The organism is Terriglobus roseus (assembly GCF_900102185.1).
Lineage (GTDB): Bacteria > Acidobacteriota > Terriglobia > Terriglobales > Acidobacteriaceae > Terriglobus > Terriglobus roseus_A.
Map to the genome: position 1 here is coordinate 1,956,910 of NZ_LT629690.1, position 57,671 is coordinate 2,014,580.

Consider the following 57,671-nt stretch of genomic DNA (forward strand, 5'->3'; position numbering starts at 1 on the left):
CATGACATGGTGATTGACCCGGTTTCACCAAACCATCCGGAAAATCGGATTCGTGTGCATTCCGAGCATGTGGACTTTCTTCAGCGTCTGGCCGATGCGCTAAACAATACGCTGGATCTGCAGACGCTAATGCTTCGCGTGGCAGAACTGGTGCGGGCCGTGGTGGACTACCGCATCTTTGCCATCCTACTGATTAACGACCGCACGCAGGAATTATGGATGCGCTTTCAAGTCGGTCACACGCCTGAAGTGGAGCGCATGCGTCTGAAGATGGGCCAAGGCATTGTGGGCCAGGCTGCAGCGACACGAGCATCTGTCCTGGTGGATGACGTTACCCATTCACCGCACTATATCTCTGCCAATCCTGCCGTAAAGAGCGAACTTGCCATTCCCCTGATCATTAAGAATCGAGTCATTGGCGTGATTGATCTTGAAAGCGAACAACCAGGGGCATTCACGCAGGATCAGCGACGTTTATTGGAGCTTGTCGCTTCTCGTATGGCTGTGGCTGTTGAGAATGCCCGTCTGTATACGCGCCTTTCCCGGCAAGCGCAGACATTGACCGTGTTGGCTGAAATCAGTCGTGAGCTCACAGCGATCCTTGATCTTGATACGCTGCTGGAACGCATTGGCACTCTGCTGAAGCGGGTGGTGGACTTTCAGATGTTCACTATTTTGTTGTGGAGTGAAAGCCGACAGCAGTTTATGCATCGCTTCTCAACGCGTTTTGGTGAACGCGTCCAACGTGACCGCAACGCAGAGATGGGTAAAGGCATCTTTGGCATCGCAGCAGCCCAGCGCCATCCAATACTGGTTCCGGATGTACGTAAAGATCCGCGCTATCTGGGCGACAGCACTCCCAGCGGCGAACGAGGTTCCGGTGAAGTGCGTTCCATGATTGCGGTACCGCTGATTTACAAAGAGAAGGTCACGGGCGTTATCGCGCTGGAGCACACCCGTGTCAACTACTACAACGAAGATCATCAACGCACGCTGACCACTCTGGCTGGTCAGATCGCCATTGCCATTACGAATGCGCGGTTGTACGAACGCATCTTCGAAGAAGAACAACGCATGGAACGCGACCTGCAAATGGCGCGTGAGGTGCAGATGCGCCTACTGCCTCCGCCTCCTCAGCCACTGCCACATGCGCAGTTTGCGGCAACGTTTCTCCCGGCACGTTCCATCGGTGGCGATGTTTATGACTTCATCGACTATGGCAATGGCCGCGTAGCAATTGCTGTGGGCGACGTTAGCGGAAAGGCCGCACCTGCTGCGCTCTATGCGGCGTTGGTGAGCGGTATTCTTCGTTCTGTCGCCACGCAACATCTTTCTCCTGCAGCCATGCTAGCGGAACTAAACAATCAGTTGCAGGAGCGCAAGCTTGACTCGCAGTACGTCACCATGCTCTTTGCCGTGTGGAACGACGACGAACGAACACTCAGTCTTGCGAATGCGGGATCTGTGCAACCCATGTTGGTCTCGTCCGATGGCGAACAGATGAGTACGCGCTTGATTGAAGCGGAAGGTTTCCCGCTGGGTCTCTTTCCCAACGCTGAATATGAAGAGTTCACCATCAGCACCAGACCCGGTGACCTGCTTGTCTTCTTCTCCGATGGCATTGTCGACGCGGAAAATCGTAGCGGTGAGATGTTTGGCAATGATCGCCTGATTGACGTCCTGAACAATCTGCGAGAATCAGATGCAGATACCGCAGTCAAGGCGGTATTGGAAAGCGTCTCCAAATTTCAGGACGGACACGAACATTTTGACGACGAAACCCTGCTGGTACTGCAGGTTCGCTGATCCTTCACTCACAACCATTAGAATGGTATCCATGTCACACAACGGAACCACGGAAGTTGTGCGTCCAGCACGCACCGTCCGCGGCAGTGTTCGACTGCCCGGCGACAAGAGCATCTCGCACCGCTATGCCATGTTGGCGGGATTGGCCAATGGCACGTCGCGCTTCGCAAACTTTTCCACCGGCGCCGATCCGCACAGCTCGCTGAGCTGCATGGAAGCGTTGGGGGCGACCGTTGTAAAACGTCCGGACGGCGTCATTGAAGTTACCGGCGTGGGTGGCACATTCCAGAAGCCCACATGCGACCTGGATTGCGGCAACTCTGGTTCCACCATGCGCATGCTTGCTGGCCTAGTCGCCGGCCACAAAGGTACGTATCGGTTCGTTGGTGATGCTTCCCTAACCAAGCGCCCTATGCAGCGCATCAAGGGACCGCTGGAGCAAATGGGTGCGCAGGTGGAATTGACTGAGGGCCATGCCCCAATGACGGTTCACGGTGGGACACTAACTGCGATCGAATTCAGCGCACCGATTGCCAGCGCGCAAGTAAAGACTGCCGTTTTGTTTGCAGGTCTTGGAGCAGAAGGCACCACAACGCTGCAGGAGGCTGTTCGTACACGAGATCATTCCGAACATGCACTTCGTGCCTTCGGTGTAGAACTGGAGCGCGGTAAGGATTCCATCTCCATTCGTGGTGGACAGCAGCTTCAAGCAATTGAAGCAACCGTTCCGGGCGATCTCTCTTCTGCAGCTTTCTTCCTGTGTGCGACCATCCTCTTCCCTGATGCGCAGCTTGTGCTCGACGATGTGGGTATGAATCCCTCACGCTCCACGCTGCTGGACGTACTCGCATCCATGGGCCTGCAAGTGAAGGTCTTGAACCTGGAAGAAAAGCATGGCGAGATGATCGGCACAATTCAGGTGAACGGTGCTGCGGAACTCAAAGGCGCCGAGATCGTGGGCGATCTCCCGGCCCTCATCATCGATGAACTTCCTGTTCTTGCTGCAATCGGGCCATATACAAGCACCGGTGTGACCATCCGCAACGCAAAAGAACTTCGCGTGAAGGAATCCGACCGCATCGCTCTTGTCGTACAGAATCTGCGTGCCATGGGCGCGGAAGTGGAAGAGTTCGAAGACGGTCTGTACGTTCCTGGTAATCAGAAACTTCGCGGTGGCATTGTCGATTCTGCCGACGATCATCGTATTGCGATGGCGTTTGCTATCTGCGCACTGCGCGCAGAGGGGGAGACCACCATTCATGGCGCAGAGGCCGCTGCCATCTCGTTCCCGGAGTTCTTCCCTCTGCTTAACCAAATCTCGGAGCGATAGAGCGCATGACCAACATGCCGCCTATTGAGATTTTCATCGCAGAGGTGGAGGCTTTCGGCGGCGCGGAGCGCGCCGACCTTGCACTCTCACGCTGGCTTTATGACCATGGCATCGCGAATCGGATCCTTACATATCGAGATTCCGTTGGTCTCGCAAAATACGCATCGCACCCCGTCGATGTGATTACTCTAAATCCAGCCGGTGGGTTTCGCAGCAAACTAGCAGTGCTGAAGCAGCACTTTGCAGGCGTTTCAGCACAACCGCGACTCATCGTCTCCGGGTATCAGCCTGCGCTTCATGCCACCCTGGTTGGAGCGCGTGGCTTTCATTGCCTCATGCATGATACTCCAGCTCTTTTCAGTGATGCAGCCCATCGCTCACTGAAAGCGAAACTGCGCATCAAGCTGCAAAACTTCCTGACGGCTCGCGGTCTACGTTCAGGAGGCACCACCATTGTCACGAGTGAATTTCTCCGGTCTGAATGCCGCAAAGATTTTGGCATCGAAGCACAAATCGCACGCATGGGTGGCCTACCCTCTGCGGATGGCTTTCATGAACGCGCTTACTCCGGAACGCTAAATCTTCTTTCCGTTTCACGCATTGAAAACAACAAACGCGTCGACTGGATGCTGCAATCGCTCGCAGCCCTGGAGCATGAGACAACTCCTCTATCATCGCGCTTCGACTGGCAACTGCGGCTAGCAGGAAAAGGCTCGCAGATTGACGCACTGCGAAGCATGGCAGAGTCCCTCGGCATCGCACAACGTGTCCATTTTCTCGGTTTTGTTTCCGACGGCGAACTCAAGCAGCTGATACAAGAGTCGCATCTGTTTCTCATGCCAGCCTTACAGGGCTTTGGCATTCCTGCAGTGGAGGCGCTGCAATCCGGTATGCCTGTACTGCTTCATCGTGAAAGCGGCGTAAGCGATATTCTGCTGGATACTCCGTGGGCGACTGTCTTTGAGGGTGGCGCGAAGGCCATGGCTCCAGCACTACTGCAGGCGATGACGCAAGCAGCGGAAGGGCACCATCTTGGTCATCCTCTTCCTCCGATCAATACTGAAGAGGAATGGGCTGAACGCGTAGCAAAACTTTGCCACTGGGTCTGATCAGTTTGTTTCGTAAACACGTTCGTTGCCAAACGAACTACATCTTGTACTGCCCCATGTCATCATCGCCCAGGCCCTCAAGCCAGCGGCGGAGCTCATCGGAGTTTACGTCGCGACTTCCCTTCTGCCCTGCCTTTGCCGCTTCCATCACGGAGCGGTTGACGTAGATTGGGCAGTCCGCACGCATTGCTAACGCCAACGCATCCGAAGGCCGAGCATCCATCGTTGAGATCTCGCCGTTGCGCTCCATCCAGAGGATGGCGAAGAACGTGTCATCCTTCAACTCTGAGATCACAACACGCGTTAAGCGCACATCGAGCGATCGCAATAGATTGCGCATAAGATCGTGGGTCATCGGCCGCGGCGGAGCATTCTTCTCAATCTCCAGCGCAATCGCATTTGCTTCAAAGATACCTACCCAAATGGGCAATACATCATCGCCATTTACATCCTTCAGCACCACCATGGGCATATTGGTGACAGGGTCCATCATCAGTCCGCGAATACGGACTTCGATCTCCTCCCGCGTATTCTCGGAGGCGATGGAATCACGAAGCTGCTGTGCGGAATCGCTCATGCGGCACTCACTGCCTCGCCAACAAGGCTGTTCGGAAACGTCTTCGTCACACGTACATTCAGATAGCTACCAATTGCGGGAAGAATCGGAAGCGATGTCGTAAAGTTCAACGTCTTATTCTGCGAAGTGCGACCAGTAACCTGGCCTCGTTGATGGTTATATCCCTCGACCATCACTTCTACGATCTGATTAAGGTGACGCTCGTAGCTGATACGCTGCCTCTCGCGCTGCGCTTCGAGAAGACGTTGCAGACGCGACGCTTTCACCTCATCGGACACTGTCTCAGCCATGCCGACAGCAGGGGTATTGGGGCGCGGTGAATACTGGAACGCAAAGACGCCATCGTATCCCACCACGTCCAGTAGGCTCATCGTCTCTTCGAAATCTTCCTCGGTCTCGCCAGGAAAGCCAACGATAATATCCGTCGTCATGCTGATATCGCGCTTAGCTGCCTTGATCCACGCAATGCGCTCCAGGTACCACTCACGAGTGTATTCACGCTGCATCGCCTTCAACACCGCCGACGAACCACTTTGCACTGGCAGATGAACGTGATCGCAAATGGAAGGCATAGCGTCTATCACCTGCACAATGTCAGGCGTAAAGTCACGAGGGTGCGATGTGGTGAAACGCACACGGCGGACACCGGATAGCTCACCGACCATCGCCAGCACATCCGCAAAACTCTTCTTGCCCAGCGGATCATGGTAGCTGTTCACGTTCTGGCCAAGAAGCTGAATATCCGTATATCCAGCTTCTGCCATGCGCTTCGCTTCAGTAAGGATGCTTTCTGATGAACGCGACCGTTCCTTGCCACGCGTATACGGAACGACACAGTACGAGCAGAACTTATCGCAGCCCTCAATGATGGTGATGTATCCACGATGAGGATTCGAACGAGCGGTGAATTCGGTGTCGAAGGTCTCTTCCGTCTGACGATCATCCAACCCGGTAATGCGCTTCTCGCCTGCTTCGAGACGTACCAACATCTCTGGCAGGTTGCGATACGACGCGGAGCCGGAAACCAACGACACAAACGGCGCCTTATCAAAAATCTTATTGCCTTCCTGCTGCGCCACGCAGCCCAGCACGGCAAATTTCTTTCCCTCGCCCTGCATGCGCTTGTATTCGTTCAAGCGATGGAAGACCTTCTGCTCCGCCTTATCGCGGATGGAGCAGGTGTTGTACAGGATGAGATCGGCCGCCTCTTCATCCTCCACACGCGAATAGCCCTCATGCTCCAAAGTGCCAATGACTTTTTCGGAGTCATGGGCGTTCATCTGACAGCCAAAGGTTTCGATATAGAAGGTCTTCGCGGGGGTACTCATCACCCCCTAAGTATACGTCCCCCAGAAATTGAAGGCGAATTTGAGGCGAAAACGGCTCATATTCACGCGAGCCATATAACTGGCGGCAATGTCCGCTTAATCCAAATGCGTAATTACAGCTGAGTGAGCGTCGTCCGTCGGCCGAATACATATGCAACTTATGCTTTAGAAGCACCTACGCCCTGCAAGAGCTATACCGCAACTGGGATTGCTTTTGCCAGATGCTTATACGCCCTGTAGGAGATGTCGATCTATGGCTACCAGCTGGAATCTCAACCGGCGACAGTTTCTCGCTGGTTCAGCGATTTGCCTTGCCGACAGCTTCGTCAGTCCTCTCGGGCATAGGCCACGCCAGGAGCTCAATCTGCATCTGGCCTCCTCCTCTCTGGAAATCGCGAACAATCGATTCATCCGCACGACCAGCTACGCGAACTACCCTGCTGGCTCGGTGGTTCGGTTACAGCCAGACAGTTTTACCGACATACGCATCACGAACAGCACCGATCAAGAAGAGTTCGTACACTGGCATGGCCTTCGCGTGTCAGCCTCACTGGATGGGACGCCGGAAGAGGAAAGCCTAAGCGTCTCCGCTGTCGGCGTGCTGAGCTATGCACTGCCGCCGAGCGAGCCAGGATTTTATTTTGCGCATTCACATGCCATGTGCGAACACGATCTCTCGCGTGGTCCATACAGTGGGCAGTTCGTGCCGATGGTTATCGGTTCATTGCAATGTACTGAGCATTTTGATCGCGAAGTCTTTCTTACCAGCCATGAGTGGGAGCCCAGTGTCTTCGATACCGCAGGCAACGAACGATCGCTGGAAGCGATGCATCATCTACGCGTCGACTCAGAATCCGAAGAGGGTGAAGAGGTTCCTGATGATGGATGGGATATCGTGTATCGCGCCGCAACTATTAACGGCAAGATTCTTGGAGAAGGCGAACCCATACGCGTCAGAAATAACGAGCGCATCCTCTTTCGCATTTTGAATGCCAGCGCAACGGAACGATTGCAACTATCGCTTCCTGGTCACCGCTTTCTTGTTGTTGCGCTTGATGGATACCCTGTTCCTAAACCAGCTTTTGTTGAAGTTGTCGAATTAGGTGTAGGTGAGCGACTAGATGCAATTGTCGTTATGGACACCCCTGGGATATGGGTTATGGGCTCACCCGAGGATAGACATCGCGCACTTGGAATGGGAGTTGTCGTCGAATATGCGGATCGCTCCGGAAAGCCAATCTGGAGTCCGCCCGCAGGGACTTCTGCCTGGGACTATCTTCGTTTCTCAGGCTCTGCTGTAAATGCCGCTCCCTGTCTTAGCAACCTTTCTTATCGCATAGAAAGACGACCTTCAAGGCCTGACGGATTCGAACGTTGGGCTATGGTTCCGTTGTCCTCTGCACAAGAGACGCTGCGTGTGGGCGAGCGATGCCGTATCACTCTTCTCAACAACTCTGATGAAGCGCATCCCATGCACCTTCACCGCTTCCCTTTTGAGTTGACGAGTGTTTCAGGACAACCATGTGCCGGCATCCGTAAAGACACAGTGGTTGTGCCTCCATTTCAACAAGTTCAATTCGATGTTCAGCCCGACAGTAGTGGGCCCACGCTATTGCATTGCCATAACCAGATGCATATGGACTGCGGCCTCAAGACTCTCCTCTCTATTTCTTAGAAAGTAAGCCCTGATGAATTCATTACGCGCGACACTGCTTCTGACTTTAGCTGCCTCTTCCATATCCGCCGCTGCACAACCAGGCAAAGCTCTACTTCCAGAACTGATTCGCACTGTTCCCTCTCCATATCGCGAAGAACTGGAAACGCTCCACACTGCTATCCCTACTGAGGAACAACAGGCCGCGCTACAAAAGATTGCCGCTCAGCCAGAAGCAGGCCTCATCCTTGCGCTGAAGTACATCGGACAACAGCCGCAGGCCTTTGATTTTCTGACAAAGCAGCTCTCGAAAGATACGGATGCGAATCACCGCCTTCTGATCCTGACGCAGAGCCTGCGTGGACAGGTTCGCTCTCTGCAGGCTTCGTCCCGATCCCTCCATTCTCCTTCTGCCGTACGCGCTGAGCTTGCAGAACAGCCTGAGAAGAGAATGCAGCTTCAAACCATCCTGGAACATCTCGTCGCTACAGATTCAAATGCGGACGTCGCGCTTGAAGCGGCACGTGATCTGCGCAAGTTGAACTGGGGTGTAAATGGACAGTTTCTTCTAAAGGCCGCGGATAACGCACATCAACGACAAGATACAGCCGGAGAAACGGCGCTACGCAAGGAAGCCTATGACTGGCTTCCCTACGATGAACAGGTCAACTTGCCCACGTTTCTTCGTACCCCTCCACCGGTTTTCTCAGCGGTCCCGGAAAGTAAAGCGATTCGCGTGCTCGCCTTCGGTGATTTTGGAAACGGCTCTCCTGCACAAAAGCAACTCGCAGCAACGATGCTTACTTACAGTAAGCAACATCCGTTCGACTTCGGTATCACGGTCGGAGACAACTTCTATCCGCGCGGGGTATCCAGCCCCGATGATCCTCATTGGGTAAATGATTGGGAAAAGGTGTACGGGCCGCTCGGAATATCGTTCTATCCCGCTCTCGGCAACCATGATTACCTCCAAGCCGATGGTCCCGCAGCTGAGGTGATCTACACACACAAGAGTAAGACCTGGCACATGCCCGCCACTTTCTACACCTATACCGCGGGGCCTGTGCAGTTCTTTGTGATAGACACGATGGAGATGTCAGACACAGCTCTGTATCAGCAGCAACTGGCATGGCTCGACGCAGAGATTGCCAAGAGCAAAGCGCGCTGGAAGGTTGTTTACGGCCATTACCAGGTTTATTCAGCTTCGCGTGGTGACGAGCAGAATCTGATTGATCGTCTTATGCCAGTTCTTCGCAACGGCGTCAACCTTTTCTTGTGCGGTCATGACCACAACCTGCAGGAACTGCAATCAGATGGCGGTGTGAGTTTCTTTGTAAGCGGAGCCGCCGGCGCTTCTCTGTATGACTTTACGCAGAAGAACTACACCCGCACGACATTTCAGGCGAAGCAGAACGGGTTCAATGTCATCGATGCCGATCAGAACAGCCTGAAGGTATCAGTGATAGGCATGGATGGAACCATTTTAAAGAGCGTGGATATTCATTAACGATGGAAGGGCTTGTGAAGCGGCCCCATTGTTTCTCAGGCTTTTCAAATCAATTGTTCTTTATGTTTGTTCTTTAACAGTGAGCTTTGGGGATCGCATGACCGCTTCTCATTCAGGCCTTACACGTCGGAATTTCGTGATTCTAGGTAGCGCCTTCGCCAGCAGCCGTTTCTGTAACGCCCTTGAACCTACAATTGGGCAAGTAGTCGCTCAACCCTATTTCGCGGCGGCGAATCGGTCGATCCAATCTCTGGCGCGTCTCGGTTCTCCCATACGTTCCGCTGATGCAGAACAAATCGCCGTTCTGACGCAACAAAATGATCCTCAGGCAGTAAGCAAAGCAGAAGAGATACTCAGCCGCTACACATTGGCGAAACTCTCTCTCGGGCCCAATGGCGCTCCTCAAATTGCTATCGGTGAGGCTCCAAGACAACTTGTCGAACAAGGATGGCGTGTGTTCCTTGTGCGCGTTGAAAATCCATCTGGCCAAAAGGGATCGCTCGTCTTTACAAGTGGAACTCGGACGATTGGCAATCTGGAAATTGTCAGCAAAGGAGCTGCGCAACGTACTGCGCTAGCGGATGCCCTGTACAAGGGACCGATGATCGAGGAGATGTGGCTCGCAACGGAGTTGTACGAACCTACCCCCATCCTCAGTGGAGGTGTAGCAGTTGCGACAATACCTCTTCCTGAGATTCCGATTGAGTATCACATTGTGCAGCTATTCAGCCGCGATCATGGACCACGTACTACCAGCTTCTTTCTAAACGTTCTGATGGGATCAAATGATCACGCCTTCCATCCCGCGCACCGACAGTTTGATTTCGAGTGCCTTCCATCTCACGAAATACCTTTACGAATTCTCGATACCAACGGGAACGGCTGTGTTGCTTCGCTAACCATCAAAGACAAACTCAATCGTGTCTATCCGCCAAAGGCGATGCGCCTTGCTCCTGATCTATTCTTTCAAGAGCAGGTATACCGAGCCGACGGTGAAACAGTGCGCTTGACCGAGGGAGAATACCTGGTTAAGAGTGAGCGCGGCCCAGAATATCTTTGCGGCACTAAAGCGGTGCAGATACGTGGAGCTGCCTCTGTCATTGATGTGAAGCTAGAGAGATGGATTGACCCTTCGAAGTGGGGGTTCTACTCCGGGGATACACATATTCATGCCGCAGGATGCTCTCACTACGAAAGGCCCACAGAAGGTGTCGGGCCTGAAACATTGATTCGACACATCCGCGGTGAAGCTCTGACAATTGGAGATGCTCTCAACTGGGGCCCAAGTTGGTACTACCAGAAGCAATTCTTTTCAGGCAATGCCGAGAGCCCCGTTGCAGCACTCGAACATCCTGAGTTGCAGAAAGCCTATGGCGTTACTCTTCAACCACAGACCACACGCGAAGATGTAGAAAGCATCATTCGTTATGACGTCGAGGTCTCCCAGTTCCCGTCCAGTCATGCAGGTCACTTAGTTCTATTGCAGCTGAAAGAACAGGACTATCCTGGAGCGCAACTTATCGAAGATTGGCCATCGTGGAATCTGCCAATTCTTAAGTGGGTAAAAGCACAAGGTGCCTACGGGGGCTACGCGCATTGTGGCCTTGGAATGGTGGTTGATTCCACTGACCTTCCGAACTATGAAATCCCTCCCATGGACGGCATCGGCACACAGGAAGCAATCATCGATGTCACGCACGGATGCGTTGACTTTCTCTCCGGATGTGACAGCCTTCCAGTTGCAGAATTAAATGCTTGGTATCACATGCTCAATTGCGGATTTCGTATGGCCATGGTTGGCGAAACGGACTTCCCCTGCATGAGCGATGGACGCGTGGGAGCAGGCCGCAGCTATGTGAAGCTTGGAACTCGTCCCAACGGCAATTCTGGATATACGGCTTGGATAGAAGGCCTCTTTAAGCCGCATCAATATTGCGGCGATGGCCGTAGTCATGTTCTTGAGTGCAAGGTAAACGGCCAGCCTCTTTCGGATTCCGACTTAGTCCTTGAATCCGGCGAGACTATCAATGTCGAAGTACTAATAGCCGCACGTCTGGAACCCGAACTTACGCCGGAGACCAAGGCACGCCGAGCAAACGAATCGGGCTACGACATCGAACGCGCACGGATTGGTAATACACGGCAAGTGCCTCTCGAACTGATCGTGAACGGATTGCCCGCAGCGATTATCAACATCGTGGCGGATGGAGTACCACGCGCTGTGGCTCTGAAGGCTAAGATTTCACGCAGTTCCTGGTGGGCTCTTCGCGTTTTGCCGTCCCTGCACACCCATCCATCCTTCGTGCGTGTTAATAACAAGCCCGTCCGAGCTTCGAAGAAAAGCGCAGAATGGTGCCGCGCATGCGTCGATAAAGTATGGGAAGTGAAATCGCCATTCATGCGGGAGAGCGAGCATCCGGCCGCTGCTACAGCATTTGAGCATGCACGCAAGACCTACGAACAGATCGCATCGGAGTGCGAGGTCGTATGATGCGTTCCGCGTGGCTCGTGACGCCATTCTTCCTGTTCGCATCGCTTTGGAGCAATGCTCAGGAGCATCTGCACCAGGGCGGAAAGCCCGGCAGCGCAGCACCGATCACGATTACCATCAATCCGGAATCGAGAGTCAGCGTGGTCCTTTCTGGATCACTCCCCGTACAAGAACGGTGTGGGGTCCTGACAGCTCTACCAATCAAAGTCATTAATCAGAGTTTCGCGACGGTTCGGCTAGAAGCAAGCCTTATCAACAATTCGTCCTCTTCCGGAGTCACAATTGAGTTTCATCCTGAACCCTTAAGAGGGATACCAGAAGAATTCCGTAGCCTTGGTATCAGGCTGGCTCAATCGGGCCCAGTAGACATCACAATCTCTTTTGGCGCGCAGCATGTGGCCCACGATCTTGGCGGGCGAGATCAAATTCACTTTGTGATGCACTGTTTCCCCTCTCAGCCCGGGTGGTAGCTAGATGTGCGGAACTTGATTAGAGAGACAGCAGATCCGCATCCATTAGTGCGCCGCTGCCGTCGGAACAGTTGTTGATGAAGACGCCGCAGCATGTGCAGCCGCGGTACGATTCCTCTCTGCTATGAAGTCATCTAGGCTAAGTCTGCGGTTATCCTTCGTCTGCACAAACACGTGACCAGCCATCACGCCGCCTCCAGTCGAGCGAAGAACATGGAAGATGCTATAGCCCTCTCTGCTTCGATATCCGAAGACCATGAGATTATCACTGCGATCTTCTTCAAAGACAAAATGAATGGTTGGATCGCCAACCTTATCTCGCAGCAGTTGTGATTCCGCCTCAACACCTGCGGCGTGGGCCCGTTGGAACTCTGGATCATCCGCAGGAGTGAAGGTGCCGATTCGGTGATCATAACGAGACGTGGCGAATCTCTCCCGTAGAAGATGAACAAGATTCATCTGGAAGCTGTTGTCATCGGAGGCGCGCATATCATCTAGATCCAAATAGCCAAGGTCAAAACTATCAACATTGAGAGCCTTAAACGTGGGACTACCTTGCTGCGTAAGTGCCGCTGATGTAACCAAACGCAGAGGTACAGTATCTGCCCGATCGATAAAGCCGCGCATTTGCTGGTCAAATGCCGTTAGGTGCGATGCATCCAATACTGTGTATGTAATCTGCGGTCCGGTCAATGCATATTGCATTCCCGTAGAAAGGCGGTTCATGCGATCAAGCAATTCCTGCCTGCGACCGAATGCCGATGCTTCGCCGCGTCCCACCTGACGGATCTCCACCTTCGCCTGCACATGTTTTTGCGTGGCAGAAAGCATGGGCCGATCTTCTCGGGACTTTCTACCGCCTTCGCCACCCTGTTGCTGGATCGCATGAGAGATCTCATGCGCCAGCAACTCCTGCCCATCAACCGCTGCGGGGTTATAACGTCCTGGTGCAAAGACGATGTCGCTACCCAATGTATAAGCCCTCATGGATTGTTTCTCGGCTTTGTGGGCGCTCTTCCCGTCTCGATGAATTCGAATGTGCGAAAGCCCACGCTCAAACCGCCGCTCCATTACGGACTGGGTAACCGTGTCGAGCGGCTCACCACCTCCACTCGATTGATCTCTTAGTTGTTCATACTTTGTGGCGGATTCCTTCGCGCCTATCTCTCGTTTTTGCCCCTGTACCTTTGGTGATGACAAGCGCACGCCGGTTTCTCGTCTAGCCACATGACTAGCCATTCGATCTGCCTGTGCCTCCAACTGCTCGTTGCGCGGGGTATCCATTCGTGGAGAAGGACGGGCAGTCACTATAGGCGCATCTTTTCCGCTAGTCCCGTTTACTGAACGAACAGAACGGACTGACGATAATGACACCGCTCCATGAGAAGCAAACTGTTTAATAGGTTTTGGAAGCGATGCAGCATGGAGGGTGTCATTGCCTTGACGACGCATCGCAAAGCTTTTGCTCTGTTTACCAGCCGCATTGGCATGTTTCATGGTCATCTCATGCAGCTCTTAAGCGGTGGCATACCCGCTACTGTGAAGACGCGTGCAATGACGATAGAAATCAGGTGACTCCCATCGCATCCGCTCTTCCAATCGCTTCATGATCGCCGGATGCGATTTTGCATCGCCCAGCAGATGAGTAAAACCAACTCGCGCTGCACGGTCTTCTTCATAAGCCTGCTCAAACGATGGGAAAAGGTATTCCATCTTTACGCGTGAAAAAGGCGATTGCGGATGAGCACGATGGTAGCGAACACATGCATTCAGAAGAAATTGCTCCACAATCATGTTGAAGCCTTCCTTTTCAGGAAAGCGATCCCACGCAGGCATGCTTGTGGGATTCGTGACCAGATCCATGGCAAGCCTTGAGAAGTACTGGAGAAATTGGATATCTGTTCCTCCCATAATTCCGCAATTGTCCTCGCTGAATCGGTCTGAGTGTAGGGAGCGCGCCCACGTCCACTCAACAGGCAATTCCAATGCTTGATCCTGAAATGCCTGCTCAACATAGGCGGGGCCAGACCACTCCCAAGCAGTATGAAAGTATTCCGGACACTGCGTGAATACTGGAGCTGAAAGCAATGCAGCCGGCAGCGGCTTCCAAAGAAACACATCGTTGTCGATGTGGCAGAAGGGTTGTGTCTGCATGCTGTAGGCAACCAGTTTCCCGAATGCCCACCAACCTGGGTCTACATTTTGGAACTGCTGCAAATCTTCGCTGACCTCATCAAAAGCAAGCCCGAGACGGTCCACTAACAATGCTTTGCCTGGCTTGTCTGTAATCAACAGAACTTTGTCAAAATGCTGCTTCGCCAGTCGCACCGACAATCCCCACGACAGCAGATGGTGGAATGGGGTTGCCCATATTCGGCCCTTGTATGCAGTGAACGGTTTACTCCAAAACGAAAATACTGCTTGCATAGGACTCCCACCTCCCTGCATCAACGGATAATGATCGGCACCTGCGCGCCAGTGATCGTGAACGTCGCAGTTTGCGTATCGTTTGGCAAGGAGCTCAGCGCTGCCGTCACGGTAAAAGAAATGGTTGTCGGGCCAGGATTGCTCTTTACCGTGATGGCAACCTGCCCAGTGCTGGAACCAGCCGGGATAACGACGGAGTTTGCAGCCAACACAGCCACTTGCGCATTTCCCGCGAGGCTCAGGTTTACCGTTGCACCTCCCGCCGGTGCAGGGATGCTTAGAGTGACAAAGATTAGCGGGGACACAGTCTGTGGAGGGATCCCCGCAGTCGCTATTGTTTGAACAGCGGTAACAACATTGAGGGCATTGACGACGAGGGTGTACGCCGCATAATTTGGCGCGACTGACTTCAGAACTAATGCAGCGGAAAGATAAAACCAGCTTTCGAAATCAGCCGCGGCATCATTGTTTCCGGAGGGAAGCTGCAAGTCCAAACGCTGTGATCCGTCCGCTTGTGTCACCGCAACAGCAAACGTTTCTCCGTCCAGATACACGGTATTGCTGCCCGAAACACCGAAGATGCGGTTACCGAGCAAGCGGACACGCACCCGTGCGTATGCATTGAATCTTGCCTCTGTCGTCAGCAAGGTATTAAGGTAATTCAGCATCTGGGGATTCTTAGCCACCTGCCACGAGAGAGTGTTCCCTGCAGACGTAATAGCACCGTCAACAATCAGCGGTTGGCGAATCGCAATTGGATTTTGCGTCGGTTTCTGGTCGTAATTCGGAACGATTTCCATGGTTACAACGAAGACCGCAGCAGATACTGGAGACGTCAGGGCAACATCCAGATCCACTTCAAGGCCGTTAGCAGCGAGCTGGTCAATACTCATAAGGCTATCGTTTTGCCAGCTTGTTTTCGTCACATGCATCGCTGGCTTTGCAACGGTAAGCCCAGTGAGTGGTGGAAAGATTCGGCGGCAATCGGACACTTGAAAGCCACCCTGTTGCAGATGGGTATAAGTAATGTTAGCTGTTCCAAGCGTGATGCAAGCCAACGGTGCCCGCGTAATCTTTGCCCTATGAGCGAATTGATATAACTCTCCGTTCGAACCACACGGCGGCCATTCGATGGCTCCAGTTGCAGCTCGCGCAGGGACAGTCCACGCATCGCCTGCACGAAACGTTCCCTTCTGAAAACTCACTTCAATTCCGTTCTCCAACGCAACCCAAGCGCCACCACCAAGCAACACTCCGTTCGAGGCAGCACTGGTTCCGGACTGATCCCACCGCCGCACGCGTGCGTTCTTCGTGGTATCCACCGGAAGAACCGTTGTGAACATAGTTAGTGTGCGGTTTGCAATATCAATGCTCTTTATCTGGTAAAGCGCCCCGCTAACATTGGGATCAGGCCCAAACAGATTGCTATCGTCCGAAATCTCCACCCACTGATTGGGCGCAAAACCGAGATTGCTGTCAGGTCCTAACGAATCAACGCTAATGTCAGCGCCTTGAACCGAGATAACGCTCGCGACTACGGAGCCGTTTTCGCGCGACCATTTAAACGTGGCGGTTGAGACGTCACCAGCCTGATGAATTTCTACACGATAAAGCTGGTTCTCCAAGCCAACGTATCCGCTAGAGGCGACCGGATCACATCCACAGGTATCCGATGAGGGGTTCGTCTGTGCCGCCATCTTCGGAGGAAGAAGCTGCAAGCGCTGACGGTACATCCCATCGCAGCAACTGCCATTCAATTGGTTGGATATACCCAACTCAGCAACAACACGCCACACTGTTTGCCGTCGCGCTGTGGTCTCAGCCGCCTGCCCAAGTGCGGGCTCCAACAGGCAAGAGTCTTCACGTGCGGTTACAAATCGTTCCCACACTTCAAGCCACACAAGAAGCGATGAACTGCCTTGCGTATCAAGGAGCATTCGCAGCAATTCGGCGGCGGTGTATTCCGGTTGAATCAGGAACGGTTGGCTGTCGAAATCGCCATCGCTCGTCGCTTCGCAGAGCAGGCCATCAACGTAATAACGTCCGGCGCTGAACTGAAGCTTGCCATCGTTGATAGAGATGGCAAAGCCATCATCACCTTCCGGGCCGCCGTACTCTCCAATAATGTCAACGGTCTCTGTGGTTCGGAGATACGAGTCAATGTCACGCTGCTCATTCGCATCCGCGTCGAGTGCAACACGGCCTTGTTGTTCAAGGACAGCTGTATAGTTTTTTGCCGGGTTAAATCGGATCCGGCTAAAGTCGCCTCTCATGTCCTCACTCCTTACGAATCAGATCGTTTAAAGCAACCCGATTCCAATGCCGCTAACGCCCTCTACGGACGTTCCATCCTCACAGCAATCCTCAGAAGTCCGTACGCCATACCGCGTTGGCCGGCGGGGTGCTTCGCAACACATCTTGGGCGTAACCAAGAAGATGCCCGCCTCCATCCCCACAGGTAGGTATTCCGGAATACGAAGCTGTGTGTTCTGCAACGCTTCCGTCTCCTGTATCCCGTGCATCACCCCGATCTGTCCACCATCGTCTGCTCCGTTCCACACGGCGAGTGACGTCCAGGTTGATAGCAAACCGTAAGCCGGATGTCCGTATCGAAGTGCAGCAAACATGGGCGCGAAAGCCCCTTCAGTAATCGCCGAAGTAGGGAGACACTTATAACGGCGCGGTGTGATCGATGCGAATGGCAGTGAACAGAACCTCACGCAGCCCGTTTGTGAACGGCTGCACCACACTGCCGCTTGCCATGAATCATTCCGTGCAAGGCGTGATCGAAAGATCGTGTTTGACGCCAAAGGCAAAGTGCGCACACGCACCTTGCCGATCACTGTGCTGTTTTCAATTTGAAGATCACCACCTTGCAGTGAGGGCTCCTCTCCCGCGTAAGCGATGCAGCAAGGCGATCCCGCATCCAGCAACACTTCGCAAAGCATGGCTGTAGCGCTGTCAATTACAGCCAGAGGCCCAGTCAGAGTGTTTTGAATTGAAAGCGATGTGCCTTCCGAGCGAACCGTAATACTTGGTTCGCGCGGACCATCCGTACCGGCGCCGTTCAATTGCACCGCCGCCGGAAGCAGCGTGCAATGCTCCACTGACATGGCAATGGCTTCACCATCGACATTAATAGAGCCAAGAAGCCTAAGCCCGTTCAGCGCCAGCCGTCCCGCTGTTCCGCCCGAGGAAGAGGGATCCCCTGTTACTGCAATATCTGCACTAATGGTGGCTCGTGACTGTGTCGCCGTATATCCGCTGTTCACGCCATCTGCTACATGCACGGTAGCGGAAAGGATTGTGAGCGCATTCCCCGCAGCGATGTGGATGTTCAACGTATCGGCACAATCAATACGCGCATAATCCAGAATCACAATCGATCCCGTTGTTCCAGCGGGCTGCACATTCCATGCGGCAATCGCATCTTCCAAAGTGGGAGTTAACGATGAGCCAACAACGGCGAGAAATGTTCCCGCCGCAGAATCACTTGTTATGTTGAGGGAGCGGTCATAAGTGCCGCCGCCGATCTCTGCAGCAAAGCCGTATGCATAACGCACCAGAACTTCCGTGGGTTGCCCCCACTCCTCTGCAAGAGCAATGCGTCCACACTGTACGTCAATCGTCACTTTATGTGGAACACCGCAGCGCCATACGCCTTCTTTGCCGGAAAGGCGCTTCCATGCGATGTTCTCCGGTTCCACTGCAACACCATCAATCCATACAAAAATGCTCTTCGATTCGCCATAAAAGTCTTGTGTGGCAGTGCGAATTTCGTGCAAGGAGATGGCATCGGGAACATCCATGCGCCCCGTAATGTGGTCGAACGGAGTTCGTAATGCAGGTACCGTGAAGAGCGGTGTATCCAGGCCTGCGAGGTCGAATCTGTATCTTCTTTCGCCCGCCTGCAGTGCTGGAGCTTTATCGACCAGGAAACTGCGGCACCGCCAGATGTGTAACGCAACATCCGGAAGGTTGTACTGACCTGCTCCATGTAGCCCAATGTCAACTGCAGCTATGTCAGGATCTGCAACTGCGCGAACTCGCGGCGAGATTCTGCGAACATCGGCACGATGGCTGACACTGTCAAACGGCCCAGACACCTCTTCCATGATTTGCTGCTGCCGCACCAACGCAAACGCAGGTTGTGTTGGTGTTATACATCGCATGCTCTGGAACGTGAGTGTGGTCTTGAATCGTTCTGAAAGATGTACAGCTCGCGCGGACACATCTGAGCAGACCTGCTCCAGCGCAATGGCTGTTCCCTTGCGCCTGCGATAGCCGATGGTGTTCGCTACTTCGGCACGTGGGCTATACGAAGCACCATCAACAGCACGGATGGGCAGATAGCCGATTAGATCTCCTATATATGGAACAGCCCATGAGGAACTAGTCTCAATAAACTGGTCCTCGTAAAGCTGGAGAATGTTGTCCTGAACAATCCCAGCCTGTTCTCCCAACACCTCCATCAGGGCTTCCAGAGGACCACCCGCGGCGGCGTCACGGACACCGTAGATCGCTGGCAAGAGCCGCATTAAATCCTGACCGGTAAGATTCATTGCCATCCCCCCAGTCCTGCGCGGGAAGCGGGATCCAGCAAGAGCAACTCTGCTCCTACTAACGCGCTGTTCTGTGTGGTGGTTGGTCCGCTCGCGCGCAACATTCCACTGATGGGAATACCTAAGTCATTACCGCTGCGATATAGCCCTTGCAATTGAACCGCCTGCACGCCCGTGCAGTTTTGTATGCGTTCAATCACATCGCTGGCGGCTACTCCCTGCTGGAATTCGCGGTTCGCAAAACTGAAAACCTGTTGCAACGAGGCCCATACCTGAGCTGTCACATCATCTACCGCGTATTGTGTGGTGTCGATCTTTAAGCCTGCTGCAATCGAAAAGAGCACAGGGCGATACGGAACCACGCGGACCGGGATGCGCCCCGTCCCGTAGTTACGAAGATCATCAAGCAGATGAAGAGCAACAGGATCATCTGAAGTCAGTGATGTTCCATTTGCTCCAGAAATGGTCACGAGGATACCGCGCTCGCGGCCCAACCAGCTCCATACTGCCAAGGCTTTTCCAATGCCCGGGAACGCGCTAGAGTATGCCTGGAAGTCCTCCAGCGTGACCACCCGTCCAAGTGTCAGAGTCGGCAGCGGTGCTGAGGTCCTAGCATCGGCTGGCGTCGCAGGATCAGCTCCACCTGTGGCTCCGCTTGGATTCGCAACTCCCTTCAGCCCTTGCGGCCGATCCAGCAACTGTGAAATTTGACCTGCACTTACCATTCCTGCAGAGCCAATTCCCTTGCGATATACCGCACGGATGTTTGATTGACCTGTGGGTGTGCGCGCGCCGCGGAGCCCATCGCCAAATTGCACGAATGTATTTCCACTTTGGTCGGCACCGGTCACATACACGCGGTCTGCAGGCCCAGAGGTCATGAAGTTCGCAACCTCGGTCCACTTTTGACTGTTCACCCAGATCTGTAGCGTGGATGTGATCCCGCCGCCAGAATCGGAACTTACATATGTGAGGGGTGTCTGCTTCAGCGTGAATAACAACGTGGGATTGGTCCCATCACCATTGCCCAGAATCTCATGGACGGTCTCGCCGTGCGTCGCGTCCATTGTGTTGGCGTTAACAGTTACGGTTTTGACGTCATAGATACCCTGCAAATCAGACACGAGTTGTAGCGTTGCTACATCACCCTGAATTGTGACAGAGGCAACGCGGGCCGCTTCACCCACTACAGCATCGTCGCTCGAAGATGCTTCCAAACGGAATCCGCTTCCGTCCACAAGATGCAGAGTGCCTGCAATGCCGCTAACTGTACTTACCTGCCACGCGGTTCCACCGCCTTCCGTAGCGGGTTGATAAGCATTCACCAGATATACCTGGTTATCTGTCACTGCTTGGTTTGTGGCAGTATCCTTCGGAACAAAGCTTGAAGAGCCCGCAAATAAGACGCGCAAGCGTACAGCTTTACCTTGGACTACAATAGGCACGCCCTCCGCAATGCCTTGGCCACCAGTAATCGTAAGCGTGCTACCAGAGACAGGGACAAGCATATCTGCGTCCAACGCGTACGGCGGTAGCGATGCAGATTCTACATAGGGAGCTCTTAACGGAAGATTTGCAACGGTAAGTTGTCCGCTAGCCGCATACACAGTTGCTGTCCTTGAGAACGAAACAACTGTGCCGAGCAGACTATCCAGGGAAGTAGCAGCAGCGCCCTCTATCACTGCATAGGAAGAAAACTTCAACGCAGTGGATTTAGAAGTCAGTGTGTATAGATTCGGATTAAGATCGCGAACTCCGTTGACTTGCAGCAACGCTGTACTTCCACCTCCCGACAACACCGCCCACTGCGGGTTCTCGCCGGAAGGAACAAGCCCTGCATATTGACTGTCCAAATACACTTCACTACTTCCACTCGTGTACTGAAACTGCCAATCCGTCTGAGGGCTTGAAGGATATCCAGGCGAACTTGTGATGCCTCCAGGAGTAAACAGAAGAGGATTGGGTGCCTGTGATCCAAATAACGAAGCCTTCTTACGCAATGCATACACCACAACCTGATCCGCACCCGATCCTGCGTTAAAGGACGACAGCGCCCGATCCCAACTCACCTCAGTAATACCGTCGCTGCTCTTTACCTCGACTGCAGTAACGATGCGTAAATCAGCAGGCCCTGTTGCACTTGGGAGACCGTTGGTTGCCGCAACAAATAGCAAGGCATCGCCCGTTTGTAAGCCTGTGCTCACACCCGCCAAACAGGTTCGCGTATCGCCTCCCGCCAAGCTCCAAGGCAGAGATGCCAACGCTGGCAACTCATTCCACCCAATGTGCGCTTGCAGGTCAGCTCCTGTCTCAAACACCTGCGGCAAACCTCCCGGTGCAGGAATGCTCTGCGCACGTGTACCTGCAGGGATCACCACGGACTCCGGTGCTCCCGGCGCGCTGTTTAGCGTGAATGCGAGTACAGCTGACGCCGCAACTCCAGGCGATGGAACATACCCAACCAACCGAGTAAGCTCAAAGATCGAACGCCCCTGCACTGCTGTTCGGAGATAAGCTTCGTTGGCTAGTCGTTCCTGATAAAACGTCAGCACATCCAATGACACTGCCCAGCCATCCAGCAGCGCCATCGTGAAGTCGGCACTGTCACGTGTTGTTAGCCCTTGCAATGCCGGAAGGCTTGTATCGGAAAGCGCTGCACTCATGCTTTCCAGAAAGGTTCCATATCGTCCGACGCGATAACTTATTTCAGACAATCCAGGTGCATTGGTAATTGTTTCAGGCGTGGATCGAGTCTCGCCCGTGCAGCATCCACATAGTGTCAATTCAAGAGAATGGCAGCCACTCATCGCCCACCCTCCATCTGCAACGAAAAGATTCCGTGATCACGCCGATTCGGATCATTGTCGCAGCGTGCGATCTCAAGTCTTCCCATGGTGAGATAGCCTTGCTGCCGCGGCGTACTTGAAGGTTCATCCATCCGTTCGAAACGCACCAACCGCACTGACACTACGCCATCCACCGCCTGAGCTGCAGCAATCAGCGGGCTCGCATAAACGGTCTGACCAAAAGTAAAGTTCTCTGCCTTCAGCACCGCAACATTTCCGTCGCAACTCGATCCAGAAAGAAAGCGCCGCATGATGGCCGTATACACATCACTCTGAAATCGATTCGAAGCCACACAAACCGCCAAGGTGATGCGAAGTCCGACGATAATCGCGTCTTCGACCGCTAATCCCGTGCCCATCATTCGCAACGGATCAAGACGGCTTAGCGTCAGCGTGGCGAGGTCTGATGGCGCTGAGGACGCAGGCTCAACCGATACGAATCCTGCATACCAAGAACCTGTCCATCGCATCGTTCCCCGAGCTTGGGTTATGTCGCTGTCCTGCAAAGCAGCAACAGCGTAATCATCTTCCGTCACACACCTTAGTTGCGATTCGAATGCAAAGGGAGCATGTTGACGGATATGCTCAGGTGACTCTGCGTCGACCGCAGCCGCAGCCGGCAGTGGATTGCGCACAGAGATCAGTGGCAACGTCGTCACCGTGTGCAATAACGCATCGGAACCTACAAGACCATCGCGGCCATTGCCAATGCGATACGTTGCGACGAACTGCTGTCCCGGATCAACTGCTGCACCATATTGCCCATCCCCAAAGCGAAGAGAAGCTGCACCTCCATCTTCAATCTCCAGTACAAAGACAAGATCTTCTTCATCGCTCGCTAGCAGATCCGATTGTGGTGTCCATAGCCGATCATTGTCATCCATCACCGTGATCTGCGGCTTAGCAGCTGAAGCATCCGTTAATGGATTCAGGAATGTGCTCGCCGCAGCCAACGGATCGAATGGAAGCTGAAATGTAACCGGTCCCGAAGCAAGCGTTGGACGATATCGAACCAGAGTCACTCCTGCGTCTGTACTTCCACTGCATGTACATCCACTTGAGACGGGCGCTTCCGGAGCATCCGGTACAGTGCCAAGCGACTCTGCTGCAACCCACACACCTTGGTCAACGGGGACTACGTTGCCCCAAGCGCGGCTTACACCCGAGATTGTGTTGCCACCATGCTCTGCGTCCAACGTAGACGAGATGCAGAGAGGAAACGGCAATGCATCTGCGATTCCCCACGTGACTTCTGTGACAGGAGCACTATTGAACGGGTCTACCAGAGGTTTTCCCTCATCGTCAGAAGTGCGCACTTCTGTAAGTCGCACTGCCCAACGATGAACACGGTTCGAGTCATCGGGTTTACCGGTTTTTGCGCCCAACACCTCTTCCAGAATCAGCACGCTTCCCGCCTGCAGCGTGGTCAGATTGCCAGATAACGTGGCCCCCACTGCCCCTTGTGGAAGACAGCAATTCGTATCGCTCCACGTGTAGAAATCGATCGCATTCTGTTCCTGATAAAGGAGGGCGTCGGCCATGCTGGCGTACACCGGTTGCCCATTCGATAAAAGCGCTTTCAGGAGTGCCGTCTGTGAAGGATTATCCGGAGACAAAACAGGAGGCACACCCGCGGTACGCACATAGAAGTTGGTTCCCGCCGGCAGCAATAGCGCATCTTTCGCCGTAGCCACACACACCCACGAGCGCGCATTGCATCCTTCGCCTACTCGATAATCCACTAACCGCGCGTGGCGACGGAGAGAGATCCTGCTGCGTGCTGTATCAAGATACGCTTCGGTATTTACGGCATCCTGCATATAACTCAGACGGTCCGCGACGTATGCCATCGCTTCCACCAAAGTGATTCCCACGTCTGCAGCATGAGACTCGTTCCACGCTGGCATCAAAACAGACATACGATCCAGCATTCCTTGCCGGAAGCCGTCATAATCCTTAGCTAAATAGTTGATGGCAGGCACTGGCGGAGCGTTCTCGTTGCAGCAACTCTCGACATAACAGTCTGCGACAGAAGAACATCCAGCTTTAAATGAAAACGTTACTTCAGATAACCGCGGATCAAATGTATCCGGAGGATCCTGCGCGTTTTCACCTGCACGCAGGCTTAGGGTGTACGTGGAAAAATCCCCCGTGCTATCAAGACGAATGCGCAGTGTACGTGATGGCACATCTCCGATCATCTGCGCGCTCAAAACGTTTACTGGAGCACCGCCTGATATGTATATCTGGTCCACACTCGGAGCCACGAGCGGAGGACGCAGTAACGTTAAGTCCAGATCGCTCCCGCACCCAGGAGCACCTATCACTTCCACGTAGTCGATGCCATTCAAAGAAGAGTGTGCCAAGACCTGGGCGCGACGCCGCTGCGTCGAACATAAGTACGTCATACGGCCCCCTCTCCCACTTGAAATTGTTCCGTCTGGGTTTGGTCTGTCTCAAGCACCGTGTATTGCACCGTGATCGATACTGTTGAATCATCGCCCTGGACAGAAACGGATTCCACGCGCACCACATCCAGTAGCCATTGCTGCAACGCACCTTGGATCAATTGATTCTGTGTTGCGAGCATCATCGCGCTATTTGGTTCAAACACCAGTCGCGACGCTCCGCTACCGAATGTCGGCCGATTCACCCGTTCCCCAGGTGCGGTAAGCAGGATCTGTTCAATCATCTGGCGTATATGCGCAAGACGAGATGTCCGGGCTGTATTGCCGGTGCTATCGAAGCCGTAGGGATAGCGCAAATCCATATCAACCTCTTCCGATTGCTCTACAACCGGTCGCTTACGTTGCCATTACGCGTACTTGTGTCACTAACGGCATAAGTGGCGTTCCTGTTGGCACACATACTGCTTGCCCTGACTGCACTACTAATGGCTGTCCTTGTGAAAGCACGCGTGTAGTGCCTGTCACCCACTGAGCAGTAACACACGGCGGCATGGGTATAGACGCTAAGGGACATCCCGACACCACCCAAGGCACGGAGATCAGGCAAGATGGTGCGCCGCTCAACATGACTCGTGGATTCGGCGCAGTAGGCATAGCCTGCCCACCATGACTACATAAAACCGTCGCTCCTACCTGCACTAAAGCTCCAGGCATTGCTGCCTCCCTTTCTACTGCTACACCACCTGCAGCGCCCCTTCGTTAATCGTTACGGAGGGGCCCGTCATCATGATCGTGGCGCCCTGTCCATTGGTGATGGTGATACCGGTCTCATTGATCGCGATCATGGCGCCTGCTGTAGTCTTCAACAAAATTCCGCCTGTAGGTCCCGGAGTATCACTGATCATCAAAGTATTCTGCGAAGTAGTTTGAATTACTAACTGCTGCAATCCTGGAGTACCTGCAAGTGCAAGGGCCGGTAGTTCAGCGCTGCTACCCCAGAAACCTCCTACCCAGATCGGATAATCCGGGTCGCCTGCCTCAAACTCAATCCACACACCAGACTGGATTTCAGGGACCACGTACATTCCACTCTGAATTCCAGTAAAAGGAAGACATGGCATCGCCCACGTAGAAGGCAGTGCGCCAGCCACACCCGCCACCTGTACCAGTAAACGTCCCATCTGCATCGGGTCAACGTTTGCCAGAACAGTGCCGCGATATTTGCCAAAGAACTTCGCCAACCGTCTTCCTCCTTCAATAAGGCATTGCCGGGACAAGCGGGATATTCGAAATCAATCCATTTCGCTTCAGCGTAAAACTCTGTTTGTATTGCCCCGCCTCAATGGTGTGTGTGGTGCTGTCCACGTAGTGAAGCCCATCAAACCCAACACCGGCACCGCGCACACCCACCAATGCTCGAGCTTTCAAGATAGCTCCATAGCGTTGAACATCCAGCGTTCCATCACCTGTAACTACATCACCTGTTTCCACTGCCTTTGCCCACAACTTCATCAACGCAGTCGCGACGGGTTTGTTGGATACGTCCTCAAGCATCTCGATCCTCTGCTGCGGCGGAATCACCAACCCCAGAGGCGGACTGAATGGAGTTACCGACGTTGAAGGAACAGGGACCACCGCCTTCGTCGTAGGGTCTTGAATGTTCGCAACTGGCATAACGGACGACTGAGTTTCAAAACGGAAGTTCAATGACTCGACATTTGTCCAACTATCCATGTTTGCGTTTAATGCAGGCTGCGGCACTCCATACCGCATACTCGGTCCCCAATACGCTGTGCTGGTTCCTGGCGCTGGGCCTGGATCAACGTAGAAGACATAGCCCACGTCATCCGCCAGCTTTCGGATATAGTGCAGATCTGTTCCCTCCTGCATCGGAATCTTTTCAACGGGAACTTCTACGTCAGGTGCAGGAACCGGTATCACCACCGGGACAATACCAAAGGCCGCATACTTCGCAAGGATGGTCAACACACGAAGATCCGGTGTCATCGCCGGATACGGCAGACCCGTCATGTCGATGAGATCCATCATCCCTGACAAATCCTGTCCGGTGATCACCAGCTTGGAAGATCCTCGCATCGCATCTGGAGCGATCTCGTGATGCTGGATCACGCCATCCATCACGACCTGTGGAATGCCTCCGAAGGTGACCATCAGAATGACTCGCAACATCGGAATGGGACTTCCTGCAGCGAGAAGAAACAGCGTCTGCATGATCGAGTTGTTGGCGAGCGTAAAAGTGAGTTGGAATCCGCTGCGGTCAGAGGAATTCGTAATCTCAACAGCCGTCAGCGCATCTGTAACGGGCTTGGGCACAGGAACCGCCACCACTGGTCCTGCAAGGAGCGTTAGGTAGAGGCCATTAGCCATTGCGCGCTCCCGTGGGGAGGTTGGACGCCAACGGTATGCGAATAACATTGCCAGGCTCGTCCGTCAGTGCTTCAGCATCTGTCGCTGCATTCGCATCGGCAATCATCCAGAACAGCATTGGGTCGCCAAGGAATCTCGCAGCCAGATTGTCTAAACGATCACCCTGCACCACGGTATAGCTGCGCGTGGATACATAGACCGCCGCCTGCGGAAGAATCCTCCGTGCAAGATAGCGCACGGCAACTCCATCAGGTCCCACATATTCCTGAGTCGCTGCGCCATAGTAGCGACTAGACGCACTCGTCGGCGCACCGGTTCCTGCGGCGGACTGAATCAGCGATGCGAGTGCGGTATTCATTTCCCAATCCTCCTCAGGCCTTGCGTGCCATTGCTTCTTTGCCCATCTGATACGCCATGTACACCGCCCCAGCGGGCGACAGGAATCCTGTATCGCTCACACTCAATACACGCAGGTCCAACGCAATCTTTGCGCGGATCGGATTTAGCTGCGCATCAAATGCCTCTTCGGTAATTTCAAATCCCGTAATGCGAACCGGAGTTACCCGATTTGTTCCCCACGCCAACAACGTCAAAGGCGACGACATCGGCAGAATCTCGATGGTTCCAATCAGCGAAAGAATTTCATTTGCGATCAGTTCCGTACTCGTCGGATAGACAAGCGTCTCCAGCAACGCCATCTGTGGCTGCAGCCCAACACTGGTCGCTGTAGCGTCTCCCGTTTCCAGACTGTCTGTCGCATCCAACTCCACCGTCAGCCGGATCGTCTCTATTGGCGGACCTTTTAAGCGCAACACTTCACTGCGGTCTGGCTCTTCCCCTGGAGTCTGCGGTTTCAAGGAACGCGTGATGCTTTCCGGGTTGTATTGAAGTTCAATCCGTCCCATCGGAATACCGGTATTGGGCTCCAGCAGAACAATCGCACCCTTCTGTAAACGAGGAGAGATATTAGCCATGTGCTCTCTCCTCTCTTCCCTGCGCTTTGCTCTTTCCTGCACGCGCCGCTAATTCGCGCAGCAGTCCGAAGGCCACTTGTCGAGCTGCATCTTCCACCGTCGCACCTGCGGCAAGAGGCGGTATCGATATACGATCCAGCTGCAGATTGTGCCCGAACGAAAGGTCGCGCCGCTGCTGGATTCCCTGCATCATGGCTTCCCTCAACGCGTTGTGAAAGCGAGGTCCAGCGTCCCGCCCAAAGCCACGCAATGACACGCTATCCACCCGCAGGTTGATACTTTGCGGCAGCGATCGAGCCACGCTTGCACTTTGTGGAACTGGATTTGATCCAGATGGCAGCTTGGGTGCATTTGTTTTCATGCCCACCCCCCGGTCTCCGCAGGAGTCAGGACTTTGTCCATCTTGGTGTACTCGGTGCGTACACCGGCTGCAATATGACTCATCCTTACGGGCAGATCATCTTCTGCGGCCAGATAGGCAGCGTGCATCGCAATGTTTCGTATTACCGCGCCCGATATATGCAGTTGCGCCAGCTTCTCCGGCTGAAGGCCTTCCGTGGGTGTTGCGGCCGGGAAGACACGCGACCACATCTGGCGACGCGATGACTCATCCGGAAATGGAAACTGAACAATGAAACGAATCCTTCGCAGAAAGGCTGGATCAATGGCTCTCTGCATATTCGTTGTCAGGATGGCAACACCGCCGTATGCCTCCATACGTTGGAGGAGGTAACTCACCTCCAGATTGGCGTAACGGTCGTGGCTATCCTTTACCTCACTACGCTTACCAAACAATGCATCCGCTTCATCGAAAAGCAGAACTGCACTACTTTGCTCTGCGGCGTCAAAAATGCGCTTCAGATTCTTTTCGGTCTCACCAATGTACTTACTCACGATGGCAGCCAGATCGATCTGGTAAAGATCCAATCCCAACTCGCCAGCCAGTATCTCCGCTGCCATGGTCTTGCCGGTGCCACTAGGCCCAGCAAACAGCGATGTAAGTCCCATACCTCGTCCGTACCGTGAAGAAAATCCCCAGTCTTGATGTACACGACGGCGATGACGCACGTGGATCATCAACTCACGCAATATTTCTTTCTGTGTGTCTGGAAGGACCAAGTCATCCCAATGCGCTCGTGGATCAATGCGTTGCGCAAGCCCTTCCAGCGGACGTCGTGCATGATCGCGACAGCTTTGCAATAGGGTCTCCGCAAGCGTTCCGGAATCTTCTAACGACCGCCGAGACACAACATCCAGAGCAGCCAACCGAATCGTTCCTTCATCGAAGCGGAAGGCATCCACCAGACCGTCAAGCTGCCCATTCAAAGACGCGGCTGGTGGTCCCAGACTTTCCAGCCAAAGCTGCTTACGATCTTCGCGCCCCGGTTGCGACATGCGGATAGGTAAGCTTTCGATCCGCTCTACTGCGCTGCCCGGCTCTGCATAAATCGCCAGCGGCACCTCAACGGAACGTGCCCACGCTAGACTTGCCGCAACAGCATCGGCATTGTCGGCGGATGATGTTTCCAACAACAGCGCAGCGCCTGTCAGGACAGCTTCGCGCGTCCAGTGGCGTGCGGCAATTTCCCGCTCCGCTGTCGTGGTGGGGAGATCCGTTGCACGCAGTACGAATGGAACTAGGTCTACGCGGCTGCATGCTTCTTGAAAGATCCGTTTGGCGGCAGCGAAATCGTTGCCTTGAATTACGACTGGCTGTGCAGCGCGCATTGTTTCTCTTTGCCAGTGCATCGCGATTCGCTGTGCATCCTGATCCGCTGTTTCAACCTCAGACCTTACGAGTGGGCGAACCAGCCATTCCAGCACGCTATCCAGCGAAGGCACGCTCAACAGATACTGCAGGATGCGCTCATCAATCTTTAATGGCGCCTGCAACAGACTAGGTGACGGTCCCTCCTCCACCAAACGCCAATAGCGAAGTGGATGCAAACGACTCAGCGTGCTCCAGTGCGCGCCGTCTAACACCGTCATTGCCATGGCAAACGTAGGCCACTGAGCGCGATCATCGCCATTGGCACGCGCACATGCGTGTAGAAAGCGCGTCTCCAGAGCGGCTCCCGCACACAGCAACAACACATCACGTTCAAACGTACTCAAGCGAAACTGCGTTATAAGCCGCTCTAGTGGTCGGCAACTTACAACCGAAACGTAATCCCCAGATGCAGCAACAGCCTCTTCGCCACTGACCAACGCGTATACGCGGTCAAGCTCGTCAGCCAACATGGGTTCGGTTTGTGTTTGTCCACTCATACCGTCACCTTTAACTGCGGAAAGAACTGTCCTTGGGTGGGACTTCCATCTTTCTGATCCACGATCAGCAAGCTCTGTGCTCCATCAATCTCCACGCGCAACGGAGACTGAAACGGTCCCCAGGCTATTGGAATGGGGAACATCAACTGCGTGGATGTATCCGGTGCACTCGGCGGACGAGCGGGAATCTCGATAGACAGATTTCCTGCGAATAATCTCGCTCTTTGATTGCGCGCCACCGCAGGCTGGATCGTCAAAGTCAGGTTTGCTCCATGTGCGACAGTGATCACCGATGCAGGTGTTACGGGCGTGACATCCTTCAGCGTAGGCACGAGTTGAAAGACAGAACTTCCGGACTCAAATGCTCGATGTGGATCGGCGGCTGTACCAAACTCAACCGAACGCACAATGCGAAGAGGCACAGCTCCGGCCAGCACGGTGTCTGGAATCGTCACTCGAACTGTTGTTGCCTGCACTGTTGCTGCGCTGATCGGTGCGGCCTCAGCAAATGACACCTCTGTATCCTGAGGGGCGTCGCCCAACAGATTGCGGCCTGTAATCGTAAGTGTGTCGCCAGTTGTGGCAACGGCTGGCGTGATCTGATCGATCACAGGAATGTCCCACGGCAGCACGGCAATATTCCGCGCCTGAACAGGAAGATTTGAGCGTACAGGTTGTGTGTCATGGATGAGAACTACCGACACCTGGTAGGAGGTTGTCGGCCGATAGTGAGTGGAAAAGGCCATCCACAATCGCGAAATCTCTTCGTTAGACAGTGCTTCCGGTGTAATTTTCAGAAGTTCGAACTGGCTCGCAAGCGCACTCTGACTGACCAGCTTTGCCTCTTCTGTGGCGGAACCCAATGCCGCTAAAGCATCAGAAATCGCTTCCCGCGCAATGATCGGGTTGTTATGAAATACCTCCATCGCCCATCCCAGCAGGATTTCCGGATCAAATTGATTACCGCCATAGGCTGAAACAAGATAATGAAGGTTCAATGCCAATGGAGGGTTGGTTAATAGTCCTCCAGCGGAATCGCGACTGGGAAGTTGTACATTGCGATATCCGGTGTTAAAGCTGGCGTAATACATGAACAGATTGAGCCGTGGCTGTTCATCCGCTCCTGTTGGTACCAGATCTGGCGATGTTGCACTGATGGCAGTCGGAGAAGATAACAACGTCGCAGGGCCGCCATCGGTAAGTGCCCCAAGGAGCAACGACCGCAACACTGCGCTAACGCCACCAACCGCCAGGTATCCGTTCATCGCCGACCACTCCTGGCAAGAAAATCATGGAGTGAAACACGTGGACGGAAAGCTGGAGTACGAGGACGTTCCGGCGCTCTTATAGCAGCCTGCACATCAATATGCCCAATTGATATTTCCAACGCAGGTAACATCGCGGATTCGGGCGGATGCGTGATCTCTTCCTTATCCATCTCGCGAGGCGCCTCAACGGCCGATATCAGTGCTCGCGTAGTGAGCGGTTTGAAGGATTCTCTTTCAGAATGCCCGCTGAGAAACTCTGCTTGACTACTGTCTGCGACGAAGGCAGATGGCTCACTGGCCATAGCTTTGACCGTATCTGCTGACTGACGGACTGTGGTCGCGTGTCGCAAATCGTCATCTAATGCTTCATCCTTCAGAGCCTGTTCGGTTCGCAGTTGAGGCGCGGCGTCTAATGCAGCGTTTGCTCCTACCTCGCCACGTATCGAAGGCCCGCGAACGGGCACTCCCGATCCGTTAGGAATCGGTGTCACAGTCGTAGTCGACACATCCGCAGACGCAACTTTCTCATGAACTTCTTCTGCAGGAAATGTCATAGAAGCTACCGCACCTGCGCGCAGTGCGACACGTGAGGCGCGCAAAGGCTCCAGTCCTCCGCCGGGATGGGTAGCGCGTTGCAGAACACGTGAGAGTAGGTCGTTCATGCGACTGCCCTCTCACCCGCAATTCTGGCCAGATATGCTTCGCGGCGTATCGAGGACATTGCAAGAATCGAACCTTCTGCCCAGCCGTACGCACGGGCAATATCGTGTATATCCGCCATCAATGCGGAGGCGCGATGACGCAGGGCTAACCACACGAAATGCGCAGGATCAAAGTCCGCTCGATTGGTTTCATCGCACTCCACGCATTGAAGGATGCAAGACATCTCTGCATCTGCATTTCTTTCAGATACTTCGGATCGAAGCATTTCCAGTGACGATTCTTCCAATGTGCTCGTGTCGTCGGGATCACTGCCGCTACACAACGACAGGAGAGCGCGTTCACGACTTAGAGCATCATCTTTGGATAGAGCGTGAAGCAGCATGCGACTGGTAATCCTTAGCATCGGGCTCCCAGTACTTTCGTCGGATTCAGGAAGGCTACTCAGTAATCCTGCAACGTCGCTATCAAACTCCATTGCAGAACCGCAGTGCTGACACAATGCGAATCCGTGCAACTGCGTTCCGAACGAGGCAGCGTACAGTTCCAGCAGGAATCGATTGCGTTGGAGTAGCGACACATCTTCCAAATCACAAGCATTCGTCTCCAGCATGCCATGCATCAATATGCGCAAGGGCCGCCGCACAGGATCAGACGCCGCAGCGTCTTCCCATGCCTGAAGTAGACGTTCTCCTTCCAATGGACGCATCTGTGCTCTCCGCCTCACGCAAAGCGCGTGGTAAATCAGGCATGTGTCTCGTGGAGCAAGTCATACAACAGGGCCATAACAACCCTGTGGGGAATGTTTATTCGATCGTTTAGATCAAGCGCGTGTTGAAGTAAATGTCGGTTCCGTCGGCTCTGTAACGGAAGTGTCGCGTTCCCATCCTTCGTTCTCGAGCTTCAAGTGCTGGATTGCGACGGCATTCGCATTTGCGTCCAGATCCGGCAGAGCTTGATACTCAGAAACCCACGCACGATAGATTTTGTAGCTGATCGCAAGCTGACCCGCTTCGTTGTAAAGATCCAGAATCACGTCCTTGCGAAAATCTTTTAGAGATACCTCGGCTCCCAGACCTGCTTGCAACTGCCACACTTTGGCCGCCCATGCCTCGAAGTCAGGATCATGTGTCACACCCCGTTCCAAGGTGATCGCGTCATACTCGGTGCGTCCAGGTGACTTACGACTGGTACTAGCGTCGCCCCCTTCGCGATGCTTCACGACCTCGGTCGTTCGCTTTAGAGCAGACACTTTGCTGATACCAGCTACATAGCGGCCGTCCCACTTCAACCGAAACTTAAAGTTCTTATACGGATCGAATCTCTGCGCATTCACTACGAATTCCGCCATAATCTTTTCCTTTCCTTAGGACGCCGACTGGCTGTTCATTTGCTGAATCTGAATCACCACGAACTCTGCTGGCTTTAAAGGAGCAAAACCAACCAGGATATTCACCACACCGGAATCAATATCCGTCTGTGTGGTTGTGGTGCTGTCGCACTTCACGAAGTAAGCCTCTTGCGGAGTCAAGCCTTGAAAAGCACCGCGTCGAAAGAGTGTATTCATGAAACCTTCGACATTCAGCCGGATGGATGCCCACAAAGGCTCGTCGTTCGGTTCAAATACAACCCACTGCGTTCCGCGGAACAGGCTCTCTTCCAAGAACAGCGCTAGTCGCCGCACGGGTACATACTTCCATTCATCTGCCCGGGCATCTGCCCCAACAGTCGTACGCGCTCCCCACAACACTGATCCATACACCGGAAAATTTCGGAAGCAGTTCAAACCCAACGGATTGAGCGTTCCGTTCTCCGCATCGGTCAGCTTGTACACCATGCTCTGAACGCCCATCAGTTGCGCGTCAATTCCTGCAGGCGCCTTCCATACGCCACGCGAAGCATCAGTACGCGCATACACGCCTGACGTCACACCTGACGGCGCAAAGGTGCGTAGTTGATAGTCATTCAAAGGATCCGGTAACCGTAGGCGTGGAAAAAACGCAGCAGCATTCCGATCCTGCACATTGAGTTGCGTTGATATCCAATCCACCGCAGCCGCCGGCGTATTCACGTTAGGCGGAGGATCAACCAGCAGGAATGCACGGCGCGCATCACAAAACGAAATCGCCGCGCTATAGATGGCATTGGGGTCGATATTCGAATCGAGTGAAGATGGATCGCCCGGATTTGCCCGGGTGGCGTCAGGAATACTTAGCAGGTTGAATAGATCGACTTTCTCCAGTGCATAGATTCCTGTGAAAGCCAATTCATCTCCGATCAGATCTCCCGTCTGCGGCAGGCCCGTACCGTCGCCACCTTCAACAGAAGCCGTTTGTGATCCGAAGACATGTCCCGTTCCAAGAGAATACTGAGCCACGTTTGCAGTAGTCCCCAGTCCCAATAATGTCGAAGCGTTGTTGCCGCCGCCTGTTGGAGCACCAATCGTGATGACTGCATCCGGGTTTTCCGGGAGCATAACCACTACGCGCAGTCTGCTGTCCGTCGTAGTGGTCGCCACACTGACGGTTGCGGCACTCCCCGGAAGCTTTGACTGAAGCGCTGTATTCAAAGCCCGTGCCAGAGCCTGCGCAATACCCATGAGACTCTGCGGGATCGTGCTGCCGTCGGCAAACACCGTGACGTCTATGGGGAGCGGGGACAGCGTTGCCGGGCTACTCACCCCCAGGCTCAGTGAATAACTTCCGTTTGCAGTCGACTGCAAGATATTGCCTGTCGCGGCCGGGTTGTCATCGCCCGTAAAGGGAGCGCCAAGAGTGACTGCGCCACTTGTGGCATCCAGCTTTGTCACGGTATACACGCCGTTCGTCGTATCGCCATTGAACGTGAGGAACTGTCCAACACGAAGCGCCTGCAAATTAAGTGGATTCGAAGCAGTCGCAGTGGCCGAATTCTTTACGACGGCGAACGTTCCGGTAACAGCCAGCTTCTTCGATGCACTCCCAAGAGTGCTCGCCACGGTGATGGCATTTCCAACCAAACCGGTACGCGCGGGGGGCGAAGTGGGCGCGGGACTTTGGACCTTCACGCTTACTAATTGCGATCCTGAATCCGGATCATTCACCACAGTGGGAGCAAAATCCTTGCGCGCAGGATTCAGTGAAAGACCTGGGAACTGCTCAACGGTCCCATCGACAAGATTTGTAATCGTTAGATTGAACGCGGTGGGGACAGTTGTCTGATCAAGGTTGTCGTAGCTTATGTCCGCGACAAGGTTTCCATTCGCCCACGTACCACTACTCAACACGGTGAGAGTAATTCCGCCGAAGGTCGAAGACGCATAGCTTGCACCGTGTTTCGGAACACGCACAACATACGCTTCACTGCCTCCGTTCTGAAAGAACTGCTGAACGGCGTAGCTCAGCTCGCTGTCTGATGCAAGACCGCCAAACACCCGCTCGTAATCCGCAAAGCTATACAAATGTTCCGCACGGTTATCAATTCCGCTTTGGGTATAACCCACAAATGCCGTGATTGAAGTGGCAACCGATGCAATGGTGTGTACCGGTGATTCAATCTCCTGGATGTAAACACCGGGATACGTATACGTTCCCATGGGATTCGCCTTTCCGTGAAAGCTCAGCGGTTGTGCGGCACTATGTGTCCACGAGTGGAAATGAACTCGCGATGGGGTTGGGGGCTAACTACGAGTCGATTCCTTGTATGCCGCAGCAATTTCCGAGTCAAGATAATTTCCCATTCTTCGATGAGAGAAGAAAGCCGGAAATTTCCCCATAACTCTCGGCTCTACCGGTATATCGAGGGATGAAATAACACCGAATGCCGAAGACAAGAATCTATGACGCATAGGTCTTAAGCCCCTAGCTTTATCTGTGCATTCATCAATGCGCGAAAATTGAACATTCGCTATCGCTCAAAGACTGCCAATCCCAGATGGACTATGTGGCATTTTCGAAGATGCAGGACCGCTAACCTCATCGAACATGGGACGACGCAAACGACAATTTTCTTGACTTGACCTGCGCACTTGTTAAGATTCGGCCACTGCACTTCCCCGTCTTTTGCAGTGGCTCAACGAGAACGCATCTGCAGTGCTTCCCCTGGTCGTACGTACTCCACCAACGCATGGGGTATGGCCCGTGCTGGCATTACAACATCTGCGATAACGCTGTATCTCGGGGCTTGGTTAAGCTCCATTGCGCATAAGTCCTTACGCGTTTTTTGTCTGAAGAGTTCTTATTGGAGAGAGCACTGTGGGCAAGTTAACCGGTTCACTTACCGTGGCACTCACACTCGTGGCCGGCATTTTGCTCCAAACCGGGCACAAGAGTACTTCTGGCCCGACACATTCGAACACTTCAAGTACACCCCACGCCGGACAGGCGGCCAAGGGGGAAGGGCCATGGGTGGCATCTTGCCGATACTGGGCTGCTGTCGGAAACGCTGATACTCACTCACAACAAACGAACGAGACGGGCACCGCACCTTCCGAAACTGCAGGGGGGTGCGAATCCGAGGATGATACGACGGGATGGAATATACCTTCACCCACCAAGACTTCCGACGACTCGGCGAATGAGCTTCCCGCAGACATAACCTCTATGATCGCGGTCGTCCCTGATCCTATCCACAGCGGTCTGGCTCTCGATTTCGATAGGACATTGGAATCCATTCTTCTTGCGGCAGCCGATAGTCACTATCTCAGTAGCTACTACTGGCTTCCCTGGCAGCAGCGTGCCAGCTCCACCGAATCCGATCAGAGCACAGATCCCCCGCATAGCAATCCGCAACGCGAACGTCAGCCGGGGTTGGTGGTTCTTCGCTATGTTCCGGAACCGCGCGAATGGCCGTCGCAAACTGTAAAAAGTGATGTCGCGAAATCGGCGCGCAACAAGTATTCATGGGGCAGCTATCGGAAGGTCGTCTATCTCTTCTTAGTTGCCGAGACACCCTCCCTGGGCATCAATGGCGAACAGCTTCAGAATGCCCTTCACTACGACCAATATCTTCAGAAGTCGTATGGCGCCCACCTATCCGTCCAACGCACCGAGAATGTCCTCTCGGTTATCGGGCCGTCCTATTCAGGTACGGCTGCTTCGTTATATGCGGGGTTGTCATCCGGTCTCCTAGCCCTCGGCAATCCCAAGCTGTCCATTACGGGTGTCACCAGCACAGCCATCGCGTCACACGAGCTAGACCCTGCAGAGGAAGGCGTGTATCGCTCATTCGGCGAGAACACTGGTTTTGAACAAGACCGCTTTCTTGAGGCTGTCTTCCGTTCTGGATTCGACTTGGGACGAGTAGCCATCCTATCGGAGTCTGGGACTGTGTATGGTTCCAGCACCGAAGAAGCACCTGCGGCTCCCTCCTCCAATCAGACCAAATGTCCTCCCGGTGGACGAGGCTGTTATCGGAAGGATGATGAACCTCTCACGGGCGCAGACGCAATCCTGAGTCTTCGATTCCCCCGTGAACTCTCACTCTTGCGTAACGCAAGCGCGAGCGATGAGAAAAGTTCGCCAGCGACTCCGACACCATACCTTGGTTTGTCACTCAAGGGCGATGCGGCAGATGATACTGTCGAGCGCTTCTCTAAAACGCAAACGCCTCTCTCCATAGAGGCCCAGCTGATGGCTATTGCAAACCAACTTAGGAGTGCACGTACTCAATTCGTTCTGATTTCTGCGTCGAATATTTTGGATGATTTGTTTTTGGCGGAATTCCTACACCGGGCATGCCCTGATGCTCGATTGGTTATGTCCAGCGGTGGCGATCTTCTGTTCGAGCGCGAAGGTGAGAATGCGAGCTATGTAGGCTCTATCTCTATCTCTCCATATCTTCTATCGTCGTTGGATTCGGCACATCGCAACGGATGGATGCATTCGGACTATCACTCGGAATCGATTTACAACGCGGCCACGTTTGCATTTCGTGGAACAGCAGCAAAACCAGGATTCGCTTTGTCCGGGTATTCGAAGCAAGCGCCTCAGACCAATTCAAACGGGCTATCGAAAACTCATATACCCCTGTGGGCCTCAGTAGTCGGCACAGACAGTTACTATCCTCTCGCCGTATTGAATTGGTGCAGCAGCGACGATACAAGCCTCCTGCCAAGCATCTCAACAGACAAGATATCCGCTCCGAAGCTTACTCTATGCTCCGAAGCGGACGCGCTCAAAGGGAACAACAAAGGAGAGACGCAACCGTCGAATAAATCACTCCATGATTCTCTCGACGCGACCTCTGAAATTGTTCCGGCCTTGTCATGGCATATTTTTGTTGGCTTTCTTTGCTTCGTCTGCATAGCCCATACCGTAGGGTTGCTCGTAGCAGACCTTTGGTCACCATTCAGCCGCGACCTCGCAATCGATCAGAATGATCTACCGAACCGTCGTGCGGTATACATCAACATCGGCGGTAGCGTGCTAGCCTCGCTGTCCGTTGTAACGTCCTATCCGTTGCTTCGCGTGAACGATTACTTCCGCGTTCCTGCCAGCTCATACTGGGAAGCCATTGCCCTACTCTTGGGTGCGGTGTTAGTGGTGGTCTCTACTGCTTGGAAGACGTGGCGCTATTTTTATCGTCCGAAGTGCAAGCCATATTGTTTCTTCAACTGTGTGTCAGTCATCGCCTTCTTTGGAATCGTGGCTGCGTGGGGCAGGATCTGCAGAAGTGACACGCTCTATGGATATCCATCGTTCTCAGGCCTCTATCACAGTGTTCGATGCCTGCAGCCTTTCAGCGGAGTCAGTCCGCTCTGTCCGGTCGCGCTGGTGTTAGCTGCCTGGTATCTATGGGCCGTGTACCAGGTTGCGAGACTGCGTTTCTCACACATTCATCGACCGCGCCTTCCACGGCTTATTCCCGGTTCCCATTCGAAGAATGATGTCTATCCCTTGTTCGTTCCTGACGATGTTCTGGAAGCATGTGGCCGTCCCAGAAGTTGTTGCCTCTATAGCGATATCACTTGTCTACTGATCACTCGGGAACTTTTATCTCGTGTTACGCGGGAGATGAGCAGCACACAAGGGACATCGGCAGATCACAACAATCCAGCCACGGGCCGCTGGTTAGACATCCTCTTGGGCGCGGTTTATGTTGCCCTGTTTGTCTTCTGTCTCTTTCTTTTTCGCATTCACAGCCTGGACTCCTTTGTATTCAGACCGTTGGTCGTTAAGTGGGGACCGACAATGTATGAAGCCTTACTCAAGGCATTGTTTTTCCCACTGCTTATGGTTGCCTTTGCAGGTTGGCTTCGTACGCTGTGCATCTGGGCCGCACTTAATCGGGGCCTATTGGAGCCGTTGGAGCGAATGCCGATCCGCTTCGCGTTTGACGGATACAAGAGCGGCGGCTGGATGAGCATGCTTCGACAGAAGGGCCTGCACATCCGCTGGCGTGACATGTCTCGTTCCACTGAAGCCATCCGGCAGATTGTGCACCATCCTGATCTCGCGAATAACCCTGAACTTTTTGGGGAACTCTCAACTAAGTACCAGAGCATTGATCACGAAATTCGCACGCTGATGGAACACATCCATGCGGGCAGAGGCACAGCAGCTTCTACAGAAAACCCGGCTGCGAAAGCAAGTACCTCCGCACCATGTCCGTCTGAACAGTTGTGGGACATGCCGGCGGACAACAAAGATGTCTGCAGCATCTTCCACATCGAATCTGGCTATGCAGATTTTGCCACTAGCTTGATTCGACATTATCTCGCCGACCGGTGGGAACAACGGATAGGTCCGCTGGAACGTCAGGCCGCGACGACTGCGGATGATAAAGAGGCGACCGCTCCGCGCCAAAACACCAGTCCGTCTCTTGAACACCTTGCCGAAGACTTCATTGTCATCCGGTATGTTGCACTCATTCGTTCGGTGCTGCTGAACATGCGGTACCAAATGTTGACTGTTGGAACGACGTTTGTGCTGGCTTTGGTAGCGTGGAACTCGTTTCCTTTTGAGCCGCACGCATTTATGGATTGGGGCTTCACTCTGCTACTAGGTGCGTTGAGTATCGGATTTATCAGCGTTTTCGCCCAGATGCACCGCAGTGCAATCCTTAGTCGCATCACGGACACCACCCCCAACGAACTTGGATGGGATTTCTATCTACGATTGATCACATTCGGCGCAGTACCGGTACTTACCTGGATTGCGTACGAGTTCCCACAAATAGGTGGAACCCTTTACAGGGCACTTCAGCCCAGTTTCCAGGCGCTCAATTAATATTTTCACCAAAGTGTTTTAGAACGCCATTTCGCAGTGAACCGCAGCAGGAGGGCACGATGATTCTTTACGATTGCCTCTACCCCACAATCAAAAGTGGATGGTATCAGCGCATGCGCTCATTTGCTGGCGCCTTCGCTGCATTTGGTGGCGATATGATCCTGCTTCCACCACCATTCCGCACAACCTACACGGGAGCTGACAATCGGAGCCTGGGATATGACCCAATCAGCGACCTCGACATAGGACAGTGGGATACCCTCCGCGGCGGCAGTGCCAATGATCTGCAGGCTCTTGCGAAGGAAGCGCTGCGCCATGGCGTGCGTTTGATCTTCGATTTGCCTTTGCATCAGTACGGTGCGCTTCCAGTGATAGAACGCAATGCTAGCGGCAAGCCTGATAAAACATTGGCTTATAAACCGTCTTCGGTATTTCAGGCCGCACCAGACGAAACCTTCGAACGCGCCGACGCTGACGGGTTACGTGTTCCTTACCAGCATTCGCAACCGTCGGATTATCTTCGCAAACTGAAGATTCAATGTATTGCATGGTTGATGAGCGTTTCGGCTGGCTCGGGATTCCGCCTGGATGAAGCGAAGGATGTAGACATGAATCTCACGCATCGGTTAGCCGCAGCGATTCCAGGGTTCAAAGTTGCTGAAGCATACACCGGGAGTAATGCGCAACTGGATGCATATCATCAACAATCCGGCCTACCCGTATTCGATTTCGGTAGCCACTTTGCTTATCGAGCTGTAAGCCAGGGAGCAGGACTGGATGCGTTGGTGTACATGGATCGCTACTGTCATTTCAATCCTTCTGCTGCAGTGCCATTCATAGAGAACCACGACACGGATGGCGCAGAAGGAGTGGTCAATTTCAAAGGCTGGTTCTATCTGGATGCCTGTACACAGGCGGCCGTCGCTTGTGCAGTTTACGGTGGCGATTATGAGCGTTACGCTCTCGCTCCGCTGATCGATAACTACATGTGGATTGGCAAACGCCTCGCCGTAGGCAAGCAGGCTTACCACGTTGTTTCACCAGATGTCCTGATCTGGTCGCGCGACGGTGATGGTGGACCGATCGGCAACACCGCAGGTGTTTTGTGCGGCATCTCACGAGATCCATTCAATACACAATGGGTATGGACAGATACTCCGTGGCGCAACTGCTGGATAAAAAACTATGCGCGCAGCGGTGGTCCCAATGTTTGGGTATATGGCGATGGCCGAGCATGCATCCCCATTCCACCGAATAGCTATGGCCGTGCCGATAACGGAGTTGCATACAGTTTGTTGGGCCAGGACGGCGGTCTGCCCACTAACGAACTTCACATTCCCCTCGCGTATCCACTCGACTTCTCTCACATCACGGTGACTCTATGAAACTGCTTGTTGTGTTCTTATTTGCATCTTCGGTGCTTATGGCGCAGGTATCTACCAAGTCCTACGATGTGGCACGCACTTCTGAAACGCGCAGCGAGAAGACGCTCACCACCGCACGCGTGAGCACTGGTCTGCAGATGCAGCCTCGAATTCCGTGCATTGGCGATGCGCGTGGTTGTGAAGCCCAACCGCTTATTGACGGCGTGGTCATGATCCTCGCTTCCGAGGCGAATGTGATCCGTGGTGTACGCCCCGAAGACGGCGCGGGGATATGGCAAACACCCACGTTATGCACGCCGGTTCGTTCAATTGCAGAGAACGATATGTGGCGTGTGAACGACCACTTTGGAATGTTAAGTACCGGCGTCATTGATGCGTCCACGCACAAGCTCTACCAGGTGGCGACGTGTTCGTCTGATGGAAGTGGCTCGCACCAGTCCATGACTCAACATATGTATGTCATCGATACGAGAACTGGTAATGTCCTCGCAAACACTTTGATCGACGCGACGAGTAATGGCCAACGCTACGCGACCGCACCACGTAAACAAAGAGCAGCCCTTGCTCTCTGGTCTCAGAATGGAACCAAATTTGTCGTTATAGCCGCTGGTTCATTCGCCGAAACCGGGGACAATGCCACGGGGTGGATTCTGGCCTTTGACACCTTTGACAATCAGGTTAAGGCTGCCATCTCCACACGCGCTGGTATCTGGATGTCCGGTGGTGGACCATCCATCGATGACGACGGTCTTATCTATCTCGGTGTAGGTAATGGGCCATTCAATGGAACAACGACATTTGGAGAAGCTGTTATTCAGTTGCAATTCACTCCACCCACTGCCACCGTTCCCGCCAAGCTAAGCGTTTTGCATGCTTGGGCTCCTTATTCAGATGCAGCAAGAACATGTGCCAATGCACAACTTACACAACCCAAAGCCATGCTTATGAATAAAATCTCAGGCGATTCCGCGCCCACTGATCCACCACCTGGAGCGCGCATGCCGATGAACACGGATTGCGGTGCGCAATGGGGAGATCAGGACGCGCATTTATCCGGCACGCTTCTTCAAAAATCCCATCTCTATCTCACCGCAGGCAAGGATGGCATTGGATACCTGACAAGCACCTCAAATTTTCCTGACAGTCATCCTGCTGACTTTGCCAACCCCAAGGCGAATTGTGCAAAGGTCAAGATGTATCAACTTGGATGGGATCTCGGTATGGATTCCTGCCCCGCTTCCCTCCCAGGTCTAAATCGCTTTCCGGGCGGAAAGACAAGGCATATTCACTCGCCCTTGGCACAGTATCTAGCGCCAGACTCAACGCAGTATGTGCTGGCCTTTGCTGAGAACTCACCGCTCCAGGCATGGCGTGTCAACCAAGACGGAACCATGACGTACGTAGCACGCGGCACAGAGATGGCTTCCGCTCAATCCACAGCTCAGCATGGTGGGATGCCTGGAGGCTTCTGTTCAGTGAGTTCGGATCAAGGCGCGAACGCAATCGCATGGTGCGCCATTCCGGATGGTGATGCAAATCGAACTGTTACCACGGGACGACTTGTTGCGTACGATCTAACGAATTTAACCGGAGGACAGATCCGCACTTTGTGGACCTCAGAGCAGTTTGTTTTCTCCAAGTTCTCTCAGCCTGTCGTCTACAACGGTCACGTATACCTCGCCGACTACGCGGGCAGCGTTATGCATTGGCGGTAGGTCGTCCGCATTCATCAGATAGTGGCGGCATCTGCAAGCGAAGCTTGTATCCCGAGAATCGATGCGTCAAGATCTTCCTTGGTTACGTGGTGACTATCAGCATTGGGATGTAATAGCCATCCCTTACAGCCAACGCTTACAGGCACGCCGAATGGGCAAGATATGCCACGCAATTCGCCCTGCAACATAACCTGCGCATGCACGCAACGTCCATCATCTTCCTTCCATGCGCGGATGATGTTAAGTACTGCATTCGCTGTCGCGTTCGGTGTTGAATGAATCGCGCTTGCCGTGACGAATGGTTCGATGAAGATACGTGCGTCAGGAAGTGCAGCCTCTGCCAGATGATAAGCCGACGCAATGTCGTCGTTTTGCAAGTGCAGCATGGATGCTTCCTGGAGACTAGCGACACGCTCCATCAACGGCTGCTGTTGCGCGCGCTGTTCCAGCTCAGAAAGTCGTCCAAAGACCTTGTCATCATCACCTCGCAGACGGACGGAGTGCCACATTGGGATCATGTGACGACCATGCTCTCCCCACACACTGGCATGAACGTCATGTCGGCTGATCCCCAAACTACGCGCAATGGAACGGGCGAAACGAAGCGAATCTTGCTCTGCACCGATACCGATAATCCGCTTGCGGTCGATGGTGCGAGATAACTCCTGCACTGCGAGCTCCACGGGGTTACTCACCACTAGATAAGTTGCAGTGGGTAGGTGCTTGCCACATGCGCTAGCAATGTTCTGAAAGATGGGTAAATTGCCGCGCCCCATAACGCGTCTATCGGTGCAACCGGGAGGCATGGGGACGCCCGCCGTCAACACAACCAGGTCTGCTTCGATGTCTTCCAATCGCGGAGTCACAGATATCGACACGCGCAAGTCATCAAAGGCGTCAAGCAAGTCCGCACGCACGGCGAGCAGACGACCGTACGAACTGGATTCCCCGTGGCCCACAAGTTGGAGGCGATCACCGGGCTCCAGGATTCCGGAACGAAGAACATGCGCACAAAGAGCGCTTCCCACATAGCCGGACGCGCCCAAGACTGCAATCGTAATAGACATGGAATCCTTCCTATTGGCGGCGCCGGCGGCTGGAGGTTCCCGCCGGCACCATCTCGTGCGCTAGTTACGCTGCGCCTTCCACGGGGCGTGCTCTCCGTGAATGCCGTACATGCCGGACATTCCATCGGAAGTTACTTCGCCCCGGAACGTAAGAACATCACGGGTATCCGTGCTGAATTCAACGTGGTTTCCGTTGATCCAACCCTGCAGATGTCCCTTTTGGTTTGGTCCACGGAAGTTGCCCGTGAGAACGTTTCCATCCTGGTTGATCTGAACTTGCTTCAACGAGCTACCCGGCTGAGCTACGTTATATGCGTAGATAGTCCAGTTGCCACTGATGTTGATGTTAGCCGGAGCGGGCGCCGAGGCGGGAGGAGCTGCCGGAGAAGCAGAGGGCGGTGCCATCTCTCCTTGGTTGGCATCTGCCTGATCGCCGGCTAGACCGATCTCCTGGTTCGCCTGTGCGAGCAGTTCTTTGGCACGCTGCGCATGGCCGCCCAAGTGCGAGTCGTTTTCACGTTGCGCTTCCGAAATACTCGAATAAGCCTGAATGACCGACTCCTGCGCGTGGGCCAGGTTGCCATGGCGCGAAGGGTCAACTGTAACGGTAGGCATTTGCGCATGAGCTACTGCGTAACTCATAGTTGCAAGGCCAAGGACAATGGCGAGCTTACTGTGTTTCATGATGTAGATCCTTTGCATTAATTGGCTCTGGGTTAGTTCCACAGAGCGGTAATAATCTGTCCCTGCTCATTCAGCAGGATGGTCATACGGTTAGGGTTCGATTCGAAGCTGCCCAAGCCATCGCCTTCGCGGATGACACGTAGGTTGCGAGGTAGGTCTTCTTCACGAATGAAGCCAGCCTTTGCGTCCGTCGGAACAGCCTGTCCCTTCGCTACGAAAATCTTGCCCTGGCAGTCCACACAATCCTTCGGAGTTGTGGCAGATACTGCGTAACCCGGCAGAGTGTTCAATGTGACGCGATTGGATGCGCCGTGAACACGCACCCCCTTGAAGGGGTGTCCGGGTTCAATCGTGAAGATAGCTTCCATTGCGGGATAAGCCGTGGGCGCGAAAACATCCTGCGGAGCTTCGGCAACAAACGCCAGATCGAGAATGCCGTCCGCGGGAATGCCACGCGTAAGCGGAACAAGCTGCGCGGATTCCCAACCTTCTGTTGAAGCCAGACCGCGTACTCGAATCACATCCAGTTGTGGGCCATGCGTGCTGCGCATAACTTCCACGCTTGACACCCAGAACACAGGCGCGGTACTGGATGGTTCTTCGTAGGATGAAAAGTTAGGCTGCTGATCAGCAGCGGGTGGTGCTGCGGACTGCGTGTTTTGCGGCGCGCTTTGCGCCAACAAGCAGCCCGTAAGCAGAAGCTTTGCAGCGATGAATGTCGCGATTTTGAATTTCGTTTGCATGATGTCTTCCTTATGAATTCGGTTCAGCGTTAGGTCTTGTGTCAGGCAGCAGCCGCAACTTCACTGCCGCGCTGTAACGTGGCGGTCAGTGAGTGCTCCATCTGCGAGAAGGCCGAGAGAATAAGGTTGGCCGGTGTAATTTGCACCAGGTTGCAGAACGATGTCTGCGTGCTGGCAAACGTGCCGTTTTCTGAAAGCTTGTTGACTGGTGCGCCGCCTCCGCAGATGGAGAAGTAGTCGCATTCCTTTCGGCACGACTCGACTCCTGCGTGAATGTCCTCAACCATCGCAGTCATTGCAGGGCTGTGAAGCATCTCTTCCAGAGTGTGCGAGTGAACGTTGCCAACCAGGAAGTCGTGATACCGCTCATTGCGGTAGCCAAGTAATTCCGGTGAAAACGTCCCCACGTTCCCTTTGCAATCCACGTTCAGCATGGCCAACGGTTCCACCTGGTTATTGCCGACTCTTGCCTCTTCAGGGCGGAAGATCCGCGTGATCAAGCCGTCGATCTCGCGAATGAAATTGATACCTGGTGTCTTGCGCGACAGCATCCAGAAAGTCTGCAAGAACTGTTGGAACTGCAGTCTGGTCGCATCGCGTCCCTGCTGCATAAGTTCCGATACGTGATCCCCTTCTGACTCTTCCACGTTGAAGCAGACATCACGGATGCCTTCTTCCATATAGAACGAGTGCAGTTGCTCCGGCTTCTGTAAAGCATCCTTCGAAAGCACGGAGATCACATGGAAAGGAATGCCTTCAGCCTGCAGAAGCCGGGCTCCACGCATTGCCTTATCGAAGGTTCCTTTGCCGGACCGTGTTACACGATTCGCATCGTGCATGGCGCGCGGGCCGTCAATGCTTACTCCAACACCCACATTCCAGCGACGGATGAGGTCACACCATTCCTTCGTCACCAGCGTTCCATTTGTCTGGAACGAGTGGCGAAGCTCCATGCCGGCGGGGCGAAGACGCTCGATGGCCTGGAATGCTGTCTCGTAATAAGAGACAGGCAGAACCAGCGGCTCACCAGCGTGCCAGATCACTGTGATCTGTTCGCTCGCGTAGGACGATTCAAAGACTCTTCGGAAGGTCGTCTCGATGGTATCCAGACTCATCGTCGAGATGTCATCGCGTGTTGGCAGATAGCAGTACTTGCAACGAATGTTGCAGAACGGCGTGGGCTGCAGAACGATAGTGTGAATGCGTGTGTTGGTGCTCATTTTTAGTTACTCCCGCCTGAGATCGAAGTGGCTACCAGTTATGCCAGAAGTTGTGCCAGCCGTTGCCCCAACCGCCGTTGTGCCAGCCGCCGTTGCCCCAGTTGTGCCAGCCACCGTTACCCCAACCGCCGTTGTGCCAGCCGTTGCCCCAACCACCGTTGTGCCAACCAAAGCCGCCACCAAAGTTCAGCCACTCAGCCAGCGTCAGCTTCACGCCGTTCGCGTCTGTGATGGTCTTGCTTGCGTGGTCCTGCATGTTTTCCGATACGGCCTTGCGAATATCGCTGAGCTGGTCTGCCACCGATCCGTTATGGTCGGGGTTCTCCGTTGTCTGTAGTCCCTTCACAGCCAAGGCGGCAGAAAGCCCCATGACGCCGGCCGGAAGAAGTAATGCGAGAGCTGTTGCGGTGCGCTTTGTGGCGCTCATGTTGTTCTCCTTGGTTGCGATACTAGGCAGACCGCAACCAGGAAAATATCCGTGTGGCTACACGTTTCGTGATGTACCGCTACATGAACAACCTGTGTGGTTCCACATGGACAGCTTTCTTTAAAAACAGCAGGTCATCGTAGAATGGCGGCATTCCCTGTAAGGCCCAGGAGGGCGACGGCGTGAAGGACTTAATACGACAACGATTTAGTCCTTTTCTGAAATTCTTGGCGTTCTGGCTCTTCGTCGCATCCTCATCCGTTACAGCGCCGGCACAGTACCGCTTTACGCAATGGACTCCAGATTCAGGGCTACCGCAAAGCAGCGTACGCGGCCTTGTACAAACACCCGATGGCTTCCTATGGATTGCGACTCTGAACGGGATCGCCAAGTTTGATGGTGTGCATTTCCAAATCTTCGATAAGAGCAATACGCCGGGCATCACGAGCAATCGATTTGTAGGAATGACACGCGGCCCTGGCGAGGACCTCTGGTTAACCAGCGAAGACGGCAATCTGGTGCTGCGGCGTGGCATGACATTCCGAACGATGGACGAGCGAGATGGCATACGACCTCGTTCAGTCGAAGCCATTACGGGCAATCCACAAGGCCAGGTATGGCTAGAATCTGACGGCAAGGTCCTTCGCTGGGACGAGACCTCGAAACGATTTCAGCCTGAACCATTCAACACAGAGACACGCAAGTTTCATGCATTGGCGTGGGTTGGATCGGGCTTCTGGACAATCGAAGGAAACCGGGTTGTGATTTTCAATCGCGGCAAGTTGGCCACCTTTGCCGCTCCCACAAGCACCGATCTCCCGTCCGTTATGGGCGTTGCCGCCAATGCGAACGGAGACGCCTGGATTTCAACGAAAGACGGACGCATGGGGCGACTGAGCGATAAACCTCCCGTATTCCGTAAAGCGCCAGACTATTTTGTTTTGCATGGCGCTCCAGGCACGGATTGGAATCTAGAGATTTCACCCTATCGCTTTGAGCGCACGTTGCTACTGCCAGTGGAAGGAACGATACACCCCATCCGGTTGCAGGTGATCGGCACAGACAACGAAGGCAATGCGTGGGTCGGCGCTGAGGGGGAAGGCCTATTCCGCATTCAACGCCAGTTCATCATGACGCTGGGACGTCCGCAGGGGCTTGTCAGCGATAACACGTATCCCATATTCCATTCCCGAACCGGAGATATGTGGGCGGGTAGCTGGCCCGGAGGCCTGTCACAAATCAGAGACGGTAAGGTCATCCGAACTCTTGGGCTTGCTGACGGTCTTCCCGCATTGGTTTCGTCAATCAGTGAGGATAAGGATGGAGTTCTCTGGGTTGGAACGCATGGTGGCGTCCGAACGCTTGTGAATGGGCATCTGAAGAAGCCCTCTCTTCCCTTCGATGACTCATCTACCGCAGCGCAGGTCATTCTCCAGACACCTGACGGCGCCATGTTTTTTGGAACGCCGCGTGGACTGTACATCGTGCGTGATGGCGCTCTACAGCATCTAGGCATAGCCGAAGGGCTTGCAACAGACGATGTTCGCGTCGTGCTGATGGATCGTAATCATGATTTATGGATGGGTGGATACGGCGGCGTAACCCGCATCCACAACAGTCAAATGTCTCGTTGGACGGAAGCACAAGGACTACCGAGTAATAACGTCCGTTCACTCGTGCAGGATTCCAACGGTGAAATCTGGGTGGGAACTTACGACGGCGGCATGGGATGGTTTCGTAACGGCCGTTGGGTCACGTTCAACACGAAGAACGGCCTCTACGACAGCGGCGTGTTCCAGATACTGGAAGACCAGCATCACTGGTTCTGGATCAGCTCCAATCGCGGCATTTATCGCGTGTCTCGGGAGCAGCTGGCGGCCGTTGCCGATGGCAAGCAGTCCCTGGTGGCATCCATTGCCTATGGCCGCTCGGACGGCATGGCCAGCCCGGAATGCAATGGCGGCCTGTGGCCCGCAGGATCTGCAGACGGAGACGGCAAGCTCTGGTTTCCCACTCAGATGGGCATTGCCATCGTCGACCCTGCCAAGGTTCACGTCGTGACAACGCCGCCAAGTGTCGCAATCGAAACTGCCAGTGTCGAAAATAAGCCCGAATCCGAGCCACAATCAGTCGTCCTGAATCCAGGACAGACAAATCTTGAAATTAGTTACACCGCGCTCGGATACACCAAACCAGAGCAAATGACGTTCCGTTACAAGATGGATGGCGTCGATAGCGACTGGCAACAGGTTGGTCTCCGCCGCACCGCCTATTACTCACATCTTCCCCCGGGGAACTACACCTTCCGAGTCTCCGCTACCAACAGTGATGGCGTTCGTAGCCGGCAGGATGCCGTGATGCATGTGCAGATAATCCCGCCTTTCTACCGCCGCTGGTGGTTTATCGGCGGCGCGATTCTTCTTCTCGTTCTTCTGGTTTCGGCGGCGTGGCTGTTCCGCGTCAGGCAATTACAGGAGGCCCAGGAACGCCAACAGAATTTCTCGCGTCAGTTGATCGCGTCGCAAGAAGGAGAACGGCGTCGTATAGCCGGTGAATTGCATGACAGCCTTGGGCAACGTCTCATCATCATCAACAATCTGGCCCAGTTCCTGCTCCGTTCAAAAGGAAAGGTCCGCACCGAAGAAGAAAAACGCGAAACAGTGGAAGAGATCAGCGGAGAAGCCTCTGCCGCGATCGAAGAAACTCGCGCGATATCGTATGCATTGCGCCCTTTCCAGCTTGACCGCCTCGGCCTTACACGAGCCATTCAGGCACTTTGTACAACTGTTATGAAGGCCTCAGAGATCGCCATCCACACAGAACTGGCTGACATTGACGACGCATTTCCTGAAGATCTCCGTATCAACGTGTACCGCATCGTTCAGGAGGCGCTGAATAACATCGTCAAGCATTCCGAAGCGTCCAGCGCCAAGGTAACGGCACTCCGTACAGATGACAGCGTGAGTCTGACCATTAAAGATGACGGCCAGGGCATGCCTGTGAAGCCTCGTACTTACATGCCTGGCAAAGGCGGCTTCGGCATGACAGGCATGCGTGAGCGAGTTACTTTGCTTAACGGCAGCCTACAGGTGGAAAGTAGCTCATCAACTGGTACTCTGGTGAGAATTGAGCTTCCCATTACAACGAGCAGAGTGCTATGAACCCTATCCCCGTTCTTCTGGCCGATGATCATCCTGTGGTTCGCCGTGGACTGAAAGCAACCATCGAAGATGACAAAGATCTTCAGGTTGTTGCTGAGGCCGCTGATGGGAACGACGCATTGCGCCTAATGGAAGAATTATCCCCTGCAGTTGCAATCCTCGATATCGATATGCCAGGACTGAATGGACTGGGCGTAGCTCGCGAAGTGAAACAACGCTCGTTGAGCACCCGCATCATCTTCATGACGTTCCATGCAGATGAAGACCTCATGCGCGCTGCCATGGACGTTGGCGGCAAAGGATATCTACTTAAGGGCAGTGAGACGGAAGAAGTCTGTGCGGCCATTCACGCGGTGAACGCGGGCAGAACATATATCGGCTCTGCTATGGCTGCTGTTCTCTTGAATCAAAAAACGGAAAGCGCCGGATCAGCCATCAATCTGAAGATCTTGACGCTTACTGAGAAAAAGGTGCTACGGCTTATTGCCGATGGCCTTTCCAGTAAAGAGATTGGCGACGAATTGGGCATTCACTATCGGACCGTGGAAAACCATCGCACCAACATGTGTCGCAAACTGGAAATTGAAGGCGCCAATGCCTTAGCTCGTTTTGCTCTGCAACATCGAGCCGCTCTGCACGAACGTTTGTATTAGCACTAAGGTAAACAGATGCAGTGCGCCTGAATAACCGCTTCCAAGTCAGTAAGGTTAGTTTTTAAAGCATAAGCACATGCGCCCGCCTCTCGCGCCGCCTGCCGAAACTGGTCGTCGTCATAGTCCGTAACAATGATGACCCGGGCCTCAGGATGCTTCTGTACAAGCTGACGAGTTGCTGTGAGCCCATCCATGCGAGGCATCTTTACATCCATCAGAACGATGTCAGGTCGCATTTCCTCGTAGGCTTCAAGCGCATCCGCGCCGTCTTCCCGAGTGACCGCCTCATCCGCGATATCCGCCGTCGCTCTTTGAATAAGCTTTCGGACGGTCGGATTATCCTCTACTATCAAAATTTTCATCGTACTGGGAGAGCCTGCTTTCACTTCGATACAAGATCGATGCTATGGATAGCACCCCTCGTTTTGAATCCGTATCGCTACATAACGGACGCATGTGGAAGCACACTCCCTCCCGTGTGGTTCCACACGGTTCAGAGATGTGTGGAACCGCACGGTAGCTCAATGTAGAGCCACGGATGGGATCATCAACCGATCTTTTCTACCTTCAGAGACGTGAGCGCTGGCCATCACCGGCGACAACAAAACTCTTAGGGAGATTTTCATGATCCGTACTCTTGCATTTTTCGCGCTGACGCTTAGCGCAACTTCCGTTTATGCCGCCCAGGACGTCGCCAGTGCAGTAGTTGGTTCAGTAAAAGCCATAGACCGCGCAGGCAAGGTTGTAGTGGTTGACACGAAGGACGGCGCGGAGCATACCTTCCACTTCACAGACAAAGTGGCGGTACACGTTGGCGACGATACGCGCGACGCTTCAAAGGACACGCTCCACGGAATCGACAAGGGCACTGTAGTTGCCGTGCATTACACCGCTAAGGGTGGGCGCGAAACCGCTCATGAAATTGATCGCGTGGGCGACAAGGGCCTCCATGTAGTTAAGGGAACCGTGAAAGACGTAGACCACGGAGCACGTACTATCAGTATCGACACAGGTAAAGGCACTGTTGAGACGCTGCGTATGACCGGAGATGCCACCGAAGATGCGGCTCGCGCAACTGGTAAAGGCACAGAAAAGGCCGCGAAGGTCACAGCCTACTACACGGTCGATGCTGGTAAGAAAACCGCTCACTTCGTTGAGCAGGCATTCTAAAACGCCGGCGTCGATATAGAGAATTTCCATGCTTACCTACGCACAAAGTGCAGTCATCGTTCTGTTAGCGGTCGGATTTGCGTTGGCTCTCCTCTATCTTCTGGATTGCAAGCTTGAGGAGAGCACACGTAAACGTGCGAACGGCGTAAATGGCTGGCAGCTTAGCATTCTGGGCACCGTATACGCGGTCGCGCTCGGGTTCATGCTTTCAGACGCCTGGCTTGCATTCCAGACGGCTGTCACAGATGCACGTGCAGAGGCATCCGCAGTTCTCCTGATTGATCGAAGTGCGCCACTTATGCCGCAGGCATGCACCCAAGCTTTGCAACAGGAATCCAGGGCATACCTCAATGCCGTGATCGGTACTGAGTGGGCTGCAATGCAGGCACATCAGGCAAATGCATCTGGTGAGATCGTTCTACGTCAGATGTGGAACACAATCGGCTCATGCGCTGGGCACGATGCAGTCCCTGGTCGCGGAAACATCATCGCCGCACTGTCATCACTGCAAACGCGCAGAGATGCACGGATGCAGGACTTCCAGGGACACCTTCCGTTGATCATGTGGAATGTTCTCCTCTTCGGTGGCGTCATTGTTATCGTTTCCTCTTGCCTGTTGTGCAACGAGCGAAAATGCGTGCACTTCTTCCACGTCATCTCACTGACGGTCCTCATTACCGTGTCTTTGCTTGCCATTTCCGATCTCGATCGACCATTTGAAGGCGCGACCCACGTGGATCCCACTGCTTTCCGAGCAGTTCAGATGGATCTGCAAGATGGAAATCCCCAATGAGACAGAAAAGGAATTCCTCGAAGACTATCCACTATTTTCTATTGCTATTAGCATTCATGTTTTGCATCTGCATGAGCGCTATCGCAGATGATCAACGTTTTGATTTGCGAGGACCTACGATTTTCCTTTCCGTAGCACGGAATGGGGTCACCCTACCCATCGCAGAAGTACCGAATTTATTGCCGAATGATCACCTGAAGGTGAGGGCTGACCTTCCTGCAACGCAATCAAACCGCCTGTTGCTGGTGGTCGCATTTCTTCGCAGCACCACGAACGAACCGCCAGATGAGTGGTTCACGCGTATTGAGACTTGGACGCCACAGGGACAACGCACCAAAGACATCACTGTGCCTGTCGGAGCACAACGCGCAGTAATCTTTTTAGCTCCTGCTCACAGCGGAGACTTCGACACGCTACGCTCCGTGGTTAAGAAAAACCCAGGCGTGTTTTCTCACGCGGCCGACTCTCTGTTTAAAGTTTCTCTCCAGCAACAGCGGATTGAACGTTATCTCGCAGGTATGCAAGCAGTCGCGCAGGAAGAAGACAAGGTCATCGCCGCGCGATCCGCGAAGTTGGCCAGTGCACTTGTGCTAAAACCCGACGCCGACTGTTTCAAACAACCCGTGGACGACCAGGTAGATTGCTTAACTCAGACGAGTGCGCCGATGTTGTTAGATACCGGCAATGAGCAAACCATTTCGGCGGCAATTTCAACTGGAGCATCTTCTGACTTCATCAACGAGGCCTCACAGAACGATGGCGGAGTCTATTCCGCTTACGTAGGAACAGTTATTGACCTCGTGCATTTGCTCGGTTTGTTGCACACAGCGCAATACCGCTATATTCCCGCGATAACTCTGCCGCAGGGAACATCATTAAACACAAGGCTCAACACTGCGCCATCGTTTGGTAATCCGATGTCAGTGATTGTGGTTGCACTGCCTCCCATTCAAGCATCTCGTCTACCAGACCTCCACCTCGCGACTCCTCGTCAGGCATTTTGCCTGCGCGATCCAGAGATGGTGCTTCCCTTACGCGGCTCGACCAGCTTCTACTCCACTGAGTTCGCGCACGATCTCTATCTCGATTTTGGCAGCAAGATGTTGCCCATCACTCCTGATGTACTTGCTGGTGGCCTCATTCGGGATCCCTCCAGACAAGTCGGTGGAGTATCTCCGGTAACCGATAGTGCAGATGAGCCCTTTCTACGCGCCCGACTGCGAGGTCGCTGGGGGTTCGATGAATTCGATGGCCCGGAACTGCTATTCCAACGATCCGAGGGAATCGGTTGGAAAATCATGAATGGCCCGTTTTTAGCAGGACAAACGTCCCCGCAGCAACTTAGGGCCAATGCAACCGCATGCCTACACAATGTCTTTCTTCATCAACCAGACGGTACCGCAAGTGAGATCCCCTTCACCATGACTGACGATGGTTCTATCAATCTATCGATGTCTACTCACGATCGTGACGCGGGAAAATACGTACTCCAGTTAAGCCAGTACGGTTCTGTGGCCCCAATCGCACTTCCCTTCACGGAACGTGCAAACGAAGGGGGCGATGTAGAACTTGCTTCTCTGTCACCAGATGGCAAGAACGTCTTAATGACCGGCAAGAAACTCGATCAGATTGCAGTCATCAGCACAGCCGGTGGAAGGCTCACAGCTGCATCACCTGCCACCCAGAGCGATGCGATATTCACTTTGCCTCTAAAGCGAAAAGTGTCCGTCGGAGATGATCTGCTCGTGACTTATCTTGATGGTAGGTCGCAGAATATCGCTCTCGTCGCTGAGGATGCTACGACAACGCTTCACGTTCTCGCGCTTCAACCTTCTGTTGAGAACCCTCCGACTGAACTGGCCATAGAGCTGTTGACAGCCGGAGCCATCCCATTGCACAGCACGTTGCATTTCATGGTTGGTAGCGATGGCGTCATAGCCCCCACCGATCGAATCGAAATCGCAACAGTAAATGGCGAAGCAGATGCTGTGCTCTCTTTCCTACCGCCTGATGCATCCCTGGTGTTGGAAGACGCGCATACCATCGTCGGCAGCATTGATCTCGATCGTAAGCTTGGCGAATCCGCTTTCGGAGCCTTACACATCAGGATGGTTCGAGCAAATGGCGAAAAGGGCGCTTGGGTTGAATTCGGCACATTAGTACGGCGACCGCACCTATCCAGTGTTCACTGCGACGCAAAGAACTGCGTGCTTCACGGCCGTGAAATCTTCCTCATGCAAGAGATAAGCACCACACAGGATCTTCAGGGTGCAGTGCAGATCCCGAGAACAGCAGTCACGGATGACTTCTCTTTCACAGTAGAAAAAGCACGTGCCAAGACGCTCTACTGCAGTCTAAGAGACAATCCCTCGATCAAAGCCGCCATCCCTATTACAGCCGCTGTCACCGTTAAACCATAGACGATCGCTACTCACACTCTAGATGCGACCACTCAATCGAGTGTCTTCCAAATCTGTCGAAGCTCGGATCACGGGGTCTTTGGCTTTTGGGGGAAAAGGAATGCAATCGATAGGCGCATTGTCCAGGATGAACCGCCAACGGGATGAACAGCATTTCCATAAAACTGTCCGCTGATGTTCACCGGCTGCGCACCTAATCGCATGATCCGACCGGGGCCGCCGCCAAACGGGACGACCCACACATTGCCGTCAGAAGCCTTCCAGTTTGCAGTCAGGGTTGGTGCGGATGAGAGATACCATCCCTTCGACAGGTTGTAATTGACGAAATACTGCAGGCTCATCTGGTTAACTGAACTGCGATCCGAATCTCCTGCAACAGACCATACGTTGTTTACGAGTGTGCCCAAGGTCCAGTGGCCAGGCTGTAAAAGTGCAACTATGGAGGGGCCGATGCTGAATTTCCCTTGGCCAAGAACCTTGCTTGTTGCAGTTGGAAGAACAAATACTGGACCTGCACCAAAGATCAGTTTGTGTGGTGCCGATGGTGACAGAAAAAACGTCGGCATCATGTCGCCAAATCCTGACACGCCTGCATAGCGCTGAACATCCTGGGCTAACCAGTAGGCCGGAGTGCCCTCGTTTATTCCGTACACCTCTAGATTTGCCGTACCCGGCGCTGGCTGATAAATAATGGGCGCAATCCAACGAATAATCAGATTTACTTTTGGTGTTGCGCGTACCGGAATGACAGGCTGGATGTTCAACACATTCTGTGTACGGTCATAAGGGCCAATTCCGAAGTTGCTGTTATTTTGAATCGGCACACTGATCATGCTTGCCACAGGATTCTGTGAGGCCTTCTGAAGATCCTCACCTCCTCCAGATGCTGGCGCCTGTTGAGCATTGCCAAAGCGAGCATTGCACAAGAAAAAACCCACGAAGAAGATAGAGCACAAAAGTGAACCGCGCTTACTTTGAGTGAAACGTGTCAATTTCATGTCCATATCTCCCGGATCAGCCACCTACTCGTCGGATTGAATTAGGTATGTCTACGTCAGACAACGAGAAGATGAATAGACGCGTGCCTGCTTGTACGTGATTCGATTGCCCGCCTGAATAAGGCAACACCATACAATCTCGAATGAGACAGCGCTAAAACTGTCAAACCTGACAGCCCATCAACAACCACTTCACTAGCGGAAAGAAATCCGTGCATCCCATTGATGAAGCAATCCCGTTCGCAACCGAAGGCTTTTAGTTACGCGGCCTTATCGTCCCGCAGGACAGTGGGCAAACGACGTTACTTAACCTGTACAAACTACTAGTGGAAGTTGAACCGGCTGAAGAATAGAGTCCCACTGAAGTTCGCCAATCCGTATCGGGAGACGCTACTTCCTGGAGGGATAAAGGTGCCAGTCGCTAAATTAGATAGCTTTCCCACGTTTGACCTTTCCCGCAAGCTTGTCAGCTGGCAAGTACGGCGAGCTGAAGGAAAGGAACTTCGTTCCTCGGTACCACGCGAGTCGCATGCGACATGGGCTCCTCCCAAAAATCGCCCTGATCCTGTGGAGACAGTCAACGCAAACAACCAGGGACGCCAAAAACATCTCATTCCCCTGCGTATGGGGAGAATGGCTTCTTCCCCATTTGCCTTCTTGCGTGGATCGGCCTGCGTCATGGCTGGAGATCTCTCCGGTACACCCATTACCGGAATTCCTACTCTGATGGACGGGGATGCCCATCTCAATAATTTCGGCATGTATGGCACACCACAACGTGAAGTTGTTTTCGACCTCAATGACTTCGATGAAGCGACTGTGGGCCCCTGGGAGTGGGATCTCAAACGGCTGGCGGCGAGTGTCAATGTCGCAGGACGTCAGAATGGACTAACGGCCCGCGAACGTGCGGCAGCGGTATGTAGGTCAATTGAGGGTTATCGATTCAATATGAATC

43 protein-coding genes (2 of these 43 only partly in view) are annotated in these 57,671 nt (G+C 53.7%); 16 read left to right on the forward strand and 27 right to left on the reverse strand.

The annotated features are described in order from the left end of the window. The 3 genes in view from BLT38_RS08365 to BLT38_RS08375 are tightly spaced (at most 31 nt apart) and all read left to right on the forward strand, a layout consistent with a single transcriptional unit that may run on beyond the window. Window positions 1-1,806 carry the 3' portion of a SpoIIE family protein phosphatase gene (locus tag BLT38_RS08365; RefSeq protein WP_083344752.1) on the forward strand. The gene continues 198 nt to the left of window position 1, outside the view, so the window shows 1,806 of its 2,004 coding nt (coding positions 199-2,004); the start codon falls outside the window, past its left edge; the stop codon is at window positions 1,804-1,806. A gap of 31 nt (window positions 1,807-1,837) precedes the next feature. Beyond that, window positions 1,838-3,136 (forward strand): 3-phosphoshikimate 1-carboxyvinyltransferase, encoded by a 1,299-nt coding sequence (gene aroA / locus BLT38_RS08370; protein ID WP_083347000.1) that lies wholly within the window; start codon window positions 1,838-1,840, stop codon window positions 3,134-3,136. Window positions 3,137-3,141: 5 nt separating this feature from the next. Beyond that, window positions 3,142-4,245, forward strand: a complete 1,104-nt coding sequence (locus BLT38_RS08375) for a glycosyltransferase family 4 protein (RefSeq protein WP_083344753.1) — start codon at window positions 3,142-3,144, stop codon at window positions 4,243-4,245. A 37-nt stretch (window positions 4,246-4,282) separates the two neighbouring features. Here the strand turns inward: BLT38_RS08375 and BLT38_RS08380 are convergent, their stop codons facing one another. After that, the gene (locus tag BLT38_RS08380; protein WP_083344754.1) at window positions 4,283-4,822 is read right to left on the reverse strand and encodes a bifunctional nuclease family protein; all 540 of its coding nucleotides are present in this window, start codon (window positions 4,820-4,822) and stop codon (window positions 4,283-4,285) included. Then, complete coding sequence (miaB, locus tag BLT38_RS08385; RefSeq protein WP_083344755.1) at window positions 4,819-6,150, reverse strand: tRNA (N6-isopentenyl adenosine(37)-C2)-methylthiotransferase MiaB; 1,332 nt, start codon at window positions 6,148-6,150, stop codon at window positions 4,819-4,821. Before miaB ends, BLT38_RS08380 begins: the two co-directional genes overlap by 4 nt. Window positions 6,151-6,403: 253 nt before the next feature. Here miaB and BLT38_RS08390 point away from each other — a divergent pair, with 253 nt between their 5' ends. The 4 genes from BLT38_RS08390 (at window position 6,404) to BLT38_RS20680 (ending at window position 12,272) form a co-directional block, all read left to right on the forward strand. Continuing rightward, window positions 6,404-7,825 carry a multicopper oxidase family protein gene (locus BLT38_RS08390; protein ID WP_083344756.1) on the forward strand — a complete coding sequence of 474 codons (1,422 nt, stop codon included), beginning with the start codon at window positions 6,404-6,406 and terminating at the stop codon, window positions 7,823-7,825. Between the two features lie 13 nt (window positions 7,826-7,838). Then, on the forward strand, window positions 7,839-9,311 hold the full coding sequence (locus tag BLT38_RS08395) for a metallophosphoesterase (RefSeq protein ID WP_083344757.1): 1,473 nt from the start codon (window positions 7,839-7,841) through the stop codon (window positions 9,309-9,311). A gap of 136 nt (window positions 9,312-9,447) precedes the next feature. Further along, window positions 9,448-11,802 (forward strand): CehA/McbA family metallohydrolase, encoded by a 2,355-nt coding sequence (locus BLT38_RS08400; RefSeq protein ID WP_156785058.1) that lies wholly within the window; start codon window positions 9,448-9,450, stop codon window positions 11,800-11,802. After that, entirely contained in the window at window positions 11,799-12,272 is a 474-nt protein-coding gene (locus BLT38_RS20680) for a hypothetical protein (protein WP_083344759.1), read from the forward strand. The genes BLT38_RS08400 and BLT38_RS20680 overlap by 4 nt, the downstream gene beginning before the upstream one ends. Window positions 12,273-12,317: 45 nt before the next feature. On the opposite strand, the gene BLT38_RS08410 is transcribed toward BLT38_RS20680, so the two are convergent. The 18 genes from BLT38_RS08410 to BLT38_RS08500 all read right to left on the reverse strand — a co-directional run bounded on the left by BLT38_RS08410 (window position 12,318) and on the right by BLT38_RS08500 (window position 35,647). Next, window positions 12,318-13,775 carry a DUF4157 domain-containing protein gene (locus BLT38_RS08410; RefSeq protein WP_083344760.1) on the reverse strand — a complete coding sequence of 486 codons (1,458 nt, stop codon included), beginning with the start codon at window positions 13,773-13,775 and terminating at the stop codon, window positions 12,318-12,320. A gap of 12 nt (window positions 13,776-13,787) precedes the next feature. Further along, window positions 13,788-14,699: a DUF6734 family protein gene (locus BLT38_RS08415; protein WP_083344761.1), complete on the reverse strand. Its 912-nt coding sequence runs from the start codon at window positions 14,697-14,699 to the stop codon at window positions 13,788-13,790. 20 nt (window positions 14,700-14,719) lie between these two features. Continuing rightward, window positions 14,720-16,972, reverse strand: a complete 2,253-nt coding sequence (locus tag BLT38_RS08420) for a DUF6519 domain-containing protein (RefSeq protein WP_083344762.1) — start codon at window positions 16,970-16,972, stop codon at window positions 14,720-14,722. A gap of 27 nt (window positions 16,973-16,999) precedes the next feature. Then, window positions 17,000-19,267, reverse strand: coding sequence for a hypothetical protein (locus tag BLT38_RS08425; protein WP_083344763.1), 2,268 nt, complete (start codon window positions 19,265-19,267; stop codon window positions 17,000-17,002). After that, a complete protein-coding gene (locus tag BLT38_RS08430) occupies window positions 19,258-21,924 on the reverse strand; it encodes a putative baseplate assembly protein (RefSeq protein WP_083344764.1) in 2,667 nt (888 codons plus the stop codon). The genes BLT38_RS08425 and BLT38_RS08430 overlap by 10 nt, the downstream gene beginning before the upstream one ends. Window positions 21,925-22,064: 140 nt before the next feature. After that, the gene (locus BLT38_RS08435) at window positions 22,065-24,089 is read right to left on the reverse strand and encodes a putative baseplate assembly protein (protein ID WP_156785060.1); all 2,025 of its coding nucleotides are present in this window, start codon (window positions 24,087-24,089) and stop codon (window positions 22,065-22,067) included. 422 nt (window positions 24,090-24,511) lie between these two features. Next, window positions 24,512-24,877, reverse strand: coding sequence for a GPW/gp25 family protein (locus tag BLT38_RS08440; protein WP_083344766.1), 366 nt, complete (start codon window positions 24,875-24,877; stop codon window positions 24,512-24,514). A gap of 372 nt (window positions 24,878-25,249) precedes the next feature. Continuing rightward, window positions 25,250-25,756, reverse strand: a complete 507-nt coding sequence (locus BLT38_RS08450; protein ID WP_172838189.1) for a phage baseplate assembly protein V — start codon at window positions 25,754-25,756, stop codon at window positions 25,250-25,252. Between the two features lie 13 nt (window positions 25,757-25,769). Continuing rightward, the gene (locus tag BLT38_RS08455; RefSeq protein WP_083344768.1) at window positions 25,770-26,903 is read right to left on the reverse strand and encodes a hypothetical protein; all 1,134 of its coding nucleotides are present in this window, start codon (window positions 26,901-26,903) and stop codon (window positions 25,770-25,772) included. Further along, window positions 26,896-27,261, reverse strand: a complete 366-nt coding sequence (locus BLT38_RS08460) for a LysM peptidoglycan-binding domain-containing protein (RefSeq protein ID WP_156785061.1) — start codon at window positions 27,259-27,261, stop codon at window positions 26,896-26,898. Before BLT38_RS08460 ends, BLT38_RS08455 begins: the two co-directional genes overlap by 8 nt. Window positions 27,262-27,274: 13 nt before the next feature. Then, window positions 27,275-27,877, reverse strand: coding sequence for a hypothetical protein (locus BLT38_RS08465; RefSeq protein ID WP_083344769.1), 603 nt, complete (start codon window positions 27,875-27,877; stop codon window positions 27,275-27,277). Then, complete coding sequence (locus BLT38_RS08470) at window positions 27,870-28,238, reverse strand: hypothetical protein (protein WP_083344770.1); 369 nt, start codon at window positions 28,236-28,238, stop codon at window positions 27,870-27,872. The genes BLT38_RS08465 and BLT38_RS08470 overlap by 8 nt, the downstream gene beginning before the upstream one ends. Then, on the reverse strand, window positions 28,235-30,145 hold the full coding sequence (locus BLT38_RS08475) for an ATP-binding protein (protein ID WP_083344771.1): 1,911 nt from the start codon (window positions 30,143-30,145) through the stop codon (window positions 28,235-28,237). The genes BLT38_RS08470 and BLT38_RS08475 overlap by 4 nt, the downstream gene beginning before the upstream one ends. Further along, entirely contained in the window at window positions 30,142-31,410 is a 1,269-nt protein-coding gene (locus BLT38_RS08480) for a DUF4255 domain-containing protein (RefSeq protein WP_083344772.1), read from the reverse strand. The genes BLT38_RS08475 and BLT38_RS08480 overlap by 4 nt, the downstream gene beginning before the upstream one ends. Further along, window positions 31,407-32,075, reverse strand: coding sequence for a hypothetical protein (locus tag BLT38_RS08485; protein ID WP_083344773.1), 669 nt, complete (start codon window positions 32,073-32,075; stop codon window positions 31,407-31,409). The genes BLT38_RS08480 and BLT38_RS08485 overlap by 4 nt, the downstream gene beginning before the upstream one ends. Next, entirely contained in the window at window positions 32,072-32,686 is a 615-nt protein-coding gene (locus BLT38_RS08490; RefSeq protein ID WP_156785062.1) for a hypothetical protein, read from the reverse strand. Before BLT38_RS08490 ends, BLT38_RS08485 begins: the two co-directional genes overlap by 4 nt. Window positions 32,687-32,896: 210 nt before the next feature. Next, window positions 32,897-33,424 carry a phage tail protein gene (locus BLT38_RS08495; RefSeq protein ID WP_083344775.1) on the reverse strand — a complete coding sequence of 176 codons (528 nt, stop codon included), beginning with the start codon at window positions 33,422-33,424 and terminating at the stop codon, window positions 32,897-32,899. 15 nt (window positions 33,425-33,439) lie between these two features. Continuing rightward, window positions 33,440-35,647, reverse strand: coding sequence for a phage tail sheath family protein (locus BLT38_RS08500; RefSeq protein ID WP_083344776.1), 2,208 nt, complete (start codon window positions 35,645-35,647; stop codon window positions 33,440-33,442). Window positions 35,648-37,598: 1,951 nt separating this feature from the next. On the opposite strand from BLT38_RS08500, the gene BLT38_RS08505 reads away from it, so the two are divergent. From BLT38_RS08505 to BLT38_RS08515, 3 genes are read left to right on the forward strand one after another with little or no spacing between them, the layout of a single operon-like run. Then, window positions 37,599-40,280, forward strand: coding sequence for a hypothetical protein (locus BLT38_RS08505; RefSeq protein ID WP_172838190.1), 2,682 nt, complete (start codon window positions 37,599-37,601; stop codon window positions 40,278-40,280). A 59-nt stretch (window positions 40,281-40,339) separates the two neighbouring features. Then, complete coding sequence (locus BLT38_RS08510; RefSeq protein ID WP_083344778.1) at window positions 40,340-41,665, forward strand: alpha-amylase; 1,326 nt, start codon at window positions 40,340-40,342, stop codon at window positions 41,663-41,665. Further along, window positions 41,662-43,380: a hypothetical protein gene (locus tag BLT38_RS08515; RefSeq protein ID WP_083344779.1), complete on the forward strand. Its 1,719-nt coding sequence runs from the start codon at window positions 41,662-41,664 to the stop codon at window positions 43,378-43,380. Before BLT38_RS08510 ends, BLT38_RS08515 begins: the two co-directional genes overlap by 4 nt. 14 nt (window positions 43,381-43,394) lie before the next feature. Here the strand turns inward: BLT38_RS08515 and BLT38_RS08520 are convergent, their stop codons facing one another. Genes BLT38_RS08520 through grrA form a run of 5 tightly spaced genes read right to left on the reverse strand, consistent with a single transcriptional unit; the run spans window position 43,395 to window position 47,521 of the window. Continuing rightward, the gene (locus BLT38_RS08520; protein ID WP_083344780.1) at window positions 43,395-44,447 is read right to left on the reverse strand and encodes a lactate/malate family dehydrogenase; all 1,053 of its coding nucleotides are present in this window, start codon (window positions 44,445-44,447) and stop codon (window positions 43,395-43,397) included. Window positions 44,448-44,507: 60 nt separating this feature from the next. After that, a complete protein-coding gene (locus BLT38_RS20770; protein WP_197674950.1) occupies window positions 44,508-45,131 on the reverse strand; it encodes a hypothetical protein in 624 nt (207 codons plus the stop codon). Between the two features lie 32 nt (window positions 45,132-45,163). Continuing rightward, a complete protein-coding gene (locus tag BLT38_RS08530) occupies window positions 45,164-45,874 on the reverse strand; it encodes a hypothetical protein (RefSeq protein ID WP_083344781.1) in 711 nt (236 codons plus the stop codon). Between the two features lie 41 nt (window positions 45,875-45,915). Further along, complete coding sequence (gene grrM, locus BLT38_RS08535) at window positions 45,916-47,094, reverse strand: cyclophane-forming radical SAM/SPASM peptide maturase GrrM/OscB (protein ID WP_083344782.1); 1,179 nt, start codon at window positions 47,092-47,094, stop codon at window positions 45,916-45,918. Between the two features lie 31 nt (window positions 47,095-47,125). Further along, on the reverse strand, window positions 47,126-47,521 hold the full coding sequence (grrA, locus tag BLT38_RS08540; RefSeq protein ID WP_083344783.1) for a GrrA/OscA1 family cyclophane-containing rSAM-modified RiPP: 396 nt from the start codon (window positions 47,519-47,521) through the stop codon (window positions 47,126-47,128). Window positions 47,522-47,703: 182 nt separating this feature from the next. Here grrA and BLT38_RS08545 point away from each other — a divergent pair, with 182 nt between their 5' ends. After that, window positions 47,704-50,682, forward strand: a complete 2,979-nt coding sequence (locus BLT38_RS08545) for a sensor histidine kinase (protein ID WP_172838191.1) — start codon at window positions 47,704-47,706, stop codon at window positions 50,680-50,682. Next, the gene (locus BLT38_RS08550) at window positions 50,679-51,335 is read left to right on the forward strand and encodes a response regulator (RefSeq protein WP_083344785.1); all 657 of its coding nucleotides are present in this window, start codon (window positions 50,679-50,681) and stop codon (window positions 51,333-51,335) included. Before BLT38_RS08545 ends, BLT38_RS08550 begins: the two co-directional genes overlap by 4 nt. Window positions 51,336-51,337: 2 nt before the next feature. Here BLT38_RS08550 and BLT38_RS08555 read toward each other — a convergent pair whose 3' ends face one another. After that, window positions 51,338-51,697 carry a response regulator transcription factor gene (locus tag BLT38_RS08555; RefSeq protein ID WP_083344786.1) on the reverse strand — a complete coding sequence of 120 codons (360 nt, stop codon included), beginning with the start codon at window positions 51,695-51,697 and terminating at the stop codon, window positions 51,338-51,340. A gap of 262 nt (window positions 51,698-51,959) precedes the next feature. Between BLT38_RS08555 and BLT38_RS08560 the strand changes: the two genes are divergently transcribed. Genes BLT38_RS08560 through BLT38_RS08570 form a run of 3 tightly spaced genes read left to right on the forward strand, consistent with a single transcriptional unit; the run spans window position 51,960 to window position 55,718 of the window. Continuing rightward, window positions 51,960-52,505, forward strand: coding sequence for a hypothetical protein (locus BLT38_RS08560; protein WP_083344787.1), 546 nt, complete (start codon window positions 51,960-51,962; stop codon window positions 52,503-52,505). 28 nt (window positions 52,506-52,533) lie between these two features. Next, window positions 52,534-53,298 (forward strand): DUF4239 domain-containing protein, encoded by a 765-nt coding sequence (locus BLT38_RS08565; RefSeq protein ID WP_083344788.1) that lies wholly within the window; start codon window positions 52,534-52,536, stop codon window positions 53,296-53,298. After that, window positions 53,295-55,718, forward strand: coding sequence for a hypothetical protein (locus BLT38_RS08570; RefSeq protein ID WP_156785063.1), 2,424 nt, complete (start codon window positions 53,295-53,297; stop codon window positions 55,716-55,718). The genes BLT38_RS08565 and BLT38_RS08570 overlap by 4 nt, the downstream gene beginning before the upstream one ends. 68 nt (window positions 55,719-55,786) lie before the next feature. Here the strand turns inward: BLT38_RS08570 and BLT38_RS08575 are convergent, their stop codons facing one another. After that, complete coding sequence (locus BLT38_RS08575; RefSeq protein WP_197674951.1) at window positions 55,787-56,716, reverse strand: neuromedin U; 930 nt, start codon at window positions 56,714-56,716, stop codon at window positions 55,787-55,789. A 411-nt stretch (window positions 56,717-57,127) separates the two neighbouring features. Between BLT38_RS08575 and BLT38_RS08580 the strand changes: the two genes are divergently transcribed. Next, a protein-coding gene (locus BLT38_RS08580; protein WP_083344790.1) for a DUF2252 domain-containing protein crosses the window boundary here: on the forward strand, window positions 57,128-57,671 show its start. It continues 866 nt past the right edge of the window; only the first 544 of its 1,410 coding nucleotides appear in the window; the start codon lies at window positions 57,128-57,130; its stop codon lies beyond the right edge, outside the window.

Excerpts from the sequence above, each read along its gene's own strand:
- aroA (WP_083347000.1), top strand. The coding sequence starts at position 1,838 with ATGTCACACAACGGAACCACGGAAGTTGTGCGTCCAGCACGCACCGTC.
- BLT38_RS08375 (WP_083344753.1), top strand. The coding sequence starts at position 3,142 with ATGACCAACATGCCGCCTATTGAGATTTTCATCGCAGAGGTGGAGGCT.
- BLT38_RS08380 (WP_083344754.1), bottom strand. The coding sequence starts at position 4,822 with ATGAGCGATTCCGCACAGCAGCTTCGTGATTCCATCGCCTCCGAGAAT.
- miaB (WP_083344755.1), bottom strand. The coding sequence starts at position 6,150 with ATGAGTACCCCCGCGAAGACCTTCTATATCGAAACCTTTGGCTGTCAG.
- BLT38_RS08390 (WP_083344756.1), top strand. The coding sequence starts at position 6,404 with ATGGCTACCAGCTGGAATCTCAACCGGCGACAGTTTCTCGCTGGTTCA.
- BLT38_RS08395 (WP_083344757.1), top strand. The coding sequence starts at position 7,839 with ATGAATTCATTACGCGCGACACTGCTTCTGACTTTAGCTGCCTCTTCC.
- BLT38_RS20680 (WP_083344759.1), top strand. The coding sequence starts at position 11,799 with ATGATGCGTTCCGCGTGGCTCGTGACGCCATTCTTCCTGTTCGCATCG.
- BLT38_RS08410 (WP_083344760.1), bottom strand. The coding sequence starts at position 13,775 with ATGACCATGAAACATGCCAATGCGGCTGGTAAACAGAGCAAAAGCTTT.
- BLT38_RS08415 (WP_083344761.1), bottom strand. The coding sequence starts at position 14,699 with ATGCAAGCAGTATTTTCGTTTTGGAGTAAACCGTTCACTGCATACAAG.
- BLT38_RS08420 (WP_083344762.1), bottom strand. The coding sequence starts at position 16,972 with ATGAGAGGCGACTTTAGCCGGATCCGATTTAACCCGGCAAAAAACTAT.
- BLT38_RS08425 (WP_083344763.1), bottom strand. The coding sequence starts at position 19,267 with ATGGCAATGAATCTTACCGGTCAGGATTTAATGCGGCTCTTGCCAGCG.
- BLT38_RS08430 (WP_083344764.1), bottom strand. The coding sequence starts at position 21,924 with ATGAGTGCAGCGCTTTCCGATACAAGCCTTCCGGCATTGCAAGGGCTA.
- BLT38_RS08440 (WP_083344766.1), bottom strand. The coding sequence starts at position 24,877 with ATGGATTTGCGCTATCCCTACGGCTTCGATAGCACCGGCAATACAGCC.
- BLT38_RS08455 (WP_083344768.1), bottom strand. The coding sequence starts at position 26,903 with ATGGCTAATGGCCTCTACCTAACGCTCCTTGCAGGACCAGTGGTGGCG.
- BLT38_RS08460 (WP_156785061.1), bottom strand. The coding sequence starts at position 27,261 with ATGAATACCGCACTCGCATCGCTGATTCAGTCCGCCGCAGGAACCGGT.
- BLT38_RS08465 (WP_083344769.1), bottom strand. The coding sequence starts at position 27,877 with ATGGCTAATATCTCTCCTCGTTTACAGAAGGGTGCGATTGTTCTGCTG.
- BLT38_RS08470 (WP_083344770.1), bottom strand. The coding sequence starts at position 28,238 with ATGAAAACAAATGCACCCAAGCTGCCATCTGGATCAAATCCAGTTCCA.
- BLT38_RS08475 (WP_083344771.1), bottom strand. The coding sequence starts at position 30,145 with ATGAGTGGACAAACACAAACCGAACCCATGTTGGCTGACGAGCTTGAC.
- BLT38_RS08480 (WP_083344772.1), bottom strand. The coding sequence starts at position 31,410 with ATGAACGGATACCTGGCGGTTGGTGGCGTTAGCGCAGTGTTGCGGTCG.
- BLT38_RS08485 (WP_083344773.1), bottom strand. The coding sequence starts at position 32,075 with ATGAACGACCTACTCTCACGTGTTCTGCAACGCGCTACCCATCCCGGC.
- BLT38_RS08490 (WP_156785062.1), bottom strand. The coding sequence starts at position 32,686 with ATGCTGGAGACGAATGCTTGTGATTTGGAAGATGTGTCGCTACTCCAA.
- BLT38_RS08495 (WP_083344775.1), bottom strand. The coding sequence starts at position 33,424 with ATGGCGGAATTCGTAGTGAATGCGCAGAGATTCGATCCGTATAAGAAC.
- BLT38_RS08500 (WP_083344776.1), bottom strand. The coding sequence starts at position 35,647 with ATGGGAACGTATACGTATCCCGGTGTTTACATCCAGGAGATTGAATCA.
- BLT38_RS08510 (WP_083344778.1), top strand. The coding sequence starts at position 40,340 with ATGATTCTTTACGATTGCCTCTACCCCACAATCAAAAGTGGATGGTAT.
- BLT38_RS08515 (WP_083344779.1), top strand. The coding sequence starts at position 41,662 with ATGAAACTGCTTGTTGTGTTCTTATTTGCATCTTCGGTGCTTATGGCG.
- BLT38_RS08520 (WP_083344780.1), bottom strand. The coding sequence starts at position 44,447 with ATGTCTATTACGATTGCAGTCTTGGGCGCGTCCGGCTATGTGGGAAGC.
- BLT38_RS20770 (WP_197674950.1), bottom strand. The coding sequence starts at position 45,131 with ATGAAACACAGTAAGCTCGCCATTGTCCTTGGCCTTGCAACTATGAGT.
- BLT38_RS08530 (WP_083344781.1), bottom strand. The coding sequence starts at position 45,874 with ATGCAAACGAAATTCAAAATCGCGACATTCATCGCTGCAAAGCTTCTG.
- grrM (WP_083344782.1), bottom strand. The coding sequence starts at position 47,094 with ATGAGCACCAACACACGCATTCACACTATCGTTCTGCAGCCCACGCCG.
- grrA (WP_083344783.1), bottom strand. The coding sequence starts at position 47,521 with ATGAGCGCCACAAAGCGCACCGCAACAGCTCTCGCATTACTTCTTCCG.
- BLT38_RS08550 (WP_083344785.1), top strand. The coding sequence starts at position 50,679 with ATGAACCCTATCCCCGTTCTTCTGGCCGATGATCATCCTGTGGTTCGC.
- BLT38_RS08555 (WP_083344786.1), bottom strand. The coding sequence starts at position 51,697 with ATGAAAATTTTGATAGTAGAGGATAATCCGACCGTCCGAAAGCTTATT.
- BLT38_RS08560 (WP_083344787.1), top strand. The coding sequence starts at position 51,960 with ATGATCCGTACTCTTGCATTTTTCGCGCTGACGCTTAGCGCAACTTCC.
- BLT38_RS08565 (WP_083344788.1), top strand. The coding sequence starts at position 52,534 with ATGCTTACCTACGCACAAAGTGCAGTCATCGTTCTGTTAGCGGTCGGA.
- BLT38_RS08570 (WP_156785063.1), top strand. The coding sequence starts at position 53,295 with ATGAGACAGAAAAGGAATTCCTCGAAGACTATCCACTATTTTCTATTG.
- BLT38_RS08575 (WP_197674951.1), bottom strand. The coding sequence starts at position 56,716 with ATGAAATTGACACGTTTCACTCAAAGTAAGCGCGGTTCACTTTTGTGC.